Source organism: Halolamina pelagica (assembly GCF_900115675.1).
GTDB lineage: Archaea > Halobacteriota > Halobacteria > Halobacteriales > Haloferacaceae > Halolamina > Halolamina pelagica.
In genome coordinates this window covers 219,654-272,486 of record NZ_FOXI01000004.1, presented here as the reverse complement: position 1 = coordinate 272,486, position 52,833 = coordinate 219,654, and the positions used below count along the sequence as shown (strand labels likewise).

Below are 52,833 nucleotides of genomic sequence, written 5' to 3'. Positions count from 1 at the left end.
GACGTGGCCATCGTCACCGTCGGCGACGAGATCCTCGCCGGCGACACGAGCAACACCAACGCCGAGCGCCTCGCCGCCCGGCTGACCGAGCAGGGCGCGAACGTCGTCCGGATGCTCACGATCCCCGACGACGACGCCCTGATCAGCGAGGTCGTCGCCGACTGGGGCGCGGAGTTCGACGCGGTCCTCGTCGGTGGCGGCTTGGGCGGCACGCACGACGACGTGACGATGGACGCCGTCGCCGACGCGTTCGGCCGCGAGCTGGTGCTCGAGGACGCGGTCAGAGGGGACCTGATCGAGCAGCTGGCCGACTACCGGGGCGTCGACCCCGCCGACCTCGATCCCGAAGAAATCGACCTCGATCTGGAAGCGTGGGGCGCGACGCCCGGGGGAGCGCGACCCCTGCTCAACCCGGAGGGGCTCTGTCCGGGCTGTGTGATCGAGAACGTCTACGTGCTCCCCGGCCCGCCCGCGGAGTTCGAGGCCATGTTCGAACTGGTCGCCGCGGAGTTCGGGGGCGACTCGGTCAGCGAGAGCCTCGAGACGACGGCGCCCGAGGGGTCGCTGACGGCGGTACTCGCCGAGTTCCGCGAGGCGTTCGACCTCGTGGTCGGGAGCTACCCCTCCACGGAGGGTCGGAACCGGCTGAAGGTGACCGGGACGGACGAGTGTCGCGTCGCCGAGGGGATCGACTGGCTCCGTGACCGCGTCCCGACCGACGGGTCGGCGGACGACGACTCCTAGCCTCGGCTGCCGGAGTGCACGCGTTTTTGCCCCGAGGCGCCCACGGACGACCGTGACAGACACCGCGCTCGTCGTCGGCGGCACGCGCTTCGTCGGCCGCCACACCGTCTCGGAACTGCTCGACCACGACTACCGCGTGACCACGTTCACGCGCGGGGAATCCGGGAACCCGTTCGCCGACGACGACCGCGTCGACTCGGTCCACGGCGACCGGACCGACCGCGAGGCCCTCGAAACCGCGCGCGACGCCGCCGACCCCGACGTCGTCATCGACACCTGCGCGTACCACCCCGGCGACGTGGAGACGGCGACCGACGTGTTCGCGGCCGCCGACGCGTACGTCTACGTCTCCTCCGGGTCGGCCTACGACGCGCCGGACGTCCCGATGCGGGAGGACGGGACCGCCCTCCACGACTGCACGCCCGAGCAGGCCACCGACGACGACGTGGAGAGTTACGGCCCGCGGAAGGCCGAGGGTGACCGCGTCGTCGCCCGCGCGGCCGAGGACGGCGTGACCGCGATGGCCGTCCGACCGATGCTGGTCTACGGCCCGCACGACTACACCGAGCGCTTCGCCTACTGGACCGACCGCGTCGCGGAGTACGACGAGGTCGCGGTGCCGTTCGACGGCGGCAGCCTGCTCCACCGCGTCTACGTCGAGGACGTTGCCAGCGCGCTCCGAATCGTCGCCGAACGCGGCGAGGCCGGCGAGTGGTACAACGTGGCCGACCGAGACACGTTCTCGCTCTCTCGATCGCTCGAACTTGTCGCCGACGGGCTGAATACCGACGTATCGATCGTTCAGACCGGCCCCGCGGACCTCGCCGCCGCGGGCGTCGAGCCGACCGACTTCCCGCTGTACACGCCGGACCCGGCGCTGGCGGCGACCGAGAAGCTGGCCGCGTTGGGCTGGGAGTCGACCGACCCCGCCGAGGCAGTCGCAACGACGGCACAGGCCCACCGGGAGCATGGGCGGGATGGCGTCGAAAACGGGCCGGACCGGGAGGCAGAAGAGAAGATCATCGACGCCGTACGGGACGATTAAACAGTAGATCCCTTCTGACCGGTTGGGGATCCACCATCGAACACTCGACCGGTCATCAGGTGGTTCCCGTACCGTCATCCACAACGTCGGCACGAAGCACGCAGGACACAGCGTCGAATGCGTCGATAAGCGTACGGTACGGATTCAACCCCACCTCTTATCCGGTAGCATGCCACAGTGCGTGATTGTGGTACAATTAGGTCCCCGTTTCTCCGCGGGAACGGCGTACTGTGGGGACTGCGAGCTGCCGTGGGGAACCTCCAGGACCGACGCCGAGACCACTCCGAACGCCGGATTTGATGTCTGCACGGCGCGTATGAACGAACGGAACTGGGACGAAACACGGGTTGAGTGCCGGCGGATATCACTCACCACACCATGAGTCCCTCGGCATGATGGACGAGACGGAGTTCGACCGGTCACGAGTGCTCTGGTGGGCCCTCACCGCCGCTCTTGCCGGGACACTCGGTCTGGTGCTGTACTCGTACATCGGGACGTTCGCGTTCGGGATATTCATCTACTACGCTGCCCGGCCGATCTACCGTCGGTTGCGGCTCGTCGTCGAGAGTCCAGGGCTCGCTGCGTCGGCCGCGCTGTTTGCGTTCGAAATCCCGTTTCTCGCGATAACCGGATACCTGCTGTTTCTCGCCATCAAGGAACTCGAGCGATCCGCTGGAGCAGGCGCCGAGATCGTCGCCTGGTTCCTGCCGGTGCCACCTGCGGAACTGGATCGGGCGATCGCCGACCCGAGAGCGTACGCCTCGTCGTTCGACGTGGCATCCATCACCGAGGTTATCAGTACTGGAGGGGACGTGTTGGGACCGGTTGCGACGTTCTTCCTGCATTTCTCGCTGGCGGTAGCCCTCGCGTTCTATCTGCTCCGGGACGGTGACCGCATCGCGGACTGGTTCCGTGACGAGGTGGGGGAAGATTCGGCCCTGTGGCTCTACGCGTCGCTCGTCGATCGTGACTTCCAGGTGGTGTACTTCGGGAACATCCGCACCGTGGTCGTCGTGGCGCTGCTCGCGTTGGGCATCTACAACGGGCTCAACGTTATCGCCCCCCCGGGACTGAAGATTCCGCTCCCGAACGTCCTCGCGCTCTTAACGGGCGCGGCGACGCTCGTCCCCATCGTCGTGGGGAAGATCGTGTACGTCCCGATGACTGGGTATCTGGGACTGAAAGCGATCGAGTCGGACCCCCAAACGCTCTGGTTTCCCGTCGTCGTGGCCATCGTGGCACTGCTCGCGCTCGATCTATTCCCCATCATGGTCATCCGTCCGGTCTTCGCTGGCCAGAGCACCCACAGGGGAGCGATGATGTTCTCGTACATCTTCGGCGGACTCCTGTTCAATTGGTACGGCGTCTTCTTCGGTCCGCTGTTGCTGATAGCGGCTATCCATCTCGTCCGCATCGGCCTCTCGGAACTCGCCCACGGCGACCGTATCACCGCAGAGGTAACGACTGCCCACGGGCTCGGCTCGATGCCACAGCCTGACAGTGTACCGCCGGACGAGACGGTGAACGGGAGCACTAACGACGCTACCGAGGAGTAATCCGGCTGGCTCTCTCATCTCGGGCCGAACCTGAACTCACCGGTCCGGAACACGGCGCCAGATCCGCCTGCAAGATGCGATCCCTGTATCTCACACGATTCCCCCTCCTCGACAATTGAGAGAGATCAGACGATCACGAAGCTTCACCGTTTCGCGGATCCCCCAGGAACAGTTTTGGGTGAAGAAGGGGGAGTCCGCTCCCTACTCGCGCTGCTGCCGAACGCAGTCCTCGATCGGTCCGAGAACCTCGTCGGCGACGGTGTAGGGGTCGGTCTCGCGGGCCTGCACTCGTTCGGCCATCGCCTCGATCCCGCCCCGCCGGTCGAGCTCCTCGTCGATCAGGTCGGCCGCATCGGCCCGAAGCAGTTGGCGGATCTCGGCGGCGTAACGCTGCCGGGCTTTCGCCTCGCGGCGGCCGGTTTCGTCCATCCACGCCGAGTGGTCGTCCAGGGTGGCGATCAGCTCGTCGACGCCCTCGCCGCTCTTGGCGACGGTCTCGAGCACCATCGGCTCCCAGTGCTCCTCGTCGTCACTCTCGTCGGCGTCACCCCCGTCGGCGTCGATCTCGTCGTGGTCCGGGTGGTCGGGTTTCTCGAAGCTGCCGGTGTTCAGCTTCGCCGTCGGATCGCGCTCCATGTGGAGCATCTCCTCCAGGTCGGCGACGGTCCGGCTCGCGCCGTCCATGTCGGCCTTGTTGACCACGAACAGGTCGCCGATCTCGAGGATGCCGGCTTTGAGCATCTGTACGTCGTCGCCCGAGCCGGGCTGGACCAGCACGACGACGGTGTCGGCGGTGCGGACGATGTCGACCTCGTTCTGTCCGGCGCCGACGGTCTCGACGATGATGCGGTCCTTCCCGAACGCGTCGAGGGCCTTGACCGCGTCGGCGGTCGCCGTCGAGAGCCCGCCAAGCGTCCCGCGGGCGGACATCGAGCGGAAGAACACGTCCATGTCGCCGACGTTGCTCGCCATCCGGATGCGGTCGCCGAGGACGGCGCCGCCGGTGTACGGCGAGGAGGGGTCGACGGCGATGACGCCGACGGTCTCCCCGCGGTCGCGGTACTGCTTGGCGAGCTTGTCGACCAGCGTCGACTTCCCCGCGCCCGGCGAGCCCGTGACGCCGATCACGTCGGCGTGGCCGGTGTGGTCGTGGAGTCGGGAGACGATGTCGCGATAGCCGGGCTCGCGGTTCTCGACCTTCGAGATGACGCGGGCCAGCGCGCGGTGTTTGCCGTCGAGGAGCTCCTCGACGAGTTCGGTCTCGGCGGCCGCGTTCATCGCTCGGGTGCGTTCGCCTCGACGAACTCGACGGTCTCCTCCATCGGCGTGCCCGGGCCGAACACCTCGGCGACGCCCATCTCCAGCAGGTCCTCCTTGTCCTCGTCGGGGATGATGCCGCCGACCAGGACGAGCGTGTCGTCGAACGCGTCGTACTCCTTCAGCCCCTCGATCACCTTGGGGACGAGCGTGTTGTGCGCGCCCGAGAGGATGGAGATGCCAAGCACGTCCACGTCCTCCTGGACCGCCGCCTGCACGATCTCTTCTGGCGCGCGGTGGAGCCCCGAGTAGATGACCTCGAAGCCGGCGTCGCGGAAGGCGCGCGCGATCACGTGTGCGCCACGGTCGTGCCCGTCGAGTCCGACCTTGGCGACGAGACAGCGGATAGTGCGTTGCTCCGAATCTGCGCTCATACCGTGGTAGTTCGCCCGGCCGCGGTTTCACTCTAACGGGTCGGCCCCACCCATCGAGACCCCACATCGCCGAAGGATTGAAGACTGACAGTGACTATTGGTAACACGTAACGATGAAGAAGTTACCAAACGAATACCGAGAGAGTGGGAAAGTGTACGAATGTACAGACTGTCTCGAACACCACACGTCGGTCGCCAGCCTCACAGCCTGTCCGGCGTGTGGCGGTCGCGTCGAGAACCTCACGAAGGACCGGGCGGAGTAGCGCTCGCGGGTGCGACCAGTCAACCGGCGGATCGTCGCCGCTGGCGTCGTCGCCGCGCCGCGACCAGCGCCGGCAGCCCGAGTGGGAACGCCAGGACGCCGAACGCCGCGAGTGCGACCACGTCCCCACGGAACCGTCGGACTGCGACGGCGGTCGCGACGACGCCGAGGCCCGCGACGGCGTAGGCCGCGTTACTCCAGATCGGCTCGTAGGAGGAGCAGTAGAGCCAGCAGACGAACGTGTAGGAGGGCGCGTTCCACGTCGGTGGCTGGGGCTTCGGCCAGAAGAACCGACAGTACGTCGTCAACGCGAGCATCGCCGCCGTCGGGAGCCCCACCAGCCACCCCGTCGTGCCGAACGTCCCGCGATACCGCCGGTACCCGGCGAGGAACAGCGCCGGGAACGAGCCCACCCACAGCCAGATGCCCAGCGTGTACGTGACCGGCCAGTGTTCGATCCGCGGCTGTCTCACCGGGAGCCGGAGCGACGACGGCAGCGTCGCCCACGGGAACGAGGGATCGGGAACGGGGTTGGTGAACAGCGCGAACAGACAGAGCGCGGTCCCGACGACGAGCCCGTAGCGGCCGAGCGTCGCGTACCGGTCGAGCCACGTCGGGAGCGAGCGGCGATCCCGCACCCTCCGCCGATCCCCCACGACTGATCACCCCTTTCGGTCGCGTTCGAGTGCTTCACGCCGGTTCTCGTACTCCTCGTCGGTCAGCTCGCCCCGAGCGTACGCCGAGCGGAGCTCCTCGATCGCGCGATCGTGACTGTCGTCGTCGACGACGGCACGGTAGAGCAGGTAGGAACCCCCGACGAGGGCGAGCAGGAACAGCAGTTGCATCACCAGCCCGATCAGGGGGTACCAGCCGCCCGTGGTGCCGCCGTCCCACATGTGTCCGCCCCACGTGCCGCCCATCATCCCGCCGACGCCCATCATCCCGAGGCTCATGAACAGTGCCGGGAAGACGACGAGCGCCGCGACGACGGTGAGCAGGATCAGTCCGAGCTGTCGACCGTCAGGGTTCGAGGACATGAGTAGGGATACGTGACGCTACCTTACCACGTTTGCTCTTTCGAGAACGTGGCTGTTCACGCCGCGATACTTTCCGTATGCAGGTTCCGACTGCCTTTGAGTCCACTCACCAAACCGACCGGACGGCCGTAACCGCCTGGCCGGCGACTGCCACGCACGGGTCACAACGGTGAAGGGAGCTGCCGCCGACCGATGCCACATGAGCCGCCCGGCCCCCCGACTCGGCACCGAGAGCGAGACGTTCGGCCGGCGCGTCGGGGCGTTCCTGCTCGATGCGATCCTGATCGGGGCCGTCTTCGGCGTGTTCTCCGGCCTCGTCGCCGCGCTCGCGTTCGTGTTCGTCGCCGACCCGACCAGTCCGGTCGCGGTCAACGCCGCCGTCCTCCTGCTCCAGTCGCTCACGGCCGTGGTCGGGCTGGCGTACTTCGTCGTCACTGAGGGGAGGTACGGCCAGACGCTCGGAAAGCGCGCGGTGGGGCTGGTCGTCGTCACCGAGGACGGCGACGCGATCGACTACTGGGACGCGCTGGTCCGGAACCTGCTCCGGGTCGTCGACGCGCTGCCGGCGTTCTTCCTGCTGGGCGCCGCGGTGATCGTCGTCACCGAGCGCGGCCAGCGGGTGGGTGATCTGGCGGCCGAGACGGTCGTCGTGGAGACGAACTGAGCCGAAACGGGGTCAGAGCGCGGCGCTGTCGTCGGTCACCGCGCCCGGCACGTCGACGACCTTGCCGAAGGCGACGCCGAACATGTAGAACGCGGCGACCTGCACGTAGAACTGGATGAACGGCACCACCACCAGTCCGACGACGGTGATCGCGAGCAGGAAGACGACGACGTTCATCAGCGCGGCGAGCACGAACGGGATCAGCCACGCGACGAGGTAGTCGCCCGTGAGGATGACCTGCTTGATCGTGCCGAAGTCGAAGGCGGCGCCGAAACTGTCCTCCAGCGCCATGTTCGTCAGCGCCGCCGGGATGAGGTAGTAGAGGACGAACATCGCGACCATGCTCACCAGCATGCCGAGGAGGCCGATGCCCCCGAGGATGCCCATCCCGGTCTCGCTGCCGGACGCACTGCCGCCCGCGATCACGAAGACGCTGAGGAACACCAGCACGAACGGGACGATCCCGTAGACGATCGCGACCGCCGTCGCTTTCAGGCCGTCGACGATCATGTCGCCCCAGTTCTCGAAGTCGGGGGGCTCCTCCTCCCCTCGCGCGGCGCCGTCGAGCACCCAGACCAGATAGCCCATGAGCGCGATCGCCGGGACGATCAGGAAACTACCGAAGCCCAGCAGCCCACCGATGATGATCCGACCGAGCGCGCTGTCGCCGTTGAACGGGTACGAGAGTCCTTCTTCCAACATGTCTGGCGGGAAGAGCCACCGACGGCGACTTAACTATTTCCCACTACGTTGCCAGTTCTGCGGCCCCGCTATCGCCGCGCGGCTCGCGATCCCGGGGCCCTACTGGCCGGTTCGAGACTCGCGGCGGGCGCCGATGCGATCCGGGACCAGCCGGTAGAACTCGAACGACACCGCCTCGAGTGGCCGGTCGAAGACGTCGACGTACTGGAGCTCGACGTTCCCGAGACCTTCGAGCGTCTCGATCGCGATCGACTCCTCGCCCGTCGGTTCCAGTCGCCCCTCGGCGACGACGCTCTGCCAGCGGTCCTCTGGCTGGCCGTAGGTCACGAACGTCGCCCGCCGGTCGTCGAGCTCGCCCTTCTCGCCGTCGGCGTCGGTCGCGAGCCGGAAGTAGAACGTCCCGGTCGACCGGTCGTAGCCGTAGGACACCGGGACCGCGTACGGTGACTCGCCGCTCGCCGTGCTCAGCGAGAGGACGCCCGTGCCGCCAGCCCCCAGGAACGCGTCGCGTTCGTCCTCGTCCATCTCGTTGGGCAGGTCAGCGCTCATACCCACCCGTACGGGAGCCGAGGTCAAAAACGAACGCCCGTGTTCACGTCCACCAAACCGTAACGGCTACCCGTTCGATCCGTACCGAATCACGATCCGGTGTCAGGTTGTCGATACGGTTCCCGATCAGCCGCCGGACCGGGTCGGACCCCGGCTCGGCGACCGCGGCCTCAGACGTGCTCGTCGAGGAACTCCACCACCGCCGAGTACGCCCGGATGCGGTTGTCCAGTTTGGAGAACCCGTGGCCCTCGTCGGGGAAGATCAACTTCCGGACGGGGACGCCCTGGTCACGGACGTCCTCGACGATCTGTTCGGCCTCGCTCACGGGCACGCGCGGGTCGTTCTCACCGTGGAGCACGAACAGCGGCGCCGCGATGTTCTCGATGTTGTTCGTCGGCGAGATCTCCTGCAGGAACTCCCGGTCCTCGTCCAAGCTGCCGTACTCCGCCTCCCGCAGCGACCGCCGCCAGTCGCTCGTGTTCTCGAGGAACGTCACGAAGTTCGCGATGCCGACCACGTCGACGCCCGCCGCCCAGAGGTCGGGGTACTCCGTCAGCGCCGAGAGCACCATGAACCCGCCGTAGGAGCCGCCGTAGGCGACGATGCGGTCCGCGTCGACGTCGGGGTGGTCCTGCAGCCACTCGACGCCGGCTTTCAGGTCCTTCACCGAGTCCATGCGGTTGCGCACGTCGTCGAGGCCGGCGTACTCCTTCCCGTAGCCCGAGGAGCCCCGGACGTTCGGTTCGAACACCGCGTAGCCGTTGTTGAGGAAGTACTGCTTGACCGGCCGGAACGACGGCCGACGCTGGCTCTCGGGGCCGCCGTGGATGTCGACGATGACCGGGAGTTCGCCCTCCGAGTCTTCGGGCACCGAGAAGAAGCCCGGGATCTCCCGGCCGTCGAAGCTGGGCACGTGAACCAGCTGGGGCTCGACGAACGTCTCGCGGGGGATGCCTGCGGTGGCGGCGTCCGTCCAGCGCTCGCTCTCGCCGGCGGGCACGTCGCCGACGTGGACGTTGGTGTTGTCGCTGCTGGCGGTGACGGTGAGCGCGTACCGGTCGCCGTTCGGCCCCCACTCGACGCCGCCGACGACGCCGTCGGGGAACGTCGGGGACTCCGCGGGGTCGATCCGGTCGGGGTCGACCAACTCGCCCACCGTCAGGTCGGTGTAACCGTCGACGTTCCGGGAGTAGGCGACGCGTCGGCTCTCCTCGTCGACGGAAACGCCGTCGACGTTCCACTCGCCGCCGTCCTCGACGACCGAGAACTCCCCCTCCGAGAGGTCGAGCCGTTCGAGTCGGAGCGTATCGGAGTCGTGGTCGGTGACCATGTACAGCGACTCGCCGTCGGGCCCCCACTCGACGCTGCTGTAGCGTGCGCGGCCCTCGTGGGGCGTGACGTGGCTGATGCCGCCGTCGCTCACGTCCAGCACGTGCACGTCGTGGTCGAAACTGGAGTGGGCCTCGTGGACGAGCAGCCGGTCGTCATCGGGCGACCAGCCCGAGAGCGACAGCCAGCCGTCGCCCTCGTGGACCAACTCCGCGTCGTTGCCGACGGCGTCGCGATCCTGGACGTAGATGTCGAACACCGTGTGGTCCCGGCGGTTGGAGGCGAAGGCGAAGCGCTCGCCGTCGCTGTCCCAGCCGCCCCAGCGGTGCTTCGCGTCGGGTTGCTGGGTCCTGTTGGTGATTTCGCCGGTCCCCACGTCGAGCGTGAACAGTTGGGCGCGCTCGTCGCCGCCCTGATCCTTGCCGAAGGCCAGTTCCTGGCGCTCCGGGGAGTAGTCCACGAACGTCACGCGGTCGTCGTAGAACGTGCGCTGGACGGGCCACTCGCCGGGGCCGTCGACGGTCCAGACCTGTGCGGTGCCGGTGGTGTCCATCAGGAACGCGAGTCGCTCGCCCTCGGGGTCGAACGAGCCGCCGTAGGCGCTCCGGACGTTCAGGTACCGCTCGATGTCGTACGTTGTCACGACTCACCTGTTCGCGGTGGGACACAAAGGTAGTTCGGGTCCCGGTCAGTTGGCTGGGGATCGCTGGCGGTCGCCGCAGACGCACCGGCGGCGAGTCGTTGAAGAGGGTGCCGACCCTACGGGGGAGCGTGCTCCCCGCCGTTCAAACCGGGCTCCCGTCGTGGCTGGTTTCCGGGCTGCTGCTCGGCGTCGCCGCCTCCGTCGTCGTCGCCCTCGTGTTCGTCCTCGGCGAGCGGTACATCCCCGACCCGGACCGGAGCGGACGCCGGGTCGGCGGTCCCGGCCAGCAGCGGGCCGAACTCAGGGCCATCTTCGACGAGGCCGACGAGCCGTACCTGGAGGACTACCAGCTCGGCACCACTACCGTCGCGTTCTACCTCCCGGACCGGGACGTGGCGATCACGTTCGACCCGCGGGCCTACCTCCGCCTCGTCGACGGCCCCACCCACGTCGTGCTCTCTGAACACGGGGTGCCCGGCGCCACGATCGGTCGGCGGCTCCCCTTCGACCTCGGCCTCGACGCCGGCGGGCGGACCACGGGTGCCGGTCCACGCGGCGCCCGTACCGGTCCGCGCGCGGGCCGCGCTGGGCCGCGTGGCGGCCGTACCGGTGGGGGTCAGCGGGCCGGCGCTGGCCGTGACCCCGTCGGCGACGCGTTCGAGTTCCTCGGGCTGAGCCGCGACGCCGACGCCGACGAGGTGCAGTCGGCCTACCGCGACCGGGTGAAGGAGCTCCACCCCGACCAGGGCGGCAGCGAGGAGGAGTTCAAACGCCTGCAGGAGGCCTACACGACCGCGAAGGAGTACGCGAGCTGAACCGCTGACGCACGTACGTTTATCCCTGCCGGCTCCCTATTCGAGGTATGCCCGAAGACGTCCTCTTCAAGACCGAGAGCAGCCAGGACCGCAGCGAGATCGCCGACTACCTCCGGCGGGTGGCCGACTCCCTCGAGGGCGGCGGGGAACTCAGCCTCCGGGCCGGTACGGAGTCGGTGACGGTCGATCCCCCGGAGCGACCGACGCTCGAGGTGAAAGTCGAACGCGAGGGGCCGGCCGATCAACCGGAGAAAAGCGTCGAGTTCGAGATCGAGTGGACGGAAGGCGAGGGCGGAGGCGAAGGGGACGGCGACCTCCGGATCGACTAGCTCCCCTCGACGACGTACTCGGTGTCGCCGTCACGGAGCGCGTCGGTGACGCGGCCGACCTCGTCGCGCGTGACCGCGACGACGACCTCCTGGCCGCGGCCCGCCGCCGCCGCCGCCACCTCGCCCGCCGCCGCGCTGACCGCGGGCGGGTAGTCGATCCCCCTGAGCGCGACGACGGCCTCGACGCCGCTCGCGAGCACCAGGTCCGCCGACTCGCAGGCGGCGGCGAGCGCCGCGTCGTCGATGTCGCGACTCCCCCCGGCTCGGACCGGCGGGATCTGGTACACCGTGACCGTGCCGGGCGCCATGTCGATGACGCCCTCGAACCCCGTGACGCCCACGTCGGTGCCCGCCTCGGCGTCGGTGGTCGCGACGCCGGTCGCCGCCCCCTGCTCGCCGGGAGTCGCGTGGAGCAGGCCGTTCCGGAGCGACAGGGAGACGGTGTCGCCGGCCTCGACGTCCCCGACGGCGATGGCGGCGTCCTCCTGCAGGCTCTCCAGCACGTCGTCGGTGACGTGGTCGACGTACCGGCGCAGCGACTTGGCCTCGCGGAACAGCCAGTCGACGCCCTCCTTGGTGACGCGGTAGCGCGAGCGGCCCTCCTTCTCGACGAGGCCGTCGTCGACCAGTTCCCGGATGTACTCGCTGACCGCCTGGCTCGTGACGCCGACGGCGTCGGCGATCTCGCCCTGACTCACCGCCGGCTGGCGGTCGGCGATCTCCGCGAGGATCCGGAACCGGCTCGCGGTGCGTTTGTCCGCCAGCGCGTCGCTCATGGCCGGGGTGTGGGCTGGCCGGCACATAAACCGCCCGACCCGTCCGGGGCTCAGGCGTCGAACTCGGCGTCGACGGCGGCCGCCGCGCGCCGCCCGCTCTCCAGCGCGCCCTGGATCGACGACCAGCGCGTGTAGTCGCCCGCGAGGTAGACCGGTCCCGAGGGGTCGTCGGCGTCCGGCAGCTCCGTGTGGATGCCGGGCGGCTGGGCGAACTGTGCGAACGGGATCCGGTCGGTCGCGAGACGTTCGAGCCCGGCCACGTCCCGCTCGGGGTACCACGACCCCAGCGCCTCGCGGGTCTGAGCCGCGAGTTCGTCCGCAGACCGGTCCTGGGCGCCGTCGTCGACGAACGACGCCGCGAGCAGCGCGTCGGTGCTGTCGTCGCCGTACTCCGGCGCGACCGCGGAGAGCTGGGCCACGGTGTTCGGCGCCTCGCCCCCGGCGTTGAGCATGATCCGCGTGCCGGCGTCGAGGTCCGGGCCCGGCAGGCGGTAGTGCTGGGTCACGACGCCCGCGCCCTCGGTCGGGATCGACTCGACCCCGGTGAGGTCGCGGGCGGTCGGCGGGTCCGTGGCGACGACTGCGGCGTCGAACTCCCGGGCACCGGGTTCCGTCGCGAGGCGCACGCGGTCGCCCGCACCGTCGAGCCCGTGCACGGCGAGGCCGGTTCGCACGTCGACGCCCGCCGACCGAGCGCGCTCGGCCAACTGCGCCGGAACCGCGGCCATCCCGTCCGCCGGGACGACGATGTTCCCGAGCGACATCGCCCGGAACGTGTACTCGAACACGTTCGCGGACGTGGAGAGGGACCGATCGAGCGTGATCCCACCGTACAGCGGGGCGGCGAAGTTCTCGACGAACCGCTCCGAGAAGCCGACCTCGCGGAGGTACTCGCGGATCGACCGGTCCGGCCTCTCGAAGCCGGGCCAGTCGCCGCTCGTCAGTCGGCGCCGGAGGCGGAGCGTGCGGAGTTTGTCCGCGGTCGAGATCTCGCGGGACAGCGCCGAGGGGAGGAGCGCTCCCAGGTCGCGAAGCGGGTCCGACAGCGTCGACCGGCTGCCGGGGCGACAGATCACGCCCCCGGGGGCGAACCGGCGCAGCGAGAGCGCGTCGAGGTCGAGTTCCCGCCGGACCGCCGGGTAGGCGTCGAACAGCACCTGGAACCCCCGGTCGCAGGTGAACCCGTCGACGTTCCGGCTCCGGACCCGGCCGCCGAGCGCCCCGCGCTCCTCGAACAGCGTCACGTCGTGGCCGGAATCGGCGAGCCGGCGGGCCGCAACGAGTCCCGCGAGTCCGCCGCCGACGACGGCGATGGTGTGCATACCGCCCGTTCGAACGGCGGCCCCAAAGCTCCGGTGCCGCCGGAGAAGCGGCGAAGCCGGCCGGAGTCGACAGGTGATAACCGCTCGCACGCGAGCGGGGCGGTATGGCAGACTGGATCGCGGAGACGTTCGGCAGCGACGCCGGCTGGGACCACCTCGAGACGCTCGTCGACATCGGCAACCGCATGGCGGGCCAGCCGGGCGAGATGGCCGGCCTCGAAGCCACGCGCGACGCGTTCGCCGACGTGGGCGCCCGGGACGCCCGCGTGGAGACGTTCGACCTCGCGGGGTGGGAGCGGGGCGACAGCGAGATCGCCACCCCCGAGACCGTCGAGGAGTCCATCGCGCTCCCGCGCGGCCCCGCGGGCGAGGTGACCGCCGAACTGGTCGACCTCGGCGCCGGCCTCCCGGCGGACTTCGAGTCGGCGGACGTGGAAGGGAAGATCGTGCTCGCCACCTCGGACGTGCCGGACTACTTCGACCGGTACATCCACCGGACCGAGAAGTATCAGTACGCCGTCGAGGGTGGCGCCGCGGCGTTCGTTTACGCCAACCACGTGCCCGGCCAGCTCCCGCCGACGGGCAGCGTCAACGGCAGCGACGGGGGCCCCTACGGCGACATCCCCGCCGTCGGCGTCTCCGCGGAGACCGGCGCGCGGCTCGCCCGGCGGTTCGACGGCGAGGAGGTCACCGTCTCCGTCGACTGTGAGACGCCCGAGACCGAGTCGGGCAACGCGGTCGCAGAACTGGGCCCCGACACCGAGGAGGTGGTGATCCTCTCGAGTCACGTCGACGCCCACGACATCGCGGAGGGGGCGCGGGATAACGGCGCCGGGACGGCGACGATCGTCGAGGTCGCGAAGGCGCTGGCGGCCCGCGAGGACGACCTCGACACGCGGGTCAAGTGCATCGCCTACGGCGCCGAAGAAGTCGGACTCGTCGGCTCGGAACAGGAGGCGGAGAACGCCGACCTCGACGCGATCAAGGGGATCGTCAACGTCGACTCGAACATGGGCGAGCGGACGCTCGAACTCACCACCCACCGGTTCGACGAACTCGACGCCGCCGCGAGCCGGGTGAGCGAGCGCTTCGACCACCCGATCGCGACGGTGCCGCGGATGGTTCCCCACTCCGACCACTGGCCGTTCGTCCGCTGGGGCGTCCCGGGGTACATGGTCTCCAGCAAGTCCGAGTCCGCGGGGCGGGGCTGGGGGCACACCGAGGCCGACACGCTCGAGAAACTGGAGGGTCGGACCCTGCGCGAGCAGGCGATCCTGCTGACCGAACTGGTCGTCGAGGTCGCCGATGAGTCGGTCGAGATCCCCCACGAAGAGCCCGAGACGATGGCCGGCTACCTGAAGGAGGAGGACCAGGCGATCGGCATGAAGAAGACCAACGGCTGGCCCTACGACTTCGAGTAGGCGAGCCGTTCCGCGCTGAGACCACCGCCGTTTTACCCACACCCGGCAAGTACCAGACCATGACGCAGTCGACGCCGATCAGTCGGATCCGCCTCCAGGGCGGGCCCGTCGGCGCGGATCTCTCCCCGCTCGAGACCGCCGACGACGCCGAGGTCGTCGTCGCGGTCGGTCCCGACGCGGTCGTCGATGCCGCGCACACACCGAACGAGACGCCGATTCTCGCCGTGGACGTGGGCGACGACCGACAGGGCACGACGCGGGAGGGCCTCGAGGCCGCCGCGGGTGCGCTCGCCGAGGGAGCCTACCGCGGTGTCACCCACCCCGTCCTCGGCGTCGACGTCGACGGCGAACGCGTCGGTCGTGCTGTCCTCGACGTGACACTGATGACCAGCGAGCCGGCCCGGATCTCCGAGTACGCGCTCGCGGCCGAGGGCGAGCGACTGTTCGACGCGCGCGCCGACGGCGTCGTCGTCTCGGCGCCGCTGGGGTCGGCGGGGTATGGCCGCGCGGCCGGCGGGCCGATCGTCGCCCCCGGCGGCGGGCTCTCGGTGGTCCCCGTGTCACCGTTCTCGACGCGGGCGAACCAGTGGGTCGTCCCCGGCCCGCTCTCGCTCCAGGTCGAACGGGACGAGGGCGCCGTCTCGCTGTTCCTCGACGGCGAGGAGCGCCGCCAGGTGCACCCGGCCGAGCCCGTCGAGATCAGCGTCGTCGACGAGTTCACTTGCCTCCGGCCGCTGGTCTCGGGGTCGCCGGAATTGGAAAAGCACTAAACCGTCCTGTGCCGATATGCGGGTATGACCCCACTGCAGTTCGCCGTCCCGATCGGGGCGCTCGAGTCGATCTCTGGGGCGTTCCCCTACGTGATTCTAGGACTCGTCGTTGCCAACCTCCTCACTCGGCATCTCGCGTACCGGCGCTACAAGCGAGCCGCCGAGGGGGGCGCCGACACGCTGAGTCGCTACACGCCCCACGTCGCCGTCTCCGCGCTGGCGATCCTCGTCTCGCTGCTGTATCTCGTGATCGAACCCCACTCCGGGATGGTGATCTCGGTGCTCGTCGTCGGGACGTTCGTCGCCGACGTTTTCGAGTTCGAGGCCCGCCAGGTCGAGGCCCGGAACAACCTCGAGATCGAGAAGCCCAAGGGCGCCATCACCGCCTCGGTCGTCGCGCTGCTGTACGCGCTCTACATCGCGCTGTTCTGGGTCATCGAGGGGCCCTGGGAAGCGATCGTCTAACCGGCGCCGGCGGTTCCTTCGACGATCTCCGACAGTACCCCACGCAGCGATCGCTGTTCTCGTCGATCCGGTCCACACTCCCGAGACGGGTCCGTATCCACGGCACGTTTCACTCGTGAGGAGCCCGTCAACGCCGAAGCGCGCACGATCGTTCGGAACCGGTCTCGGGGCCGCCGACGGACGGAGCGGTCACGCTGCGTACCACGCTGTCGACGCCGGCAGCAGGATCAGGGCCGGACAGGTGGGGCTCGTCGCCGACGCCAATCTGCCGGGGATGGTGGGGGAGAACCGGAGAAGAGTGTCTCGGGAACTACTCGTCGACAACCAGCGCCTCGCGGGCCTGTCGCCCGGCGGGGATGATCACCCAGAACGTGAACGCGCCCAGCAGCGCGGTCCAGAACATCAGGTCGCCGAGGAAGATCCCCAGCGTGTCGAACACCGTGCCGGGCTCCTCCGGCGGCGCCGCAACCAGCTGTCGGGTGCTCTCGAAACTGGGCGTGCGGTACCAGCTCGCGGAGATCATCCAGACGAGGGCGGCCACGCTGAACAGCCCGAACCCCTTCATGAACTCGTCAGCCATTATCGGAAACTGGGCCGCGAGCCCTCTTCAGCGTTTCCCATCCCGGCCGACCGACGACGGCTGCTCGATCGGCGTCGGTCTCCGGGAAGAACCCCCTCGGCGCGCGTCGTTAGTCCGTACCGGCACTCATCTCCGCCGAGGCCGGTTAGTCCGTACCGGCGCTCATCTCCGCCGAGGCCGGTTAGTCCGTACCGGCGCTCATCTCCGCCGCCTTGAACCGAGTTCCGAGCACGTAGACGGCGGCGCCGAGAGCGATCGACAGCAGTCCGGCGACGGCGAACACCGCCGAGAGAAGCGAGTCCGAGGGTGAAAGCGACAGCGCACCGAGTATCGAACGGGCGAGTTGGCGGAGCAGCCCCGTCCCGAGCGCGGCGGCGTCGAGCAACAGGAAGCCGAACACGACGGCGAACACCGCGATCAGCGTCGAGAACACGGTGACGGTCTTGTAGAGCCGCAGGGGAACCTCCACGTCGCGCCCCTCGCGGCCGTCCGTGCGGCGATCGTCGTCGGCCACGGCCTACTTCGGCGGCCGCAGCCGGTAGTAGCGGCGGTTGAGGTCGTACATGTACCCCTCCCGCATCGTCTTCAGCACCGCGTAGGTGATCGCGCCCACGACGAGCGGGGCGAGGAACGTCAGGTCGAACAGCAGGCTGACGTTCATCGGCATGATGTTCTGGATCGACAGCATCGAGATGGTGAACGCGAAGGTCACGCCCCCCATCCCGACCGCGGCCCAGAACGGCTGCTCGACCGGGCGTCGGGCGCTCCCCTTGTTGAGGAAGGGGACGATCGCGATGGCGCCGACGATCACGACGTTCGCGAGCACGCCGTACGTCCGGTCGGCCATCAGCTTCTGCTCGCCGAGCAGCGAGATCGCGGGGTTGAGGTCACCCAGCTTCAGCAGGCCGAACGACCAGTAGAGGTACCAGTCCGGCAGGATGATCGCGGGCGTGGAACTCGGGTTCGCCGGGTTGCCGATGTGGGGCGGGAGCGTCGCCGACAGCAGCAGCAGCATGCCGACGAAGAAGCTGGTCAGCGCGAGGTTGCGGATCAGCTCGTGGGGCCACGTCGGGAAGCCCAGCACGTCGCGCTCGACGTAGGTGGACTGCTCGCGCAGGTCCTGGTCCTCGCGGCGGGCCCGCTCGAAGTACTCGTAGGTGAGACGGGGGAGCCCCGCCCGCCGACTCTTGCGCTCGCTCCAGGTCGGCGTCTCGTCGTCCGGGGGAACGATGCCGGTTCCGCCGTCGGTTCGTGCGTCGGGTTGGTTGTCGTCGCTCATTGTGTTAGTGGGGTTCCGCGATGCCCTGCATCCAGACGATCGCGATGTGGATCGCGATCAGCGAGGTCACCACGAACGGCAGCAGGAACACGTGGAGGATGTACATTCGCTGGAGCGTCGGTGCGCCGAGCGAGAAGCCGCCGAACACCAGCTGGGCGACCCACTCGCCGACGATCGGGATCGACAGCGCCATCTCGACGCCGATCTGTCCCGCCCAGTAGGCGAGCTGGTCCCACGGGAGCAGGTAGCCCGTGTACCCGAAGCCCATCGTGAGGCTGATCAGGACGATCCCGAGCAGCCAGTTGAGCTCGCGGGGCTCCTTGTACGCGCCGGTGAAGTAGACCCGGAGCATGTGCAGGAACACCGCCGCGGTCATCACCTGCGCCGACCAGCGGTGGATCGAGCGCAGCATGAAGCCGAACTGGAGGTCCTGCATGATCATCGCGAGCTGTGAGTAGGCGACGGTTCCGGTCTCCGCCGCGGCCGCCGACGGGGTGTAGTAGAACCCCAGTAACGCGCCGGAAAGCGCGGCGACGACGTACGCGAGCGTGGAGAACGACCCCAGCGCGTACAGCGGGTACCAGTACCAGAACTTGTTGTCGAGGTTGTACTGCTCGGTGTGGCTCTTGGGCATCTGGAGGTTGACGCGGTAGTACATCGTCTCCAGGAGCTCCAGGTAGTCGACGACCCGGAATCGCTTGTCGAGCCAGATGAGGGTGAACAGGTACCCCTTCTCGATGGGGGAGAGCTGCTTCTCCTCCATCCAGCCGAGATGGTCGTGTTCGTCTTTCTCTTTGAGGCTCATTGGTTATCGTTTGTAGTACGGGTAGACGGCGCGTTTGAACTGGTCCCAGATCCCGGCACCCTCGAGCTGTTCGCCGTCGACCTGATCGCCGCGCACGTAGAGGTCCTCCCACTTGCGTCGGCGCTTCTTGACGACCATCACGTCCGGGAGGAACTCCTTGCGGTAGATCGCGAGGATGAACGCCAGGTCGATGAACACGACGGCGAGCAGGCCGCCGAGGAACATGTTCCCGTCGGCGGTCAGTCCCCAGCCGGAGACCAGCCCCCAGGTGAACATGAACACGAAGACGATCTCCAGCAGCGTCAGGAGCACGATCGCGATCGCCGCGGCCGTGCTCTCACGTGCCGGCTCGTACCGGTGAATGTCGCCGTAGGTGGAACCCGACGTGGACATCAGTCACCACCTCCGGTGTTGCCGGTGTTCGGTGACTCGCCGTACTTGAGGACGTAGAACGTGAACACGAGGCTGACGAACATCATCAGGATCGTCGCCGCACCCACCCAGTGGGGGTGGATCGGGGCGCCGATGGAGTGAAGCTCCCGCTCGCCGCCGCCAGCGGCCTCCTCGATCTCTTCGACGACTTCGATGGTCCCGATCATTCCCACACTCTCGTGGGGGATACAGAAGTACTCGTAGGTGCCGAGGGTTTCGAAAGTGTGCTGGTAGCTTTCACCCCCGGGGATGTCCCCTTGTTCGGGGTACGCGTCCCGTGCAGGCTGTTCGGCGTCGAAGCCACCGGAGGCGAAGAAGTCCGCCTCTTCGGGGATGTTGTCCTCGTAGGCCGTCACACTATGCCCGACCGAGCCGACGTTCTCCCAGACGACGGTGTCGCCGGCCTCGATTGTCAGTTCCGCGGGGTCGAAAACGAGGCTGTCGGTCATGTCGACAGTGTGTGTCGTCCCGCCGCCACCGCCACCCTCCGTGCCGGTGGCCGTGCCGGTGCCTTCCTGCCCGGCTGCGACCCCCGAACCGAGGGCGACGGCCCCGCCGGAGCCGCCTGTCGCTCGGAGAAAATCCCGCCTCTTCATACGGCCAAAACGTGGGACGGCCAGCGCTTAAACCCACCGTTTCACGCCACCCAGCGCGGCCGTCCGGATCGGGAGACGGGACGGCGAAGCCGCTCGATCAGTCGCTCCGCTCCTCGTCGCCGTCGTCGCTCAACTGCGGCACGAACTCCGGCCGCTCGCCCGCCTCGTCGACGGCCCGGAGCCGGTCGCGGTACTCCGCCGCGCGGAACCGGTCCGAGAGCCGCGCGTTCGCGACGACCGCGAAGAGGAACACGCCGATCGCGACGAACAGGAGCCCGACAACGGGACCGATCACGCCGCCCTGGGGCACGTCGGGCTGGAGGTCCCAGACCAGCGATCCGATCACCAGCCCGATCCCGGCGAGGATCTGGGCGGCGGCGATGAGCTGGAGCATCGTGTTCCCGAGCTCGCCGGAGCCGGACTCCACGTCGTCCGGGTCCGGGAGGCTCGGGTCCTCCGGCGGGGTCTGTACCTCGTACTGCTCCATCGAGCACAGCGCCACCGTCGGCTCCACGTCCCGGAGCACGGTGCCCTCGCCCTCGACGCTCCCGTCGGGGTTGACGATGGCGTACCCCTCGTCGGAGTACGCGAGCAGTCGGTCGCCGTCCGGCCCGGGGTGGCGCTCGAGACGCGCGAACACCTCGCGGGTGGCGATTCGGGCCTCCAAGTCCTGCTCGACCCGGTCGATCAGCTCCGGCCCCGTGATCCACGTGTCCGGGTCGAACACCGCCTCCCACTCCTCGCGCTCCATCTCGGCCATGTCCGCCGGGCCGAAGTCGTCGAAGTCGTACCGCTCCTCGACCTCCTCGCGCAGCGCGTCGAGGTCGGTGGACTCGCGCTCGGCGGCGGCGGCCTCGCCGCTCGCGCCCGCTCGGTCGTCGGCGTCCGCGCGGGTCCGCCCCGGAGCCGCGTCGTCGTCGGAGGGGTCGGCCATGGTCGGGGTTGGACTGGCGCGCCGTTAAGCGCTTCGCGAGCGGCCCGCCGGCGGCGCGCCGGAGTCGCACCCTTTAGGCGAGGCGGGCGCCAACCGTCGCTGAATGGTCTCGGAGTCGACGGCCGCGACGCTCGCGGCGGCGTCAGTCACGCTCAGCCTCCCCTTCTTCCTCTACGGCGCGTGGTACGCGATCGAGACGGAGGTGATGACGTGGGATCGGCTGGTCCACCACCTGAAGTTCGTCGTCACCGGGCTCGTGCTGACGACGGCGCCGATGTTGCTGTGGATGATCCCTCGTCTGTTCGGCCGGTTCACCGGCCTCGCAGCGCTACATGCCTTCCTCGGCCTGCAGGCGTACGCGCTGCTGGTGCTCGCACTCACCGGCATCGTCCGCATCTTCCAGGCCAAACGGGAGGCGGACCTCTACCGCGATCCGGACCCCGACGCCGACATCGGCGACCTCCACGAGAACATGGCCGGCTGGCGTCGACGGCTCCGGATCGGCGTGTTCGGCTACCTGATCCTCTGGATCCTCGCGTATCTCGTCGGCGTCTACCGCTACCTGCAGGAGTACGTGCTCTGAGAGCTGTTCACCACGCCTCGCCGCTGGCCAGATCGACCTCGCTGTCGCCCTTCGCGGAGGGGCAGACGTCCGCGAGCACGCACTCGCCACAGTCGGGGTTCCGGGCGGTACAGACCGCGCGCCCGTGGTCGATCAGCAGGTGGGTGAACTGCTGCCAGTGCTCCTCGGGAACCACGTCGAGCAGGTCGTCCTCGATGGCTTCGGGGCGCTCCGCCTCGGTCAACCCGAGCCGGCGGGTGATCCGCTGGACGTGCGTGTCGACGACGATCCCCTCGACCACGTCGTGGGCGTGCTGGAGCACGACGTTGGCCGTCTTCCGGCCGACGCCCGAGAGCTCGGTGAGGTCGTCCATCGTGTCCGGCACCTCGCCGTCGTGTTCGTCGACGAGCGTCTCGCCGATGCTCTTGAGGTAACCCGCCTTGGAGTTGTGGAAGGTGATCCCGTAGATGTCCTCGGCCAGTTCCGCCTCGTCGGCCGCGGCGAATCCCTCGGCAGTCTCGTACTTCTCGTACAGCTCCTCGGTCACCTCGTTGACGCGCTCGTCGGTGCACTGTGCCGAGAGCACGACCGACACCAGTAGCTGTAGTCGGGTGTCGAAGTTCAGGGAGATGGTGGAGTCGGGATACTCGGCCTCGAGGCGGTCGATGACCTCGGCCGCCTGCTCCCGGCGTGGTTCGAGTGGCTCGCCCATACCCGGCGTTTCGCTCCCCGGGGGTTGAACGGTTCGATCCCGAGTCGTCCGCGGCGCCCCGACGACTGCACCGAGGCGTCGACGCCACCGGTGTACCGACGGGGCCATCCGCGTCGACGGCACCGCCGGCGCCTACATCCCGGTGCCGGCCGTGAACTCGTAGCTGTAGATCCAGTTGAGGATCACGTACGTCAGCACGCCCATCGAGAGCGAGAGGATCCACGACCCGGCGGCGACGCGACCGACCTTCTTGTGCGGCGTCTCCAGCCGGAGTTCCCGCGGGCTGTGGGTCAGCCCGAGCACCAGCGCGTACAGCACCACGGGAACGGCGACGACGGAGAGGATGATGTGGATCGCGAGCATCAGCAGGTAGGCGTAGTAGATCGGATCGGGCGCGCCCACGAGTTCCTTCGTCCCCCCGCCGCCGATCTTCCAGAGGTAGAGCACGAGGAAGACCATGATGAGCCCGAACGCGCTCCCCATCGCCTTGCGATGTTTCTCGACCTCGCCCTCGCGGATCCACTTCCAGCCGAGGAGGAGCAGCACCGTCGCCGTCGTGTTGATGGCGGCGATGGCGTGGGAGAACAGGTTCACCTGCGCGTTCGTCAGGTCGGGGAACGCGGCCGCAGGGATCGCGCCCGCGAACGTCCCGATCACCAGCGCGTACCCGAGCACCGAGAGCACGGCGACGGTCGCCCGCGGACGGTCACGGGCGCGCGACCGGAGGGGTTCCAGCATACGCGAGCGCAGGGTCCGGAGCGACAAGGTGGTTCGGGTTCCGGCCCGGCGATCGTCGCCCCGAAGTCCGGGGATTTATCACCGATAGCGACCAAGGATAGCGTACGGGTGATGGCGACGCACCCGTCCCCGGTCGGACGAGCCGACCCCCGCCGCGACGGGGTGGCCCCCACGGCGCGGCGGACTGGCGCCACCGGCTCGCCCGACCACTCTCGTCGCGCGATCCAGGACAGGTCGCGCGGCGGTTCTCAGTTCCCGAGCGCCCGCTCCCGGCTCGGGGACGACCTCACCTTCGACGAGCGACGGTCTTCTTTACACCCCGGACGGAACGGCCACGCGTGGACCCCGCTCGTGCCGTCGACGACACCCTGGACCGGTTGGAAGCGCGCTACGGGACCGTCGCGGTCACGGAGACGGAGTGGCACGTCGATCCGGCGACCTACGACGCGGCCGCCGAACGCGCCGCGGCTGGCACCGTCGGCGGCGCCGGGACGTGGGTTCGCCGGGAGCACAACGGCACGACAGAGGCGCTTTTAGTCCGCGAAGCCGACCAGGGCGGCTGGTCCGAACCAGCGGGCAAGCAGGAGCCGGGGGAGTCCCTCGCCGCGGCTGCCTGTCGCGAAACCTACGAAGAAGCCGGCATCGAGTGCCGGCTGACCGGCCTCCTGCGTGCCGAACGGGCGGTGCACGTCGCGGCGGGAACGGGTCGACCGCCGCTCCCGCGACTGATCGTCGTCTTCGAGGCCGAGTACCTCCGCGGCGATCCCCGGCCGCGTGACGGGAGCGTCGACGAGGCGGCGTGGCTGTCGGCGTTCCCGGACCGGTTGCGGTACCCGGACGTGGCGGCGTTACCGCTCTAGATCACGCCCGTCGTCTCCGCCACGTCCCGCGCGGCCTTCTCGGTGATCCCGTCGCCCAGCACCGTGTAGCGGTCCCGGATCTCGTGGGCGCTGGTCAGCGCCTCCAGCAGTTCCTCGTCGCTCACGCCCAAGCCCTCGGCCGTCGTCGGCGCGTCGAGGCTCGCGAGCGCGTCGCGGATGTCCTTCCAGAGCCCGTCCGGGCCGTCGTGGAGGTACGCGGTCATGATCGACCCCACGCCGACCTGGTGGCCGTGGAGCGCCCGTCCCGGGGCGATCCGGTCGAGTTGGTGGGAGAAGAGGTGCTCCGCGCCCGAGGCGGGCCGCGAGGAGCCGGCGATGGACATCGCCACGCCCGAGGCGACCAGCGCCTTCACCACGATCCACGCCGACTCCTCCAGTCCCGGCCGAATGAGGTCCGCGTTGTCGACCAGCATCTCCGCGGTCATCTGGGAGAGCGCGCCGCCGTACTCCGAGTACTCGACGCCCTTCAGGCGCTGGGCCAGCTTCCAGTCCGCGACGGCGGTGTAGTTCGAGATGATGTCCGCACAGCCTGCAGTTGTCAGCTCCCACGGCGCGTCGGCGATCACCTCGGTGTCGGCGACGACCGCCAGCGGCGGCTCGGCGGCGACGGAGTGGCGCGTGTCCCCCTCCGGGATCGAGCCCCGCCCGGAGACGATGCCGTCGTGGCTCGCCGCGGTCGGGACGGAGACGAACCCCACGTCGAGTTCGTCGCTGGCCATCTTCGCGGTGTCGATGGGTTTGCCGCCGCCGAGGCCGACGAGGTAGCCCGCCTCGGCCCGCTCGGCGGCGTCGATGACCTTCTGCACCTGGTCGAAGCTGGCCTCCTCGACGACCACCGTCTCCGAGTCCGGGAGCTGGTCGCGGACGCGGTCGCCGACGATCCGGTTCGGCGAGGGACTGGTCACGACCAGCGGCGTGCCCGAGAGGTAGAGTTCGCCGACGGCGTCGCCGAGTTCCGCGAGCACCCCGTGGCCGACGACGACGTTCCGGGGCAGCCGGATCCACGTCGATTTGTCGAACATGCACCGGTGGTCGGGTGCAGTTGTGAAAAGCGGTTCGTCAGTCGACGCCGGTCAGCCCAGCACGCGCCACGCTTCGAGGAGGAAACTGACGCCGAACCCCCCGAGCACCAGCGCGCTGAGGGCGGCGACGGCGGGCGCGAACGAGTCCACCCGGCGGCCGGCCTGTACCAGCGCCGCCGGGAAACAGGCGAGCCAGAGCGCGATGCCGCCGAACAGGCCGACGATCAGCGCGGGGCTGCCGGTCTCGACGACGAACACGCCAGTCAGCGCGTCGCCGACGTAGGGGACCACCGCCAGCACGTCCAACCGCCCGGGGTCGAGCAGGCCGACGCCGACGGTCAGCCAGAACAGGATCTGGTAGGGGTTCGTGAGCGCGAGCACGAACGCGCGACGGAACCCGGTCGACTCGCCGAGGTCGGCCGGCGCGCTCGTGTCGCCGCCCGCGTCGATTCCCCCCTGGTCGTCCGTCCCGGTTCCAGCCCGCCGGTCGACCGAGGACGGCGCGAACGTCGCCCGGACGCTGTTGGCGGCGCCGTAGGCGAAGTAGACCATCAGGAGCCCGCCGACGCCGAACAGCACGCCCTGAAGCGTCGGGTACTGCTGGACGACGCCGACCACCCCGGCCAGCGCGAGCAGGAAGAAGACGAAGTCCGCCAGCCCCGCGCCCAACCCGGCTTTCACGCCCGCGACCCAGCCGCGGAGCACGCTCTCCTCGGCGATGACCGCGTTCATCGGCCCCGGCGGCGCCGCGAGTGCGAGCCCGAACGCGGCGCCGGCGACGAGCGACGGAACGACTTCGAACACAGTCACTGCAGGGGGCGGAACTGCGAAAAAACCGCCCCATTCCTCAGCGGCGTCGAAGCACGCCGACGGCGGCCGCCACGATCAGCGCCCCGATCGCGGCGTAGAGCACCACCGTCGGCGCGCCGAGGACGACGACCCCGAACGCGAGGAAGACGAGGGCGGCACCGGCCTCGATGTAGTGGGTCGGCAGTACCGCCTCGACCCTCTCGCCGATGACGGCGTCGATGCCGGTCCGGAGCGCCAGCGCGGCGACGACGCCGACGAACACCGACACGGGGGCGTCGGGGAACGTCGCCGCGAGGTTGATCGTCAGCAGTTGGGTCTTGTCCCCGAACTCGGCGAACAGCACGAACAGGAAGCCCGTCAGCAGGCCGCCGTAGCTGCCGACTCGCGCGAGCAGCGCGTCCGGGACGAGCATCCCCGTGAGCCCCACGTCGAGACCCGTACCCGAGGTCAGCGACAGCGACTGTTCGTCGTCGCGGAACCCCCGGATCGAGGACCGAACCGTCCAGAGCCCGAAGGCGACGAACAGGCCGCCGGTGATCAGCGTCACCACGCCCGCGGGCAGCACCGAGACGACGTACTGCCCGAACGCGACTTCCAGCGCCGACCAGAGCGTGAAGGCCCCCATGGCGCCGACGAAGACCGCCTTGGCGTCGTACCGGGTCGCGAGGGTGATGACGACCAACTGTCCCTTGTCCCCGAAGGTCGCGAGCAGGTTCGCCAGGAACGCGGCCGCTAGCGGGCCGTGTTCGGCGTACCGCCCGACGACGGCGTCGAGCCCCGACTGCAGGGGAAGCGCGATCGCTCCCGGCACGCTCAGGCGACCTCCCCCGTCGTCGCCCTGACCCGGATCGCGTCAGCGACGTCCTCGGGGAGGCTCTGCTCCTCGCCGTCGTCGAGGCGGACCGTCACCATCCCGAACGGCGCCACGTCGACGATCTCGATCGTCGTGTTCGGCGTGAGCCCCGCCGCCGAGAGGTAGTCGAGTTCGTCCTGCTCGCGGTGGAGCACCCGGGAGACGACGACGCGGTCGCCGACGCCGAAACTGCTCAGTCGTTCGCCGGCCGCCTCGTCGACCGGCTCCAGCGTCTCGGTCGGGATCGGGTCGCCGTGGGGATCGACGACCGGATCGTCGAGCGCCTCGGCCATCCGGCGCTCCAGGTCCTCACTGATGTGGTGTTCGAGGGTGTCCGCCTCGTCGTGGACCTCGGTCCAATCGAAGTCGAGATGTTCGGCGAGGTACGCCTCGAGCAGTCGGTGGTGCCGGACCACCTCGAGCGCCACCGTCTCGCCCTCCTCGGTCAGCTCGACGCCGCGGTACTTCTCGCGGTCGATCAGCCCACGGTCGTCGAGTTTCTCCATCATGCTCGTCACCGTCGGCGGCGTCTTGTCGAGGTACTCCGCGACGGCAGACGTGGAGACGGGCGCGCCATCCTGGCGCTGGAGCACGTAGATCGCTTTCAGATAGTCCTCCATCGCGTCACTCAGCATGTCGAACGTTTTGTTTCACCGCGTCAAAAAATCCACGATCGAACCGCCTGGCAGCGGCCGGGAACTGTGGAGTTAAGCACCCGGAACACGTAGCTGGGACTGAATGAAACTCCGACGCGCCCTCAGCTACGCGACCCTCGGGATCGGCGCCGCCGCGGCCACGAACGCCCTCCTCCGCCGCGACGCCGGCGACCTCCCGCCGGCGCTCGACGGGATGCAGCGTACGTACCGCTGGCGCGGGATGAACGTCGCCTACACCGAGGCCGGGGACCCGGCGGATCCGGATCTCGTCCTCCTGCACGGGGTCAACGCCGCCGGCTCGTCGGGCGAGTGGCGCGCGGTGTTCGACGAACTCGCCCGGGAGTACCACGTGATCGCCCCGGACCTCCCGGGCTACGGGCGCTCGGACCGCCCGCCGGTTCGCTACTCCGCGCCGCTGTACGAGGCGTTCGTGGAGTCGTTCCTCGGCGAGTTCGGCGACGCCGACGGCCCGGCCGTGGTCGCTTCCTCGCTCTCGGCTGCCTACGCGGCCGCAGCGGCACGGGAGGTCCCCGTCTCGCGGTTCGTGCTCGTCTGTCCGACCACGACGACCGGGCCCGGCGGCGGGACGTGGGTGCGCGAACTGGTCCGGTCGCCGTTGGTGGGCGAGGCGCTGTTCAACGCCGTCACCTCCGAGCCCGCGATCGACTACTTCAACGCCGATCACGGCTACGCCGACCCGGACGGCCCCGAGGAGGAGTGGGCCGAGTACGAGTGGCGGACCGCCCACCAGGAGAACGCGCGGTTCGCGCCCGCCGGGTTCCTCGCCGGCGACCTCGACACCGACCTCGACCTCGGCGCCACGCTCGCCGACCTCGACGTGCCGACGACGATCGTCTGGGGCCGCGAGACGGAGATGAGCCCGGTCGCCGACGGCGAGGCGCTCGCCCGCGCCGCGGGCGCGGAACTGCTCGTGTTCGACCGCGCGAAGCTCCTCCCGCACGTCGAGCGCGCCGACGCGTTCCTCGACTACGTGCTCGACGGCGGACTCCCCGACGACCACTCGGTGATCCGGGAGTACGACCCGGACGAGGCTGGTGAGGCCGGCGAGGCGGCCACGGAGAACGAAGCGAACGCGGAGTAACGACGGGACTCCTTTTAGACCGGGCGCAGCACCAGCACGTCGTCGCCGGTCGTCTCGCTCGCGCCCACGGAGGGTTCGACAGCGTCGCCGATCTCGACCGTTCCGGGCTCGGCGTCGACGACGCCCGTCAGCCGGACGGCGCCGAAGTCGGCGACGACGGTGTCGTAGGGCGCGTCCGCCTCGAACGACGGCGCCGGGACGTGGACGGTCGTGACCGCCGCGACGGTTCCCGTCTCGGGCAGGGACTCCTCGGCGAACTCGGTCGAGCCACAGTCCGGGCAGACCCGCCGCGGCGGCAGGTGGCCGTGGCCGTTCTCGCAGGCGAGGTAGTAGCCGTCGTCGGCGACGAAGGCGTGGAGCCACTCGTCGAAGCCGGCGTCACTCATTCTGCCACCTCCAGCACGTGGACGACTGCAGACGCGACCGTGCCACCCGCGTTGTGGGTCACGCCGACCTCGGCGTCCGGCACCTCGTCGCTGTTGGGGTGGTCACCCCTGAGCAGTCGCGTCATCTCCGCGATCTGTGAGCCGCCGGTCGCGCCGACGGGGTGGCCCTTCGCCTTCAGGCCCCCCGAGAGGTTGACGGGGAGTTCGCCGTCGGCCCGGGTCTCGCCGCGCCGGGCCGCGCCGAGGCCCTCGCCGGGCTCGTAGAAGCCGAGGGACTCGATCGCGAGCACCTCGGCGATCGTGAAGCAGTCGTGGACCTCCGCCACGTCCACGTCGGCGGCGTCGATGCCCGCGTCGTCGTAGGCCATCGCCGCGGCGTCGTCGGCCGCGGGCGTCCGGGCGAGGTACTCGCGGTCCTGCAGCGCCATCCGGTCGGTCCCCTGTCCGGTACCGACGACCGCCACGTCCGCGGAGAGGTCGTGGTCGGCCGCGTACTCCTCGCTCACGAGGACGACCGCCGAGGCCCCGTCGGTGACCGGACAGCAGTCGAACAGTCCCAGCGGCTCCGCGACCGGCGGGGCGTCGAGCGCCTGTTCGACGGAGATCTCGCGCTGGTACTGCGCGTACTCGTTGGGGAGCGCGTTGTCGTGGTTCTTCGACGCGACGTTCGCGAGGTCGGTTTTCAGGGTCTCCTCGTCCACGTCGAACGCCTCTGCGTAGGCCGTCGCCATCAGCGCGTACGCGCCGGGGAAGGTGACCCCGGCGCGGATCTCGAACAGCTCGTCGGCGGCGATCGCGAGCGCCTCGGTCGTCTCCGGGGTGTCGTTGTTGGTCATCCGCTCCATCCCGCCGGCGAGCACGACGTCGGCCTCGCCCGAGCGGACGGCCCGGACCGCCTCGCGGACCGCGACGCCGGCCGACGCGCAGGCCTCCTCGTAGCGCGTCGCCGGACAGTCGAGGCCCGCGGCCTCGGCCAGCAGCGGCGCCGTGTGGCCCTGCCCCTCCAGCAGCGAGCCGGCGAAGTTGCCGACGTTCAACTGTTCGACGTCGTCGAGCGGGACGCCGGCGTCGTCCCGCGCGTTCAGCGCCGCCTCGGCGAACAGGTCGCGGCCGGTCCGTTCGGGGTGCGAGCCGAAGTGGGTGAGCCCCACGCCGGCCACGCGCACGCCATTCATGTGTGTGAATTAACGGTGTTCGGCTAAAGGCCTGCCGGAGTCGACGAGCGCGGAGTCGTCGGCATTCCGGCAGGCCCTTCCCGGACCGGTTCCAGGGTCGACGCATGTTCAGCGACGCGTTCGTCGGACTCGTCTGCACCGACTGCGGCGCCAGCCTCGCCGCCGATGACGCCGAGCCGGCGGCCATCGCCGGCGCCGGCCCGTGCCCGGACTGCGGCGCGCCACGCCGGCCGGAGTACGACCTCGACGGCGTCGACCCCGACGCGGTGCGCGCGGGCCCGCGAGCCTGGGATCGCGACACGGTACTCCCCTTCGAGGCCGACTCGGCGCTCTCGGCCGCCGAGGGCGGGACCCCGAGCGTCGACGCCCCCCGCCTCGCCGACGAACTCGGCCTCGGTGGGGTCGCGATCAAAGACGAGGCGCGCAACCCGACCGGTTCCGTGCTCGACCGCGGGCTCGCCGTCGCGGTGACCGCGGCCGACGCGTCCGGCGCGGAGCTCGTCGCCTGCGCCTCGCCGGGCAACGCCGGCCAGTCGATGGCGGCCTACGCCGGCCAGGTTGACCTGCGCTCCTACGCGTTCGTCCCGACGCGCTCGCCGTTCTCGAACAAGGCGATGGTGAACGTCCACGGCGGCGAGATGAAGGTCGTCCCCGGCCGGCTCGGCGACGCCGTCAACGCGCTCACCGAGGAGCTCCAGTCCGACTACGTCGACCTGGGCGCGTTCGCCTCGCCGTTCCGCCACGACGGGCTGAAGACGGTCGCCTACGAACTCCTCGCGGATCGGGACTGGGACGCGCCGGACGCCGTCGTCCTCCCCGCGGGCACGGGCGAACTCGTCGTCGGCGTCGTCGACGGCCTCCGGGAGTGCGTGGAACTGGGGCTGATCGACGACCTGCCGCCGGTGTACGCCGTCCAGGCCGACGGCTGTGCGCCCATCGCGGCTGCGTGGCAGGCCGGCCGGGACGACACCGAGCCGTGGGAGACGCCGGACACGATCGTCGGCGAACTCGAAGTCGCGGACCCGCCGGGCGGCCCGCTGGCGCTGGCCGCGATCCGAGAGACCGGCGGCGAGGCGCTGACCGTCGAGGACCCCGACGCGCTGGAGAGTGCGGTCGCGGTGGCCTCGACCGAGACGGTCGAGGTGGGACTGGCCGGCGGCGTCGCCGCGGCGGGCCTGTGGGCGCTCGCCGAGGATGGCACACTGGGAAGTGAGGACGAGGCGGTGGTCCTGAACACCGAGGCGGCGACGAAGGCGCCGGACGTGCTCCGGAGCCACCTGATGGGCCAGGGCGTCTGAACAGTTGGCCGGCGTCAGGCCTGGAGGTCCCAGTCGGCGTCCGATATCTCGACGCGGGCGGCCTCCTCGCCGTCGGCGAGCGCGCGGAAGGCGAACGTGTGGCCGTTCCGTTCGAGTTGGACGTCGATGCTGCCCGCCTCGACCGTGAACTCCTCCTCGATTCGGTCCGGTCGGTCGTCCTCGCGCTCGGAGTGGACGCCGTAATCGCCGTAGCTGAACTGCGTGGTCGTCTCGATGAACCCGTCCTCGTCGAGGACGTCGGCGTCGACGCCGTCGTGGCTGCTCGTCTCGCGGACGACGAGCGTGTAGGTGGTCATCGCTCTGTTGTTTGATGGCACGTGCCATGAAAATAGCGGCGGTTGTCGTCGTCCGAAAGCGAACGGGGACGGCGTGCGTGTCGAACCGGTCGAACGAACGGATGCCCGGCTTCCGGGACGCTTTCCCCTTCGCCCACGAACGCCCGGCCATGTCCGACAGCGCGCTCGTCGTCGGCGGCACCCGGTTCGTCGGCCGCCACACCGTCGAGGAACTGCTCGATCACGACTACCACGTCACCATCTTCAACCGCGGCAACCACGACAACCCCTTCGCGGACCGCGAGGGCGTCGACCACGTCGAGGGCGACCGCCGGGACGAGACCGACCTGAAGGCCGCCAAACTGTCGGTCGAACCCGACATCGTCATCGACTGCGTGGCCTACTACCCCGCGGACGTGGCGATCGCGACCGACGTGTTCGCGGACGTGGACGGCTACGTCTACATCTCCTCCGGCGACGCCTACGGCGAGGAGGAGATCCCCAAACGTGAGGAGGAGACGCCGATGCGGCCCTGCACCGAGGAGCAGGCCGTCGACGACTCCGGCGAGACCTACGGCAACCGCAAGGCCGAGGGCGACCGGAAGGTCGTCGAGGCCGCCGAGGACGGCGTCAACGCGATGTCCGTCCGGCCCTGCATCATCTACGGCCCCCACGACTACACAGAGCGGATGGACTACTGGCTCGATCGCGTGGACAACTACGACCGCGTGGTCGTCCCGGGCGACGGACAGAACCTCTGGCACCGCGCGTACGTCGAGGACGTCGCCAGCGCGCTCCGCATCGTCGCCGAGGAGGGTGAGCCGGGCGAGTTCTACAACGTCGGCGACCGGCGCGCGGTCACCATCGACGAGATGCTGGACCTGATGGCCGACGCGATGGACACCGAGGTCGAGGCTGTCCACGCGGGCGAGCGCGAACTCGGCGCGGCCGGCCTCTCGCCCGAGGACTTCGTCCTCTACCGGGACTACCCGCACCTGCTGGACACGAACAAACTGGCCGACCTCGGCTGGGCGTCGACGCCGCTCGACGAGGCGATGGCCCGGACCGTCGCGGAGCACCGCGAATCCGACCGCGACGGCGCGGAGTACGACCCCGGCCGCGAGAACGAGGAGGCGGTGCTCTCGGTGCTCGATACGCTCTGAAACCGCCGGCGTCTCGACGGCTCAGAACTCCGTCGACCGGCTCTCCTCGCTGATACCGGCGACCTCCTCCTCCAGCCACTCCCGGAACCACTTCACGCGCTTGAGCCGCTGGTGGCCGATCGACTCGGCGGTGTCGCTCTGGACGCGCTCGCAGTGTTCCTTCCCGCGTTCGAGCACGCGGTCGACCATCTCCGCGGCGTCCATGTGGGTGCGGGCCTCGTACCCCATCCGGAGCAGCATGAGGACCGTCCCGTTGGCGCCGACCTTGTCCAGCACGTCGCCCTCGATCAGGCACTGCGTCTCGAGGGACACGTCCGAGAGCGGCCCCTGGTAGGAGTGGTCGGCGACGACGCCACAGACCTCGTCGACGAACGAGTCCGGGAAGTCCCCCCGGCTCTGGAGGTACTCGCGGGCGACGCGGGCCCCGGCGTCGGCGTGGCGGTCCTGTTCGGCCTCGAGTTTGGACACGTCGTGGAACACGGCGGCCACGCGGACGACGTGGACGTTCGCGCCCTCCGCCTCCGCGATGCGGGTCGCGATCTCGACGACGTTCCGGATGTGGTTGAACCGGTAGTCCGCGGAGTGCCACGGGTACCAGCGCATCCGGCCGCCGTCGTCCTCGCTCTCGACGCTCGCGGCGAGGTAGTCGTGGACGAACTCCTCCATCGCGGCGAACTCCTCGGCGGAGACCGGCGCGTCCCTTATCTCGACGCCCATGGTCCCCCTCCAGGTCCGGTTGTACAGCGTGCGTAGTTCATTATCGGAAGGGAGGACCGTTCCGCTCTTAGTCGTTGCGGGACCGGGAAACTGGCGGTCTCGGCTCGTCGTCGGCCGATCGACCGGATCGGTCGCCCCGCAACCTTGCTGCGGACCGAACCGTTAGGTGCGTCGGGGCGCACCCCAGCCGTATGACCGAGCAGCGCTATCTCGAGGACTCTACCGTCCGGGAGTTCGAGGCGACCGTCGAGCGGACCGTCGGCGACGACCGCGTCGTACTGGACCGCACCCACTTCTACCCCGAGGGCGGCGGCCAGCCCGCCGATCACGGCACCATCACCGACCCCGACGGCCGCGCCTGGAACGTCGTCGACGTACAGAAACACGACGGGATCCACCACTACCTCGAACCCGGGGCGGGCGTCGACGAGGACGAACTCCCCGAGGCCGGGTCGACGGTCACCGGCGAACTCGACTGGGAGCGACGGTCCAGCCACATGCGCTACCACACGGCCCAGCACCTGCTGTCGGCGCTGCTGCTCGAGGAGTACGACGCGGAGACGACCGGCAACCAGGTCCGCGCACACAAGGCGACGCTCGACTGCGCCTACGAGCGCTTCCACGACGACGAACTCCAGCACGTCGAGGACCGGATGAACGAACTGGTCGAGCAGGGCCGGTCCGTGGAGTGGTACGTGCTGGATCGCGAGACCGCGGAGGACGAACTCGACCCCGAGCGAACGCGCCTCTCGCTGCTGCCGGACTCGATCACGGAGATCCGGATCGTCGAGATCGGCGGCGCGCCGGACAGTTCGGAGCCGTTCGACCGCACCGCCTGCGCGGGTACGCACGTCTCGAACACCGAGGAGATCGGCGCGGTGACGGTCACCGGTCGGGAGACGAAGGGCAGCAAGGAGGAGCGGATCACGTTCGAGCTCGACTGATCCCTGCGAATTCGGCCGATCAGCGCACGTGCGCGGCGTCGCCGACGCCGCAGTCACGCTTTTGGTCGTCGCCCGGAAACTGTCACGCATGACGGACGACGACCGTTCACTCTCGCGACTCGGCCGCGTCGCGCTCGGCCTCGGACTCGCGCTGCAAGCCACCGAGGACTTCCGGGACATGGAGGACACCGTCGAGTACGCCGAGTCCGCCGGCGTGCCGATGCCCGAGACGCTCGCCCCACTCGCGTCGGGGTCGATGGTCGCCGCGGGGCTGGGGATCGCGCTCTGGCGGCTCCCGCGGCTCGCGACCGCCGCGGCGGCGACGTTCCTCGCGGTGGTGACGACGACGATGCACGACTTCTGGAACGCGGAGGAGGGGGACGGGAGCGGCGACCGACTCGCCTTCTTCGGGAACCTCGCGATGTTCGGCGGCGTGCTGGTGTTCCTGCGGGAAGCGTGGCAGCGAGAGTGAAACGAGGACCGGTCGGCGGCGTCAGTCGTCGGTCGGGCCCTGCAGCACCGACGGCTGCTCGGCGACCGAGGGATCGGTGATCACCGAGACGCCCACGACCAGCACGAGCCCGACGACCATCCCGACCACCGACGACGACCAGCCCGCGAAGCTCTCCATCACGCCGGGGACGACGATCCCCCAGACGGTCATCGTCTCGCCCGCCGCCGGCGTGAACGTCGTGACCATGTAGAACAGTTGGCTGCCGAGGATCGCCGCGAGCATCCCCGACAGCGTGGTCCGCGACCAGTAGAGCGCGACGATCACGGGGGGTGCCAGCTGTGCGAACCCGCCGAAGGCGGTGTCGCCGATCACGAACAGCGACGGCGGGTTGAACAGGCTGGCGACGAACGCCAGCGTCGCGAAGACGGCGACGCCGACGCGGGCGATCAGGTCCTCGCGGCGCTCGCTGGCGTCGGCGTTGACGAACGGGCGGTAGAGGTCCCGGGTGAAGTACGACGACCCCGAGAGCAGCATCGAGTCCGAGGAGGACATCATCGCCGCCATCGCGCCGGCGACGACCAGCGCCGCGAACCACGTCGGCGTGTACTCCGCGAGCAGGCCGGGGAGGATGTTGCCGCTCTCGGGCATCGGGACGCCGAGGCCGGCCGCCCACGCGCCGAGCATGAACGCCGGGACGAACAGCAGGAGCACGACGACTGGCCACAGCGCCATCGTGCGCTTCAGGACCGTCTCGGAGTCGGCGACGAAGAAGCGCTGATTGACCTGCGGGAACATCGCGACGCCGAAGGCGATGCCGATGGCCTGTGAGAGCATCCACGGCAGCGAGTAGGCGCCGCCGCCGAACAGCGACGGCGACGCCGACCCGTCACCGAGCGAGAGGAACCCGGGGTTCGTCGACGCCACCGCGTCGGTCGCGGCGCCGATGCCGCCCACGGCGGAGAGCACCCAGACGAACGCCGCCCAGACCATCGTGAGCATGAACAGGCCCTGGAGGGTGTCGGTCCAGGCCACCCCACGCATCCCCGAGAGCACGACGTAGACGATCATGAACACGGTGATCAGGCCCGCGCCGGCCCAGTAGGGGACGGCGCCGTTGGTCAGCGCCGAGAGCGCGCCGCCGGCGCCGACCTGCTGGAGCATCACGTACGGGAACAGCCAGAACAGCGAGACGAGCGCGACCGTGGCTCGGAGTACCGGCGAGCCGAACCGGTCGCCCAGCATCTCGCCCAGCGTCACGTAGCCGTGCTCGCGGCCGACGAGCCACTGCTTGTAGCCGACGACGTACCAGAGCACGCCGAAGATGATCCCGTCCATCAGCCCCATGACGAGGATCCACTCCGGGCCGAGACCGTAGGCGATGTTCGGCCCGGCGAAGAACGTGAACGCCGACAGGAGCGTGGCGAACGTCGTGAAGAGCAGGACGACCGTCCCCAGCGTCCGCGAGGCGAGGTAGTAGTCCTCCGCGGTGCGGTCGGTCAGTCGGTAGGCGACCAGCCCGACCCCCAGCGCGAGCAGGAGGTAGGCGACGACGATGCCGATCTGGATCGTCACCGCCGACTGGAGCGCGCCAGTCGCCGCGGGCGAGGGGATCACGCCGACCACCCCCCCATCCAGACGCCCCAGCCACGCTGGGTGAACACGGCGAAGACGATCGACGCCAGCACCATCCAGCCGATGTGCCACCAGAGCCACACCGGGAAGCCGGCGACGACGGTCGAATCGTTCCAGAGGAACCACGGGATCGAGAGCGCCGCCAGCAGGAGGAACGCGGCGCCCCACGCCACCGATGCAGTACGGGTCGGCATTGTGGAGGCGAATTCTCATCTGTTCGTGATAATAGTACCGGAACGGCGAACATCGGAGTATCTTGAAGAAAAATTTGCTTCAACTCCAGCCATCGGTGAGTAGCTGCCACCAGAAACCCCACGGCCGTCGGTTGGCGTCGCCGCCGCTGGCGGAAGACAGCTAGCGGGGGAGAACGGGGGCAGCAGCTCAGTCGTCCGCTTCGGCGCGCTCGCTACGGGGGATCGTCACGTCCGGGAGGTTCGCCTCGATCTCCTCGCGGTGGTCCCCGAACTGGCCGGGGAGCACCAGTCGGCCGCCGAGGTCGTCGAGCGGTTCGTCGCTGTCGTAGCCGGGGCCGTTGGTGGCGAGTTCGAACAGGACGCCGGCGTGCTCGCGGAAGTAGACCGACCGGAACCAGTGGCGGTCGATCTGCTGGGTGGGGTTGAGCCCGCGCGAGCGGACGGCCTTGCGCATGGCGTCCTGGTCCGCGTCGGTCGGCGTCTGGAACGCGACGTGGTGGACGGTCCCGTGGCCGTTGCGCCCGCCCTGCACCGTCGGCAGCACGTCGACGTACGTCCCGACCGGGCCGGCCGCGGCGAAGCGCGTCCGCTCGTCGCCCGGCGTGTCGCCCTCTGCCTGCTCGGTGCCGACGCGTTCGAGCCCCATCGTCTCCAGCAGTTCCTGGGTCGGTTCGGGGTCCTCGAGCCAGAGCGTTATCGAGTGGAACCCGCGAATCGCCGCCGACTCCGGGACGAACTCCGTCCACGGCACCGTGGGGTCGTCATCGCCGATCTCGGTGGCGACCAGTTCGACGGGGAGCCCGTCGGGGTCGCGGAACGGCAGGACCTGCTCGCCGAAGCGGTCGACGCGCTCGTCGTAGTCGACGCCGTACTCCTCGAAGCGCTCCTCCCAGTAGTCGAGGCTCCCTTCCGGGACGCGGAACGCGGTGCGGGCGACCTGTCCGGAGCCGACCTTCCCCTGGGGCAGATCCTCCCACGGGAAGAACGTCATGCTCGTTCCGGGGGTCCCTTCGGCGTCGGCGAAGAAGAAGTGGTACGTGCTCGGGTCGTCCTGATTGATGGAGCGCTTGACGAGCCGGAGCCCGAGCGTCTCGACCCAGAACTCGAGGTTCCGCTGCGGGTCGCCGGCGACGCAGGTGACGTGGTGGATGCCCGGTGTGGGCGTTGAGTCAGCCATACATGCAGTAGGCGCTGGAGAAACTTGAGTGCGCGCTGACGCGAGTGTTACTGGGAATCGCTAACAGTGGCGGAGAAGTTATAGTTCCGGGCGGATTCGAACCGCCGTCATGGGCTTTCTCTCGTGTCAGATTGAACTGAACACGTCCAAAGGCCCATATGATTGGCCACTACACCACGGAACTGTACTTGTGATTTGAGTCGGCGAATACAAGAGCATTATCGTTCGCCGGACACATTTGGTGTCGGGATGGAACCGCTTTCGACTTTTCGGTGACAGCTACGGCAGAGTGTCACGACGTTTTCCAGCCGATGTGCGTCTTGTGGGTTATCGAACTCGCGGACGGGACAGATATGGTGAACATCCAACTTCTGTCCGTTCTATTCGCGGGTTGTACTGCACACTTGGCATTCGTGATTGTCCCGTTCCCGGGCATTGCTTCTCACGTCCCACCAATCACCTGTGTACGAGGATTCACCCTCCTTCCACTGGTGGTGTTGCTCTCCGACGACGTTCTCCGATAGCCAGTCACCGAGACACTCACGGGAACAGAACCGACCGTGACCTCTTTCCAATTTCGATTGCAACACGTTCATGGTCTCACTACACTGGTCGCACACCTTTTCCACTCGTTCTGCATTCTTTGTGTACGAATCTCCAAGGAATTCGTCACTATCGGCGACACACTCCGGACAGTAGACGCCCTTCTTATCGGATGGATAGTACTTGAACGAGGAGCCACACCGCTCGCAGTCGGTAGTCTCCTCCGCACCCTTCCAGTTCCCGTTATGTTCGCCAGCATTTGGGCTACACCCGTCACAGAACTTCCGCCGTGACTTCGGATCGTAGAACCACGTTCCACACCCCTTGCACTGCCTGTTCGGTAGGGTAACACCGTGAACCCGCGTGTGATGCATTCGGATTCCCTGCTCCGTATCGAGTTCTTGTCCACACGTCGGACACTCCATCCGGGAGGGTATATTGATCTCTTACGTGATAAATATCTGTAGCCAGTTAGAGGAAATTCAGGTCGGTCGCGTCCTCTCCTCGTCTCAGTCTGCCCCGGACTCACACGTCCCCGCGAGGTAGCAACACGCGTCGGCCTCGGCGTCGAAGCAGTCGGGACACTCGTCGGCCCGGTCGATGATGGTGTCGAGCCGCTCCGCGACGGTCTCGTCGATCACCGGCTCGAGCTGCTGGGCCTCGTCGCGGAACTCCTCGACGCCGAGGACGTTCGCGAGGAAGCGCTCGAGGATGCAGTACGTCTGGAGCGCGTTCTCCGCACGGGTGATCCCCTCCTCGGTGAGCGAGACCCCCTTGTACTTCTCGTGTTCGGCGAGCCCGCGCTCCTCCAGCTTCCCGATCATCTCGTTGGCGCTGGCGGGACTCACGTCGAGCGAGTCGGCGACACGCCCCGTCGCCGCCGGGCCGTCGTCCATCCGTTGGACCAGATAGATCGCTTTCAGGTACTGGTTGGCCGTGTTCATTCGCGAGCCTCCATGATCCGGGTGACTTCCTCGACCCCCTCCGCCTCCTCGTCGCGGATCTCCGTCAGCACCTCGAGCACGCGATCGCGTTCGAGCGAGAACGCCGCGTCGCTCGCCTCGATGGCGTCGATGAGGTCGTCGTAGAACTTGTAGGCCGTCTCCTCGTTGCAGAGCTGGTCGTAGAGCACGCCGTCGAAGTCCTCGGGCTTGGTGCGCCCGTAGCGGGCCTCGACGAGCGTCTCGACGCTCTCGAAGGGGATCGACTCGGCGTCGAGTTCGTCGACCAACTCCTCCAGCCGTTCGCGGTGGCGGGCCGACTCCGTCGCGGCTTCCTCCAGCAGCGCCTCCACGTCGGCCTCGAGGTCGCGATCCTCCTCGGCGAGGCTCTGGTAGTGTCGGTACGCGCGTGCCTCGACGACCTCCTCGAGTACGACCCCGATCTGGAGCAGGCGGGCGAGCTGGTGGTCGGAGTCGACCCGCTGGTCGACGCTCACCGCGACCACCGCCAGTCGGCGACCGGTACCGTGCTCATCAGTGCCGACTCCGAGAGGGAGGGACTTAAGCCCGGCCCTTCAGCGGGTGGTTCGGCCTCGACCGAACCCGGAAGTCGGAAGCCCCCGCAACCCGAACCCCCCCGTGTGTCTTCCCGCGACCGGACCGCACTCGCACTCGTCGTCTGGGCGGTGATGCTCTCCCAGACGCTGCTGTACCCGGGCGTGGATCGGCTCGTGGCCGCGATGGGCTTCGGCAGCGGCAACTACCTCGACGCCAGTACGTGGTTCCTCGCCGCCGAGTTCGCCGCGTTCGCACTGGCCGCGGGGGTGTGGGGCGCCGCGAGCGACACCGCGGAGCGTCGCATCCCGTTCGTCGCCGCCGGGGCGGTGCTGGGCGCACTCGGCTACGGCGTCCTCGCGCTGCTCGGACCGACCGAGCCGGCGTTCTGGCTCGTGCTCGTCGTCCGCTTCCTGCAGGGCGCCGCCACCGTCGGCGCGTTCTCGCTGGCGATGTCGATGCTCGCCGACCTCGGCGAGGGGAACGGCCGGAACATGGGCGCCGCCGGCATCGCGATCGGGATCGGCACGGCGCTCGGTGCGCCGATCGGCGGCCAGCTCTACGCGATCGGCCCGTTCGTGCCCCTGTGGACCGGGGCAGTGCTGCTGACGCTCGTCGGCGCCGCGACGCTGCTCGTCGCCGACCGCGCTCCGGAGGGCGACCACGAGGGCGTGCGCGAGGCGCTCGGCGCGCTCCGTCGGACGCCATCGCTCGCGGTGCCGTTCGCCTTCGGCTTCGCCGACCGCATGACCGCCGGCTTCTTCGCGCTGGTCGGGACCGTCTACTTCCGGACGGCGTTCGACCTCTCGCCCGCGGAGACGGGGATCACGCTCGCGCTGTTTTTCGCCCCCTTCGGCCTGCTCCAGTACCCCTTCGGCCGACTCTCGGACCGGTTCGGCCGCACGGCCCCCATCGTCGCCGGGTCGGCGTTCTACGGGGTGGTCGTGCTCGGGATCGGCACCGCGGAGTCGACGTTCCCGGTCCGGAGCGACGCGCTGCTGGCGGTCCAGTTCGGGATGGTCGCCGTCGGCGTCCTCGGCGCGCTGATGGCGCCGGCGACGATGGCGCTGGTCGTCGACCTCGCGCCCGGCGACGAGCGGGGCGTCGCCCTCGGCGGGTTCAACATCGCCGGGAGTCTGGGCTTTCTCACGGGCGTCGTCGGCGGGGGCCTGATCGCCGACGACTTCGGCTACCCCGCCGCGTTCGGCTTCGCCGGCGGCGCGGAGATACTGCTGGCGCTGGTGGCGATCCCGGCGTTTCTCAGGCTCCAGATCAGCCGCGAAAAGATGTTCAGTTAGTCGGCGCGAAAACGGACGGCGGGAGCCGCCTCAGTCGAGGCGTTCGTGGACGAGGTCCTGCACGTCGTCGCGGAACTCCTCGACGGCGATCTCCTCGAGCACCGGTACGAAGAAGCCCTCGACGAGCATGTTCCGGGCCTGCCGCGGGCTGATCCCGCGGGAGTTCATGTAGAACAGGTCCTGCTGGTCGACCTGTCCGACCGTCGCGGAGTGGCTGGCCTCGGTGTCGTGGTTCTTGATGATCAGCTTCGGCGAGGCGTCGGCCTCGCTGTCGTCGCTCAGCATCAGGGTGTTCTCGCGCTGGTAGGAGGAGGTGTCCCAGGCGTCGCGGCCGACGTCCTGGACGCCCTCGTACACCGAGCGCGCGGTGTCGTCGAGCACGCCGCGGGTCACGAGGTCCGCGGTCGTGTGCTCGGCGTTGTGCCAGACGCGGGCGTTCACGTCGAAGTGCTGGTCCTCGTGCCCGAAGAACGCGCCGACGATCTGGGATTCGCTGCCCTCGCCGTCGAGTTCCGTCTCGACGTCGGATCGCGTGATCTGGGTGCCGAAGTTGCCCTCGATCCAGTCGACCGTGGCGTCATCCGCGGCCACGCCGTGTTTGAGCGTGTAGCAGTAGGCGTCCTCGGAGAGGTTCTGCAGCGACCCGAACTGGACGTTCGAGTTCTTGCCCGCGGCGACCTCGACGAGGTTGCTGAAGTAGCGCCCCTCGTCGTCCGCGGTCGGCCCCTCGTCGCCGATCGCTTCGAGGATCGTGACGGACGCGCTCTCCTCGGTCACCACGAGCGTATGGCTGAACAGGGAGTCCGAGCGCATCTCGGTCCGGATCTTCACGTCCTCGGCGTCGACGCCCTCGGGGACGTAGATCAGCGTGCCCGTCGTGAACAGCGCCGCCGACAGCGCGGTGAGGTAGTTGCTCTGCGGGTCGAGCGTGGCACCGAACTCCTCGCGGAGCAGGTCCTCGTGCTCGTCGAGCGCGGTCTCGAAGTCGAGGACTTCGACGCCCTCGGCGGTGACCCGCTCGGTCTCGTCGGACTGGTTCAGCGGGTCGACCAGCTGCTCGAAGGAGAGGTCGGTGAGGTTCGTCCACCGACGGCCGGGCGTCTGGATGACGTCCGGCAGGTCGAGGTCGTCGAGCGCGGAGAGCGCGTCGAGGCGCCGCTCCAGCAGCCATTCGGGCTCGTCCCGGGTCGCCGAGAGGTCGCGGACGACCTCCTCGGAGAGGCCCTGTTTGAGTGTCGCGCTCATTATCCGAGGCTTCCCTCCATCTCCAGCTCCACCAGTCGGTTCAGCTCCACGGCGTACTCGATGGGGAGCTCCTCCGTGATCGGCTCGATGAAGCCCGAGACGATCATCTGCTTGGCGTCGTCGTCGTCGAGGCCACGGGTCTGGAGGTAGAAGATGTCCTCGTCGCCGATCTTCCCCACCGTCGCCTCGTGGGCCACGTCGACCTTCGACTCGTTGATCTCCATGTACGGCATCGTGTCGGAGGTCGACTCGTTGTCGAACATCAGCGCGTCACACTCGACGGCCGTCGAGGAGTTCTCGGCGCCGTCGGCGATGTGGACGAGGCCGCGGTAGTTGGTGCGGCCGCCGTCCTTGCTGATGGACTTCGACTCGATGGTGGACTTCGTGTCCGGCGCGTTGTGGTACACCTTCGCGCCGGTGTCGATGTCCTGTCCCTCGCCCGCGAAGGCGATGGTGATGTGGTTGTCCGACGCCCCACGCCCCTTCAGCACCGTCGAGGGGTAGAGCATCGTCGCCTTCGAGCCCATCGAGCCCGAGATCCACTCCATGCGACCCTCCTGCTCGACGAGGGCGCGCTTGGTGTTGAGGTTGTACGTGTTCTTCGACCAGTTCTGCACGGTCGAGTACTGCACGTGAGCGTTCTCGCCGACGTACACCTCGACGCCGCCGGAGTGGAGGTTGAACGCGGAGTACTTCGGGGCGGAACAGCCCTCGATGTAGTGGACCTCCGAGCCCTCCTCGGCGATGATGAGCGTGTGCTCGAACTGGCCCATCCCCTCGGAGTTCATCCGGAAGTACGCCTGGACGGGCATGTCGACCGTCACGTCCTCGGGGACGTAGACGAACGAGCCGCCCGACCAGATGGCGCCGTGCAGCGCCGCGAACTTGTTGTCGCTCGGGGGGACACAGTCGGTCATGAAGTGCTCCTTGACGAGCTCCGGATGCTCCTGGACCGCCTGGTCCATGTTCATGAACACGACGCCCTTGTCCTCCCAGCGCTCGCGCATGTTCTGGTAGACGACCTCGGACTCGTACTGGGCGCCGACGCCCGAGAGCGCGTTCTTCTCCGCCTCGGGGATGCCCAGCTTGTCGAACGTGTCCTTGATGTCGTCCGGGAGATCCGTCCAGTCTTCGACGCCGCCACGGGTGTCGATGTCCGGTCGGATGTACGGGACGATCTCGTCGATCTCGACCTCGGAGAGGTCGGGCTGGCCCGGCCAGTCGGTCGGCATCGGCATCGCCTGGAACTGCTTGAGCGCGCGCAGGCGGCGCTCGCGCATCCAGTCGGGCTCGTCCTTGTCGTCGGAGATCGCGTGGATCGTGTCCTCGGTCAGCCCTTTCTCCGCCGCGTAGGCGGCCTCGGAGTCCTTCTTGAAGTCGAAGCGCTCCTCGGTGTCGGTCTGTTGTAGGTGGTCCTGGTCTGAACTCATGGGTTTAAGCCGTCTCGTAAACCTGCTCGCGCACCCAGTCGTACCCCTTCTCCTCGAGCTTCTTCGCGAGTTCGGCGTCGCCGTCCATGACGACCTCGCCGTCGAGCATCACGTGGACCCGGTCGGGCTCCACGTAGTCGAGGATCCGCTGGTAGTGGGTGATCTGCAGGACGCCGGTGCCCTGCTCGTCGCGCAGTCGTTCGATGCCCTGTGCAACGTCGCTGAGGCGGTCGATGTCGAGCCCGGAGTCGATCTCGTCGAGCACGGCAATGCTGGGCTCGAGGATCGCGGCCTGCAGCACCTCGTTCTGCTTCTTCTCGCCGCCGGAGAAGCCGGCGTTGAGGTACCGCTGGGCGAAGGACTCGTCCATGTCCAGCAGCTCCATCTTCTCGCTCAGGATCTGCTGGAACTCGGCGACGCCGATGTCGCCGTCGTCCGCGGGCCCCTCCATCGGGGAGGTCTCGTAGCCCTCGTCGTCGTCCTCCTCCTCCTCGGCGTCCGCTTCGTCCTCGTCCTCGAAGAGCTCCTCGCGCTCCTCGAGTTTGGCGTTGAGCGCCTGCCGGAGGAAGTTGGTCATGGTGACCCCCTCGATCTCGGCCGGGTACTGGAAGGCGAGGAAGATGCCCAGGGCGGCCCGCTCGTTGGGTTCGAGTCCGAGCAGGTCCCAGTGGTAGTGTTCCTCGTCGAGGTCCTCGTCGACGTCCGCGAGGTCCTCGTCGTCGAGGTGGAGCGTGATCTCGCCCTCGGTCACCTCGTAGGCCGGGTGGCCCGCGATGACCTTGGCGGTCGTGGACTTGCCCGAGCCGTTCGGGCCCATCAGGGCGTGGATCTCCCCGGAGTTGACCTCCAGGTCGACCCCGCGCAGGATTCGCTCTCCGTTCTCGGCGACTTCCGCGTGTAGGTTATTGATTTCGAGTGTAGCCATTCGTAGCCTCGTGGGAGCACATGGGGTTGTCACACCCATGAACGTTACGCATCACCCCCCGATAGATTTCGAACTTAGAAAGATTCTTTTCTGAATCGTGAAACCGGGGGAGGTGTCCGGGTCGCCCCGTTTCCCGGGGCTCGTAGTTCGAACGTCAACTTTTCCCGGATCGGAGCGGAGTAGAGGTCGAATCCGTTCCGGGGATACCCGAAAGGGGTTTCCCGGTTCGGACCGCGGATCCCGGCAATGCAGTATCTCGCCGTGCTCGTCTGGCTGGCGGTTTTCGCCGGGTTGGCGGTGCTCGGATACCCACTGGCTGCCCGGCTGTTCGCCCGGTTTCGGAGTCGGGGCGTCGGGTTCGCGCTCCCGGTGGCGCTGGTCACGATCTGGCTCCCGGTGTACTGGCTGGGGAAGCTCTCCTTCGGCCCGCTCACGGTCGCTGCCGGCGTCGCCGTCCTCGTCGCGATCGCCGCCGCGCTGGGGCTCGACCGCGACGCGCTCCGCGAGGGCGATCCTCGACTCGCCGACGATCTCGTGGCCGACCGCCGTGTCGTCGCCGAGACCGCGGTCGTGTTCGTCGCCGCGTTCCTCTTCCTGATCGCGATCCGGAGCGTCGACCCGGCGGTCCACGCCGCCGGCGGCGAGAAGTACCTCGACTTCGGGATGCTCCGGTCGCTGCTGCGTTCGGGGACGCTCCCCCCCGAGGACTTCTGGTTCGCGGGCGAACCGGTGCAGTACTACTACGGCGGCCACCTGGTGGCGGCGATCCTGACCTACCTGACCGGCACGGCGCCGGAACTCGCGTACAACCTCGCGCTCGCGGGTTTCTACGCGATGCTCGTGACTGCCGCGTACGACCTCGCGTCGAACGTCGCGGCCGAGCGCGGCGTCGACGCCCGGCTCGGCGGCGCGTTCGCCGCCTTCTTCGTCGGCTTCGCGAGCAACCTCGCAACGATCGGTCGACTCCTGCTCGGCCTCCTCCCCCCAGGACTCCGAGAGTCGCTCGCGCCCGGGGTCAAGGTGCTGCCGCTCTCGGGCGAGGGGTTCAGTTACTGGAACGCCAGCCGCGTGATCACCGACGCCGTCGGCGGTTCCACGTTCCCCACCATCAACGAGTTCCCGCTGTTCGCGTGGCTCAACGGCGACATGCACGCCCACATGATGGGGACGCCGTTCCTGCTGCTCGCGGCGGCGCTGGGTTTCGCCCTCTACCTGACCCCCGCCGACGAGCGCCGACGACGGCTGGCCCTGCTCGCCGTCGTCCCGCTGCTGGGGCTGTTCCAGATCGTCACCAGCACGTGGAGCTTCCCCTCGGTCTTCGGCGTCACCTACCTCGCGCTGGCGCTCGCGCCCGCCGAACCGACGGCGCTCCTCCCGCACGGCGTCGCCGAGCGCGTCCGGGCGGGCCGACGGCGGGCGGCTGACTCGCTCGGCACGGCTGACGGCGGCGACGCAGCAGCCCGCGCGCTCGCGGAGCTCGAACGCCTGCTCGTCCCGCTGGGAATCGTCGGCGCGCTCGGCGCCGTCGCGGCCGTACTCGCCGCACCGTTCCTCGCCGGGACGATGACGGGCGGCAGCAGCCGGACGATCGAGTTCCTCCCGGCCGCGGCCCGGAGCGGGGTTCTCGAACTGTTCGCGGTCCACGGCGCGTTCCTCGTCGTGTTCGGCCTCCACCTGCTCGGACGGGTCGAGCGTGACCGGCGCTGGTCGCTGGCGCTGGCGATCGTCGCCGTCGGCGCCCTCGCGATCACGCTCCCGATGGACGTGCTGGCCTTTACGCTCCCGCTGCTGGTCGTCGGCTGGGTCGTCCTGCGGTTCCGCGACGCGAGCTACGAGACGGTGTTGATCGTCGCCGGCGCGGGGCTGGTGACCATCGTCGAGTTCGTCTTCGTCAACGAGCAGGCCGGCCCGCTCCGGATGAACACGGTGTTCAAGACGTACATGCAGATCTGGGTGTTCTGGGGCGTCGCCGCCGGCGCCGCCGTCGCGGGGCTGCTTGGCCGCGCGACGCGGGCTGTCCGGGCGGCGGACCCCCCCGCGCTCGGCCGTGGCGTCGCCGTGCCGGTGCTCGTCGCGGCGCTCGTCGTGTCCACCTCGCTCTACGGCGGGTTCGCGCTCTCGGGTCACTTCGCGGGCAGCGAGGAGCCGACGCTCGACGCCACCTCGATGCCCGGTTGGTACGACGAGAGCGAACTCGCAGCGGTCGACTGGCTCGACCGGAACGCCGACGGCGAGACGGTGATCGTCTCCGCGCCCGGGACCGGGGGTGAGCCCGGGATGTACAGCTGGGAGGCCTCCATCGCCGCCAGCCTCACCGGCGTTCCCACGGTCGCCGGCTGGGCCCACGAGGTCGGCTACCGCGGGCCGGACGCCTACTACGCCCGGGCCGAGGCCGTCGACGCGCTCTACACCGGATCACCCGCCGAGGCGGCGTCACTGATCCGGGAGCACGACGTGCAGTACGTCTGGGTCGGCGCCGCCGAGCGCGGGCGCTACGGGGACGGGCTGGTGAACTTCAGCGACCGAGCGGGCTACGAGCCCGTGTTCGTCGAGGGTGACGTGGTCGTGTACGAGGTGACGGCGTCGGAGCTCCCGGAGTGAGCGGGCCGAAAACGTCGGCCGCGGCAGGTTGCGCGCGCCGTGATCGGCGACACGATTGCGGCGGTACGCTCTGCCGTCGAGGCACGGAGGCCTCGACCGGTCGCACACCGTAATCGGCGACACGATCGCGGCGTCACGCTCCGTCGTCGGGGCACCCGACCGGTCGCGAGCCGCGATCGGTTCTCAGACGTTCAGCGGGTTCTTCTCGCTCACGACCTCGACGTCCGCGGCGTCGACGCTCTCGGTGTCGAGCCAGTGGGGGACGTACTCCCGTTTGTCGTAGGTCTCGCGCTCCTCCTCGGTCCCGACCGTACACCACAGCTGGGGTTCCTCGGGGCCGTGCCAGTCGCCCTGTTTGTTCACGGCGAAACAGATCAGCTCCTCCCCGTCGACCTCGATAACGTCGTCGCGTCGGACCCCCGCGTCGCCGTGGACGATGAGCTGCTTCATGCGCTTGCGTTCGCCCAGACGTTCCTTAACCGCTTCGCTCCCCCGTCGGTCGAGACCAAACGGGTTTTAAGCTGCCCTCCCGAATTCGCCGACAAGAGGCGAATATCCATGGAGATGCCACGCCGTATGAACACGTACTGTCCGCACTGTGACGCTCACCACGAACACGAGGTCGAGAAGGTCCGATCCGGCCGCCAGACCGGCATGAAGTGGGCCGCCCGCCAGCAGGAGCGCGGCACGAAAGTCATCGGGAACTCCGGGAAGTTCTCGAAGGTGCCGGCCGGCAACAAGCCGACCAAGAAGACACACCTGAAGTACATCTGCTCGGACTGCAACAAGGCCCACATGCGGGAGGGGTGGCGGACCGGCCGCCTGGAGTTCCAGGAATGACGGGGAGCTTCATCACCGTGGTCTGTCCGGACTGCGAGAACGAGCAGATCGTCTTCCAGAACGCGTCCACGACGGTCAACTGCGCCGTCTGTGGCACCACGCTGGCGACGCCCACCGGTGGGAAGGCCGACATCAACGGCGAAGTCGCCGACGTCGTCGAGGCGCGATAGCTCCAGATGGCGGGGAACGAGTGGCCCGAACCGGGTGAGCTCGTCGTCGGTACCGTCGACGAGATCGCCGACTTCGGCGTGTTCGTCGACATGGAGGGCTACGAGCACCGCGGGCTGGTCCACATCTCGGAGGTCGCCTCCGGCTGGATCAAGAACGTCCGGGACCACGTCAGCGTCGGTCGCACGGTCGTCGCGAAGGTGCTGGAGGTCGACGAGTCGGCCCAGCAGGTCGACCTCTCGCTGAAGGACGTCAACGAGCACCAGCGCAAGGAGACGATCCAGAAGTGGAAGAACCAGCAGAAGGTCGACAAGTGGATGGAACTCGCCTTCGGCGAGGACCACGACCGCGACGACGTGGCCGAGGCGCTGCTGGCCGAGTACGACTCGCTGTACGAGGCGTTCGAGGAGGCCGCCGTCCACGGGATGGAGGCGCTCGAGGACGTGTCCCTCGAGGACGAGGACGCCCAAGCGATCGTCCAGACCGCTCGGGAGAACGTCTCGGTGCCGTACGTCAACGTCACCGGCTACGTGGACATCCGCTCGCCCGGTCCCGACGGCGTCGACGACGTGAAGGAGGCGCTCCGGGCCGCCGGCGGCGAGGGTGACCACGACGTTCCCGAGGAGGTCGAACTCGAGGTCTCCTACGTCGGCGCCCCGGAGTACCGCATCGAGGTGCAGGCGCCCGACTACAAGACCGCGGAGGCCGAACTCGAGGCGGCCGCGGCACGCGCCGAGACCGCGATCGAGGCGCTCGGCGGCACCGCCGAGTACCACCGCGAGCGCAAGGAAGACGACGAATGACGAAGTCGGACGTCCGCGTCTGTTCGGCGTGGAGGTCCGAACACGATCGACCCGTCTACACGCTTTCTTCGACGTGTCCCGACTGCGGCGCCGAGGCGATCAACTCCGCGCCGGCGCCGTTCGACCCCGCGGACCCCTACGGCGAGTACCGCCGGCGGGCCCGCGACGCCGGTCCTGACACGAACTGAGGGTTTCGACGCACCTTTACCCGCCGGTGGACCATTCGCGTGTATGGAACCCATCGACATCGAGACCGTCGCGGACCCCGAGTTCCGGGACCCCGTACTGGTCGAGGGGCTGCCCGGCGTCGGCCACGTCGGCAAACTCGCCGCCGAGCACCTGCTGGAGGAGTTCGAGAGCACGCTCGTCCGGCGCGTGTACGCTGACGAGTTCCCGCCGCAGGTCGACGTGGACGACGACGGCGTCGCCTCGCTGACCCACGCCTCCTTCCACGCCGTCGACCTCTCCTCGCCGACGCCGACCGAGGTGGAGGCCGAAGACGAGGGGAGCGAAGACGACGAAGGAGTCGACGGGGACGACGAGAACCCCGAAGGCGACGCGCTCGCCGACGGCGGCGAGGTCGATGCCGAGGACGGCGAGGCAGACGCTGATGGGAGCGAAGACGCCGAAAACGACGACCCGGGGACGGTGCCCACCGACGGCGATCTGCTCGTGCTTACCGGCAACCACCAGGCTGGGAGTAACGAGGGCCACTACCAGCTGACGGAGGCGTTCCTCGACGTGGCCGAGGGGTTCGGCGTCGAGGAGGCCTACGCGCTGGGCGGCGTGCCGACTGGCGAACTCATCGAGGAGCACAACGTGCTCGGGGCCGTCAGCGACGCCGAACTCACCGACTCGCTCTCGGCGGCCGGCGTGGAGTTCCGCGGCGACGAGCCGGCCGGCGGCATCGTCGGCGTCTCGGGCCTGCTGCTCGGGCTCGGCGGCCGCCGCGACCTCGACGTGGCCTGCCTGATGGGCGAGACGAGCGGCTACCTCGTCGACCCCAAGAGCGCGCAGGCGGTGCTCGAGACGCTCGAGCAGCAGCTCGACTTCCGCGTCGACTTCGCCGCGCTGGAGAAGCGCGCCGAGGAGATGGAGGAGGTCGTGAGCAAGATCCAGCAGATGCAGGAGGGCGGCGGCGCCGGCCCCAGCGACGAGGAGCTGCGGTACATCGGCTAGTTCCCCAGGTCGACTGACCCGGGAGAACTAAGTTCGGGCGCGCTCCCGTTTCCGGTATGGACGCCGATCACCCATCGTGGCGCGCGCTCGCAGGCACTCTCGGTGGCTACGGGCTGATTCTGGTGGCGATGACGCTGCTGCTGTTCGCGGTGCCGACGGCGATCTTCTACCTGCTCTAGGCGCCGGAGCCGGCGTCGCCGGCCTCCTCGCTCCGGCTCCCGTACTTCGAGAGCGACGTTTCGAGCGCGTCGCCGGCGTCGACGTCGAGTTCGTCCGCCAGCGCGAGCAGCGCGAACAGCGCGTCGCCGAGTTCGTCGGTCGGAACCGAGAGCGACCCCGGCGAGTCGCCGTACTCGCTCGATTTCGCGGTGTCGGCAGCCACCTCGCCGACTTCGGCGGCGAGATCGAGCAGTCGGTAGGCGGGCGGCGCGTGCATCTCGTTCTCGTCGAGGAAGTTCGCGACCTGCTGCTGGGCCGTGGAGAGGTCCTCGGGCATGGCTACCCGAGGGGAAGGCGGGAAGGAAAACCCGGCGACGCGCCGATCAGGCGAACGCGGGCGACTCGCCGGCTTCGACGGTCTCGCTCTGCCGGAGTTTCGCCCAGGCCTCCTCGAAGTCCCGGCGCTCGATCTCGGTCCGGTCGTCGCGGATGGCGAACATCCCGGCCTCGGTGCAGATGGCCTTCACGTCGGCGCCGGACGCGTCCTCGGTCATCTCCGCGAGCGCGCCGAAGTCAACGTCGTCGGCGACGTTCATGTCGCGGGTGTGGATCTGGAAGATGAGCTCGCGACCCGGGGGATCGGGCTTGGGAACCTCGATGAGGCGGTCGAAGCGGCCCGGCCGGAGGATCGCCTCGTCGAGCATGTCGAAGCGGTTCGTCGCCGCGATGATGCGCACGTCGCCGCGCTCGTCGAAGCCGTCCATCTCCGAGAGCAGCTGCATCATCGTCCGCTGGACCTCGGCGTCGCCGGAGGTCTTCGAGTCCGTCCGCTTGGAGGCGATGGCGTCGATCTCGTCGATGAAGATGACGGCGGGCTCGTTCTCGCGGGCGACCTCGAACAGGTCCCGGACGAGCTTGGCGCCCTCGCCGATGAACTTGTGGACGAGTTCGGAGCCGGCCATCTTGATGAAGCTCGCGTCGGTCTCGTTGGCGACCGCTTTCGCGAGCATCGTCTTCCCGGTCCCGGGCGGCCCGTGGAGCAGGATGCCGCTCGGGGGCTGGATGCCGACCGTGTCGAACGTCTCGGGCTCGCGGAGCGGGAGTTCGACCGTCTCGCGCACCTCGCGCATCTGGTCGTCGAGGCCGCCGATGTCGGCGTAGGTGACGTCCGGCGAGTGGTCGATCTGCATCACGCGGGCCCGCACGTCCGTCTCGCGGGTGAGCTTCTGGACGACCGACAGCGAGTTGTTGACCGCGACGCGGTCGTCGGGTTCGATCTCCTCGCGCATCTCGTCGGTGACCTCGGTCAGGGCCTCCTGATTGTTGCCGTGCTGCTTGATGACGACGCCGTCGTCGTTGATCTCCTGAACCGTCGCGACGAACAGCGGCGACTGCTTGAGCTTCTCGTTCTCGTGGGAGAGCCGTTCGAGCTTCTGCTGGTACTTGTTGTTCTCGGCGTTGGCGTCCAGCAGGCTGTCACGCATCTGTTCGTTCTGGTCCTCCAGATCCTCGAGGCGTTCGCGCAGGGACTCGATCTTCTCCTGTTGCGACGCCGTCTCCTCGTAGGGGAGTTCGACGTCGTCAACCGTATCGCTCATTGGCGGACCGTAAGCGGCTGACTCTTATGAGGCTTCGGGTCGCGTCGGAATCCACCGCGGGACGGACGGCCAGCACAGCGTCGCTGCCTCCCGGTTCCGCCCGAACCCTCAAGTGTGATGGGGCGACGAAACTCGCCGTGACCGATCCGGACGCCGTCGCAGGGGCGCTGGCTCGGCTGGCCAACGGCGCCGCTCGACACCGCGAGCGCCACACCGACGACACGCAGTTCCGTCGCGTCGAGCATCCCCGACGCGTCGTCGCCGACGCCGAGGCGGCGATGGATCGAGTGAGCACGGCAGCTGCGTTCGTCGACGCCGACCGGGAGGCCGACCTCCGCCGCGCCGTCGCGCTCGCCGACCGTCGCGGCGACGACGCGCTCGCGGCCCGAGGGCGGGACGTGCTGTCGACGCTCAGCGCGCTCCGTGACGCTGCCGCCGACGGACAGGAGTGAGCCTCGCGTGCCACAGACCACTTCCACCCCGCTCGCGCAACGCTCTTCCCGGGAGGGGTCGTAGCCGTGGGCAGATGACTCGGGTGATACACACGGGCGACACCCACGTCGGCTACCAGCAGTACCACTCCCCCGAGCGCCGGGCGGACTTCCGCCGGGCGTTCGACGCCGTCGTCGACGACGCGATCGAGGAGGGTGTCGACGCGGTAGTCCACGCCGGCGACCTGTTCCACGACCGCCGGCCCGAGCTGCCGGACCTGATGGCCGTCCTCTCGGCGCTCCGACGCCTCGCCGACGCCGACATCCCGTTCCTCGCGGTCGTCGGGAATCACGAGGCCACGCGGACCGGCGAGTGGCTGGACCTGTTCGAGGGAACCGGACTCGCGACGCGGCTCGACGACACGCCCGAGGTCGTCGGCGACACCGCGTTCTACGGGCTCGACTGGGTGCCCGAATCGCGCCGCGACGACCTCGACTACGAGTTCGCCGACCACGACGTCGACCACGCGGCCCTGGTCTCCCACGGGCTGTTCACCCCCTTCGAGTTCGGCGAGTGGGACACCGAGACGGTCCTCGC

The 52,833-nt window shown here is 68.9% G+C and carries 65 protein-coding genes and 1 tRNA gene (2 of these 66 running past the window's edge); 27 read left to right on the top strand and 39 right to left on the bottom strand.

Features of this window, described 5'->3' with window-relative positions:
- The 3 genes from BMZ83_RS07915 to BMZ83_RS07905 form a co-directional block, all read left to right on the top strand.
- Positions 1-744, top strand: the 3' portion of a protein-coding gene (locus tag BMZ83_RS07915; protein WP_074877405.1) for a competence/damage-inducible protein A. Its footprint begins 3 nt before the window's first position; 744 of the gene's 747 nt are visible here — the last part of the coding sequence; the start codon falls outside the window, past its left edge; its stop codon occupies positions 742-744.
- A 52-nt stretch (positions 745-796) separates the two neighbouring features.
- The gene (locus BMZ83_RS07910; protein ID WP_074877403.1) at positions 797-1,789 is read left to right on the top strand and encodes an NAD-dependent epimerase/dehydratase family protein; all 993 of its coding nucleotides are present in this window, start codon (positions 797-799) and stop codon (positions 1,787-1,789) included.
- A 395-nt stretch (positions 1,790-2,184) separates the two neighbouring features.
- Entirely contained in the window at positions 2,185-3,345 is a 1,161-nt protein-coding gene (locus tag BMZ83_RS07905; RefSeq protein WP_206674326.1) for an AI-2E family transporter, read from the top strand.
- A gap of 201 nt (positions 3,346-3,546) precedes the next feature.
- Here the strand turns inward: BMZ83_RS07905 and meaB are convergent, their stop codons facing one another.
- Both meaB and BMZ83_RS07895 read right to left on the bottom strand, forming a co-directional pair.
- On the bottom strand, positions 3,547-4,623 hold the full coding sequence (meaB, locus tag BMZ83_RS07900) for a methylmalonyl Co-A mutase-associated GTPase MeaB (RefSeq protein WP_074877398.1): 1,077 nt from the start codon (positions 4,621-4,623) through the stop codon (positions 3,547-3,549).
- Entirely contained in the window at positions 4,620-5,036 is a 417-nt protein-coding gene (locus BMZ83_RS07895; protein WP_074877396.1) for a cobalamin B12-binding domain-containing protein, read from the bottom strand. The genes meaB and BMZ83_RS07895 overlap by 4 nt, the downstream gene beginning before the upstream one ends.
- A gap of 113 nt (positions 5,037-5,149) precedes the next feature.
- On the opposite strand from BMZ83_RS07895, the gene BMZ83_RS16830 reads away from it, so the two are divergent.
- On the top strand, positions 5,150-5,299 hold the full coding sequence (locus BMZ83_RS16830; RefSeq protein ID WP_166623227.1) for a DUF7129 domain-containing putative zinc-binding protein: 150 nt from the start codon (positions 5,150-5,152) through the stop codon (positions 5,297-5,299).
- Positions 5,300-5,318: 19 nt separating this feature from the next.
- Here the strand turns inward: BMZ83_RS16830 and BMZ83_RS07890 are convergent, their stop codons facing one another.
- Together BMZ83_RS07890 and BMZ83_RS07885 are read right to left on the bottom strand one after the other, a co-directional pair.
- Complete coding sequence (locus BMZ83_RS07890) at positions 5,319-5,936, bottom strand: hypothetical protein (RefSeq protein ID WP_206674325.1); 618 nt, start codon at positions 5,934-5,936, stop codon at positions 5,319-5,321.
- 24 nt (positions 5,937-5,960) lie between these two features.
- Positions 5,961-6,335, bottom strand: coding sequence for an SHOCT domain-containing protein (locus tag BMZ83_RS07885; protein WP_074877392.1), 375 nt, complete (start codon positions 6,333-6,335; stop codon positions 5,961-5,963).
- A 199-nt stretch (positions 6,336-6,534) separates the two neighbouring features.
- Here BMZ83_RS07885 and BMZ83_RS07880 point away from each other — a divergent pair, with 199 nt between their 5' ends.
- Positions 6,535-6,999 (top strand): RDD family protein, encoded by a 465-nt coding sequence (locus tag BMZ83_RS07880; RefSeq protein ID WP_074877391.1) that lies wholly within the window; start codon positions 6,535-6,537, stop codon positions 6,997-6,999.
- 12 nt (positions 7,000-7,011) lie between these two features.
- Here the strand turns inward: BMZ83_RS07880 and BMZ83_RS07875 are convergent, their stop codons facing one another.
- From BMZ83_RS07875 to BMZ83_RS07865, 3 genes are all read right to left on the bottom strand, one after another.
- On the bottom strand, positions 7,012-7,701 hold the full coding sequence (locus tag BMZ83_RS07875; protein WP_074877389.1) for a DUF4013 domain-containing protein: 690 nt from the start codon (positions 7,699-7,701) through the stop codon (positions 7,012-7,014).
- A 99-nt stretch (positions 7,702-7,800) separates the two neighbouring features.
- Entirely contained in the window at positions 7,801-8,250 is a 450-nt protein-coding gene (locus BMZ83_RS07870; protein ID WP_074877387.1) for a pyridoxamine 5'-phosphate oxidase family protein, read from the bottom strand.
- A gap of 170 nt (positions 8,251-8,420) precedes the next feature.
- Positions 8,421-10,223, bottom strand: a complete 1,803-nt coding sequence (locus BMZ83_RS07865) for a S9 family peptidase (RefSeq protein WP_074877386.1) — start codon at positions 10,221-10,223, stop codon at positions 8,421-8,423.
- A gap of 128 nt (positions 10,224-10,351) precedes the next feature.
- On the opposite strand from BMZ83_RS07865, the gene BMZ83_RS16825 reads away from it, so the two are divergent.
- A complete protein-coding gene (locus BMZ83_RS16825) occupies positions 10,352-11,038 on the top strand; it encodes a J domain-containing protein (protein ID WP_074877384.1) in 687 nt (228 codons plus the stop codon).
- Between the two features lie 47 nt (positions 11,039-11,085).
- Entirely contained in the window at positions 11,086-11,367 is a 282-nt protein-coding gene (locus tag BMZ83_RS07855) for an amphi-Trp domain-containing protein (RefSeq protein WP_074877382.1), read from the top strand.
- Here BMZ83_RS07855 and BMZ83_RS07850 read toward each other — a convergent pair.
- Entirely contained in the window at positions 11,364-12,143 is a 780-nt protein-coding gene (locus BMZ83_RS07850; RefSeq protein ID WP_074877380.1) for a DUF7839 domain-containing protein, read from the bottom strand. The genes BMZ83_RS07855 and BMZ83_RS07850 overlap by 4 nt on opposite strands.
- Positions 12,144-12,193: 50 nt before the next feature.
- Positions 12,194-13,465: an NAD(P)/FAD-dependent oxidoreductase gene (locus BMZ83_RS07845; protein ID WP_074877378.1), complete on the bottom strand. Its 1,272-nt coding sequence runs from the start codon at positions 13,463-13,465 to the stop codon at positions 12,194-12,196.
- Between the two features lie 104 nt (positions 13,466-13,569).
- Between BMZ83_RS07845 and BMZ83_RS07840 the strand changes: the two genes are divergently transcribed.
- The 3 genes from BMZ83_RS07840 to BMZ83_RS07830 are packed head-to-tail and all read left to right on the top strand — an operon-like array spanning position 13,570 to position 16,121.
- Entirely contained in the window at positions 13,570-14,886 is a 1,317-nt protein-coding gene (locus tag BMZ83_RS07840) for a M28 family peptidase (RefSeq protein WP_074877376.1), read from the top strand.
- A 59-nt stretch (positions 14,887-14,945) separates the two neighbouring features.
- Positions 14,946-15,656, top strand: coding sequence for an NAD(+)/NADH kinase (locus tag BMZ83_RS07835; RefSeq protein WP_074877374.1), 711 nt, complete (start codon positions 14,946-14,948; stop codon positions 15,654-15,656).
- A gap of 24 nt (positions 15,657-15,680) precedes the next feature.
- Positions 15,681-16,121 carry a DUF7313 family protein gene (locus BMZ83_RS07830; protein ID WP_074877372.1) on the top strand — a complete coding sequence of 147 codons (441 nt, stop codon included), beginning with the start codon at positions 15,681-15,683 and terminating at the stop codon, positions 16,119-16,121.
- Between the two features lie 310 nt (positions 16,122-16,431).
- Here BMZ83_RS07830 and BMZ83_RS07825 read toward each other — a convergent pair whose 3' ends face one another.
- The 7 genes from BMZ83_RS07825 to BMZ83_RS07795 form a co-directional block, all read right to left on the bottom strand.
- A complete protein-coding gene (locus tag BMZ83_RS07825) occupies positions 16,432-16,701 on the bottom strand; it encodes a DUF7314 family protein (protein ID WP_053947605.1) in 270 nt (89 codons plus the stop codon).
- Positions 16,702-16,882: 181 nt separating this feature from the next.
- Positions 16,883-17,215 (bottom strand): DUF7315 family membrane protein, encoded by a 333-nt coding sequence (locus BMZ83_RS07820; RefSeq protein ID WP_074877370.1) that lies wholly within the window; start codon positions 17,213-17,215, stop codon positions 16,883-16,885.
- Positions 17,216-17,218: 3 nt separating this feature from the next.
- Positions 17,219-17,980 carry a cytochrome b family protein gene (locus BMZ83_RS07815; RefSeq protein ID WP_074877368.1) on the bottom strand — a complete coding sequence of 254 codons (762 nt, stop codon included), beginning with the start codon at positions 17,978-17,980 and terminating at the stop codon, positions 17,219-17,221.
- Positions 17,981-17,984: 4 nt separating this feature from the next.
- Complete coding sequence (locus tag BMZ83_RS07810; protein ID WP_074877366.1) at positions 17,985-18,785, bottom strand: cytochrome b; 801 nt, start codon at positions 18,783-18,785, stop codon at positions 17,985-17,987.
- Between the two features lie 3 nt (positions 18,786-18,788).
- Positions 18,789-19,178 (bottom strand): DUF7318 family protein, encoded by a 390-nt coding sequence (locus tag BMZ83_RS07805; protein ID WP_074877363.1) that lies wholly within the window; start codon positions 19,176-19,178, stop codon positions 18,789-18,791.
- Positions 19,178-19,813, bottom strand: a complete 636-nt coding sequence (locus BMZ83_RS07800; protein ID WP_074877361.1) for a plastocyanin/azurin family copper-binding protein — start codon at positions 19,811-19,813, stop codon at positions 19,178-19,180. Before BMZ83_RS07800 ends, BMZ83_RS07805 begins: the two co-directional genes overlap by 1 nt.
- Before the next feature lie 97 nt (positions 19,814-19,910).
- Positions 19,911-20,747: a DUF7319 domain-containing protein gene (locus BMZ83_RS07795; protein WP_074877359.1), complete on the bottom strand. Its 837-nt coding sequence runs from the start codon at positions 20,745-20,747 to the stop codon at positions 19,911-19,913.
- A gap of 103 nt (positions 20,748-20,850) precedes the next feature.
- Here BMZ83_RS07795 and BMZ83_RS07790 point away from each other — a divergent pair, with 103 nt between their 5' ends.
- On the top strand, positions 20,851-21,330 hold the full coding sequence (locus BMZ83_RS07790; RefSeq protein ID WP_074877356.1) for a DUF7321 family protein: 480 nt from the start codon (positions 20,851-20,853) through the stop codon (positions 21,328-21,330).
- Positions 21,331-21,337: 7 nt separating this feature from the next.
- On the opposite strand, the gene nth is transcribed toward BMZ83_RS07790, so the two are convergent.
- Both nth and BMZ83_RS07780 read right to left on the bottom strand, forming a co-directional pair.
- Complete coding sequence (gene nth, locus BMZ83_RS07785) at positions 21,338-22,021, bottom strand: endonuclease III (RefSeq protein ID WP_074877353.1); 684 nt, start codon at positions 22,019-22,021, stop codon at positions 21,338-21,340.
- Positions 22,022-22,153: 132 nt separating this feature from the next.
- Positions 22,154-22,759, bottom strand: a complete 606-nt coding sequence (locus tag BMZ83_RS07780) for a DUF420 domain-containing protein (RefSeq protein ID WP_074877350.1) — start codon at positions 22,757-22,759, stop codon at positions 22,154-22,156.
- Between the two features lie 338 nt (positions 22,760-23,097).
- On the opposite strand from BMZ83_RS07780, the gene BMZ83_RS07775 reads away from it, so the two are divergent.
- Positions 23,098-23,619, top strand: a complete 522-nt coding sequence (locus BMZ83_RS07775; protein WP_074877348.1) for an NUDIX domain-containing protein — start codon at positions 23,098-23,100, stop codon at positions 23,617-23,619.
- Here the strand turns inward: BMZ83_RS07775 and BMZ83_RS07770 are convergent.
- The 4 genes from BMZ83_RS07770 to BMZ83_RS07755 all read right to left on the bottom strand — a co-directional run bounded on the left by BMZ83_RS07770 (position 23,616) and on the right by BMZ83_RS07755 (position 26,960).
- Positions 23,616-24,662 carry an NAD(P)-dependent glycerol-1-phosphate dehydrogenase gene (locus tag BMZ83_RS07770; RefSeq protein ID WP_074877346.1) on the bottom strand — a complete coding sequence of 349 codons (1,047 nt, stop codon included), beginning with the start codon at positions 24,660-24,662 and terminating at the stop codon, positions 23,616-23,618. The two genes, BMZ83_RS07775 and BMZ83_RS07770, sit on opposite strands and share 4 nt — an antisense overlap.
- Positions 24,663-24,713: 51 nt before the next feature.
- Positions 24,714-25,394 (bottom strand): LysE family translocator, encoded by a 681-nt coding sequence (locus tag BMZ83_RS07765; RefSeq protein WP_174955632.1) that lies wholly within the window; start codon positions 25,392-25,394, stop codon positions 24,714-24,716.
- A 115-nt stretch (positions 25,395-25,509) separates the two neighbouring features.
- Positions 25,510-26,283 (bottom strand): TMEM165/GDT1 family protein, encoded by a 774-nt coding sequence (locus BMZ83_RS07760; protein WP_206674324.1) that lies wholly within the window; start codon positions 26,281-26,283, stop codon positions 25,510-25,512.
- Positions 26,284-26,285: 2 nt separating this feature from the next.
- Positions 26,286-26,960 carry a metal-dependent transcriptional regulator gene (locus BMZ83_RS07755; protein ID WP_074877342.1) on the bottom strand — a complete coding sequence of 225 codons (675 nt, stop codon included), beginning with the start codon at positions 26,958-26,960 and terminating at the stop codon, positions 26,286-26,288.
- 103 nt (positions 26,961-27,063) lie between these two features.
- Between BMZ83_RS07755 and BMZ83_RS07750 the strand changes: the two genes are divergently transcribed.
- Positions 27,064-28,083, top strand: coding sequence for an alpha/beta fold hydrolase (locus BMZ83_RS07750; protein WP_074877340.1), 1,020 nt, complete (start codon positions 27,064-27,066; stop codon positions 28,081-28,083).
- A 14-nt stretch (positions 28,084-28,097) separates the two neighbouring features.
- On the opposite strand, the gene BMZ83_RS07745 is transcribed toward BMZ83_RS07750, so the two are convergent.
- Together BMZ83_RS07745 and BMZ83_RS07740 are read right to left on the bottom strand one after the other, a co-directional pair.
- Entirely contained in the window at positions 28,098-28,469 is a 372-nt protein-coding gene (locus tag BMZ83_RS07745; protein WP_074877337.1) for a Zn-ribbon domain-containing OB-fold protein, read from the bottom strand.
- The gene (locus BMZ83_RS07740; protein WP_074877334.1) at positions 28,466-29,644 is read right to left on the bottom strand and encodes a thiolase domain-containing protein; all 1,179 of its coding nucleotides are present in this window, start codon (positions 29,642-29,644) and stop codon (positions 28,466-28,468) included. The genes BMZ83_RS07745 and BMZ83_RS07740 overlap by 4 nt, the downstream gene beginning before the upstream one ends.
- A gap of 104 nt (positions 29,645-29,748) precedes the next feature.
- Between BMZ83_RS07740 and BMZ83_RS07735 the strand changes: the two genes are divergently transcribed.
- A complete protein-coding gene (locus BMZ83_RS07735; RefSeq protein WP_074877330.1) occupies positions 29,749-30,942 on the top strand; it encodes a pyridoxal-phosphate dependent enzyme in 1,194 nt (397 codons plus the stop codon).
- A gap of 14 nt (positions 30,943-30,956) precedes the next feature.
- On the opposite strand, the gene BMZ83_RS07730 is transcribed toward BMZ83_RS07735, so the two are convergent.
- On the bottom strand, positions 30,957-31,259 hold the full coding sequence (locus BMZ83_RS07730; RefSeq protein ID WP_074877328.1) for a hypothetical protein: 303 nt from the start codon (positions 31,257-31,259) through the stop codon (positions 30,957-30,959).
- Positions 31,260-31,408: 149 nt separating this feature from the next.
- Between BMZ83_RS07730 and BMZ83_RS07725 the strand changes: the two genes are divergently transcribed.
- Positions 31,409-32,401 carry an NAD-dependent epimerase/dehydratase family protein gene (locus tag BMZ83_RS07725; protein ID WP_074877326.1) on the top strand — a complete coding sequence of 331 codons (993 nt, stop codon included), beginning with the start codon at positions 31,409-31,411 and terminating at the stop codon, positions 32,399-32,401.
- A gap of 21 nt (positions 32,402-32,422) precedes the next feature.
- Here the strand turns inward: BMZ83_RS07725 and BMZ83_RS07720 are convergent, their stop codons facing one another.
- On the bottom strand, positions 32,423-33,118 hold the full coding sequence (locus BMZ83_RS07720) for an HD domain-containing protein (protein ID WP_074877324.1): 696 nt from the start codon (positions 33,116-33,118) through the stop codon (positions 32,423-32,425).
- 191 nt (positions 33,119-33,309) lie between these two features.
- Here BMZ83_RS07720 and BMZ83_RS07715 point away from each other — a divergent pair, with 191 nt between their 5' ends.
- On the top strand, positions 33,310-34,062 hold the full coding sequence (locus BMZ83_RS07715; RefSeq protein WP_074877322.1) for an alanyl-tRNA editing protein: 753 nt from the start codon (positions 33,310-33,312) through the stop codon (positions 34,060-34,062).
- Positions 34,063-34,150: 88 nt separating this feature from the next.
- Positions 34,151-34,534, top strand: a complete 384-nt coding sequence (locus BMZ83_RS07710) for a DoxX family protein (protein ID WP_074877320.1) — start codon at positions 34,151-34,153, stop codon at positions 34,532-34,534.
- Positions 34,535-34,555: 21 nt separating this feature from the next.
- Here the strand turns inward: BMZ83_RS07710 and BMZ83_RS07705 are convergent, their stop codons facing one another.
- The 7 genes from BMZ83_RS07705 to BMZ83_RS07675 all read right to left on the bottom strand — a co-directional run bounded on the left by BMZ83_RS07705 (position 34,556) and on the right by BMZ83_RS07675 (position 39,500).
- Positions 34,556-36,130 carry a sodium:solute symporter family protein gene (locus BMZ83_RS07705; protein ID WP_245748689.1) on the bottom strand — a complete coding sequence of 525 codons (1,575 nt, stop codon included), beginning with the start codon at positions 36,128-36,130 and terminating at the stop codon, positions 34,556-34,558.
- Positions 36,127-36,342 (bottom strand): DUF3311 domain-containing protein, encoded by a 216-nt coding sequence (locus BMZ83_RS07700; protein WP_074877318.1) that lies wholly within the window; start codon positions 36,340-36,342, stop codon positions 36,127-36,129. The genes BMZ83_RS07705 and BMZ83_RS07700 overlap by 4 nt, the downstream gene beginning before the upstream one ends.
- 187 nt (positions 36,343-36,529) lie before the next feature.
- The gene (locus BMZ83_RS07695) at positions 36,530-37,519 is read right to left on the bottom strand and encodes a ring-cleaving dioxygenase (RefSeq protein ID WP_074877316.1); all 990 of its coding nucleotides are present in this window, start codon (positions 37,517-37,519) and stop codon (positions 36,530-36,532) included.
- 81 nt (positions 37,520-37,600) lie between these two features.
- Positions 37,601-37,703, bottom strand: a tRNA-Gln gene (locus BMZ83_RS07690).
- Between the two features lie 34 nt (positions 37,704-37,737).
- Complete coding sequence (locus BMZ83_RS17205) at positions 37,738-37,887, bottom strand: HNH endonuclease signature motif containing protein (RefSeq protein WP_241729483.1); 150 nt, start codon at positions 37,885-37,887, stop codon at positions 37,738-37,740.
- 684 nt (positions 37,888-38,571) lie between these two features.
- Positions 38,572-39,006, bottom strand: coding sequence for a metal-dependent transcriptional regulator (locus tag BMZ83_RS07680; RefSeq protein ID WP_074877314.1), 435 nt, complete (start codon positions 39,004-39,006; stop codon positions 38,572-38,574).
- The gene (locus tag BMZ83_RS07675) at positions 39,003-39,500 is read right to left on the bottom strand and encodes a ferritin family protein (RefSeq protein WP_074877468.1); all 498 of its coding nucleotides are present in this window, start codon (positions 39,498-39,500) and stop codon (positions 39,003-39,005) included. Before BMZ83_RS07675 ends, BMZ83_RS07680 begins: the two co-directional genes overlap by 4 nt.
- A gap of 144 nt (positions 39,501-39,644) precedes the next feature.
- Here BMZ83_RS07675 and BMZ83_RS07670 point away from each other — a divergent pair, with 144 nt between their 5' ends.
- Entirely contained in the window at positions 39,645-40,856 is a 1,212-nt protein-coding gene (locus BMZ83_RS07670) for an MFS transporter (RefSeq protein WP_245748688.1), read from the top strand.
- Positions 40,857-40,886: 30 nt separating this feature from the next.
- Here the strand turns inward: BMZ83_RS07670 and sufD are convergent, their stop codons facing one another.
- The 3 genes from sufD to BMZ83_RS07655 are packed head-to-tail and all read right to left on the bottom strand — an operon-like array spanning position 40,887 to position 44,456.
- Positions 40,887-42,101, bottom strand: a complete 1,215-nt coding sequence (gene sufD, locus BMZ83_RS07665; RefSeq protein ID WP_074877312.1) for a Fe-S cluster assembly protein SufD — start codon at positions 42,099-42,101, stop codon at positions 40,887-40,889.
- Positions 42,101-43,531: a Fe-S cluster assembly protein SufB gene (sufB, locus tag BMZ83_RS07660; protein WP_074877309.1), complete on the bottom strand. Its 1,431-nt coding sequence runs from the start codon at positions 43,529-43,531 to the stop codon at positions 42,101-42,103. Before sufB ends, sufD begins: the two co-directional genes overlap by 1 nt.
- A 4-nt stretch (positions 43,532-43,535) precedes the next feature.
- Positions 43,536-44,456, bottom strand: a complete 921-nt coding sequence (locus BMZ83_RS07655; protein ID WP_074877308.1) for an ABC transporter ATP-binding protein — start codon at positions 44,454-44,456, stop codon at positions 43,536-43,538.
- Between the two features lie 246 nt (positions 44,457-44,702).
- Between BMZ83_RS07655 and BMZ83_RS07650 the strand changes: the two genes are divergently transcribed.
- Positions 44,703-47,057 carry a DUF2298 domain-containing protein gene (locus BMZ83_RS07650; RefSeq protein ID WP_074877306.1) on the top strand — a complete coding sequence of 785 codons (2,355 nt, stop codon included), beginning with the start codon at positions 44,703-44,705 and terminating at the stop codon, positions 47,055-47,057.
- 183 nt (positions 47,058-47,240) lie between these two features.
- On the opposite strand, the gene BMZ83_RS07645 is transcribed toward BMZ83_RS07650, so the two are convergent.
- Complete coding sequence (locus BMZ83_RS07645; RefSeq protein ID WP_074877304.1) at positions 47,241-47,507, bottom strand: HAH_0734 family protein; 267 nt, start codon at positions 47,505-47,507, stop codon at positions 47,241-47,243.
- A gap of 108 nt (positions 47,508-47,615) precedes the next feature.
- Here BMZ83_RS07645 and BMZ83_RS07640 point away from each other — a divergent pair, with 108 nt between their 5' ends.
- The 6 genes from BMZ83_RS07640 to BMZ83_RS17340 are packed head-to-tail and all read left to right on the top strand — an operon-like array spanning position 47,616 to position 50,226.
- A complete protein-coding gene (locus tag BMZ83_RS07640; protein WP_074877301.1) occupies positions 47,616-47,897 on the top strand; it encodes a 50S ribosomal protein L44e in 282 nt (93 codons plus the stop codon).
- Positions 47,894-48,067, top strand: a complete 174-nt coding sequence (locus tag BMZ83_RS07635; RefSeq protein WP_074877299.1) for a 30S ribosomal protein S27e — start codon at positions 47,894-47,896, stop codon at positions 48,065-48,067. Before BMZ83_RS07640 ends, BMZ83_RS07635 begins: the two co-directional genes overlap by 4 nt.
- Before the next feature lie 6 nt (positions 48,068-48,073).
- Positions 48,074-48,868, top strand: coding sequence for a translation initiation factor IF-2 subunit alpha (locus BMZ83_RS07630; RefSeq protein WP_074877297.1), 795 nt, complete (start codon positions 48,074-48,076; stop codon positions 48,866-48,868).
- Entirely contained in the window at positions 48,865-49,056 is a 192-nt protein-coding gene (locus BMZ83_RS07625; protein ID WP_074877295.1) for an RNA-protein complex protein Nop10, read from the top strand. Before BMZ83_RS07630 ends, BMZ83_RS07625 begins: the two co-directional genes overlap by 4 nt.
- Before the next feature lie 43 nt (positions 49,057-49,099).
- Complete coding sequence (locus BMZ83_RS07620) at positions 49,100-50,047, top strand: PAC2 family protein (protein ID WP_074877292.1); 948 nt, start codon at positions 49,100-49,102, stop codon at positions 50,045-50,047.
- A gap of 56 nt (positions 50,048-50,103) precedes the next feature.
- Complete coding sequence (locus tag BMZ83_RS17340) at positions 50,104-50,226, top strand: hypothetical protein (protein WP_255458093.1); 123 nt, start codon at positions 50,104-50,106, stop codon at positions 50,224-50,226.
- Here the strand turns inward: BMZ83_RS17340 and BMZ83_RS07615 are convergent.
- On the bottom strand, positions 50,223-50,543 hold the full coding sequence (locus BMZ83_RS07615; protein ID WP_074877290.1) for a MazG nucleotide pyrophosphohydrolase domain-containing protein: 321 nt from the start codon (positions 50,541-50,543) through the stop codon (positions 50,223-50,225). The two genes, BMZ83_RS17340 and BMZ83_RS07615, sit on opposite strands and share 4 nt — an antisense overlap.
- Before the next feature lie 46 nt (positions 50,544-50,589).
- A complete protein-coding gene (gene pan1, locus BMZ83_RS07610) occupies positions 50,590-51,804 on the bottom strand; it encodes a proteasome-activating nucleotidase Pan1 (RefSeq protein WP_074877289.1) in 1,215 nt (404 codons plus the stop codon).
- A 137-nt stretch (positions 51,805-51,941) separates the two neighbouring features.
- On the opposite strand from pan1, the gene BMZ83_RS07605 reads away from it, so the two are divergent.
- Together BMZ83_RS07605 and mre11 are read left to right on the top strand one after the other, a co-directional pair.
- Positions 51,942-52,256, top strand: a complete 315-nt coding sequence (locus BMZ83_RS07605) for a hypothetical protein (RefSeq protein ID WP_074877287.1) — start codon at positions 51,942-51,944, stop codon at positions 52,254-52,256.
- Positions 52,257-52,330: 74 nt separating this feature from the next.
- Positions 52,331-52,833 carry the 5' portion of a DNA double-strand break repair protein Mre11 gene (mre11, locus tag BMZ83_RS07600; protein ID WP_074877286.1) on the top strand. 784 nt of this gene lie beyond the right edge of the window, so the window shows 503 of its 1,287 coding nt (coding positions 1-503); its start codon is at positions 52,331-52,333; its stop codon lies off the right edge, out of view.

Coding starts and splice junctions, on each gene's coding strand:
- BMZ83_RS07905 (WP_206674326.1), top strand. CDS start 2,185: ATGGACGAGACGGAGTTCGACCGGTCACGAGTGCTCTGGTGGGCCCTC.
- meaB (WP_074877398.1), bottom strand. CDS start 4,623: ATGAACGCGGCCGCCGAGACCGAACTCGTCGAGGAGCTCCTCGACGGC.
- BMZ83_RS07895 (WP_074877396.1), bottom strand. CDS start 5,036: ATGAGCGCAGATTCGGAGCAACGCACTATCCGCTGTCTCGTCGCCAAG.
- BMZ83_RS16830 (WP_166623227.1), top strand. CDS start 5,150: ATGAAGAAGTTACCAAACGAATACCGAGAGAGTGGGAAAGTGTACGAA.
- BMZ83_RS07885 (WP_074877392.1), bottom strand. CDS start 6,335: ATGTCCTCGAACCCTGACGGTCGACAGCTCGGACTGATCCTGCTCACC.
- BMZ83_RS07880 (WP_074877391.1), top strand. CDS start 6,535: ATGAGCCGCCCGGCCCCCCGACTCGGCACCGAGAGCGAGACGTTCGGC.
- BMZ83_RS07875 (WP_074877389.1), bottom strand. CDS start 7,701: ATGTTGGAAGAAGGACTCTCGTACCCGTTCAACGGCGACAGCGCGCTC.
- BMZ83_RS07870 (WP_074877387.1), bottom strand. CDS start 8,250: ATGAGCGCTGACCTGCCCAACGAGATGGACGAGGACGAACGCGACGCG.
- BMZ83_RS07855 (WP_074877382.1), top strand. CDS start 11,086: ATGCCCGAAGACGTCCTCTTCAAGACCGAGAGCAGCCAGGACCGCAGC.
- BMZ83_RS07850 (WP_074877380.1), bottom strand. CDS start 12,143: ATGAGCGACGCGCTGGCGGACAAACGCACCGCGAGCCGGTTCCGGATC.
- BMZ83_RS07845 (WP_074877378.1), bottom strand. CDS start 13,465: ATGCACACCATCGCCGTCGTCGGCGGCGGACTCGCGGGACTCGTTGCG.
- BMZ83_RS07840 (WP_074877376.1), top strand. CDS start 13,570: ATGGCAGACTGGATCGCGGAGACGTTCGGCAGCGACGCCGGCTGGGAC.
- BMZ83_RS07835 (WP_074877374.1), top strand. CDS start 14,946: ATGACGCAGTCGACGCCGATCAGTCGGATCCGCCTCCAGGGCGGGCCC.
- BMZ83_RS07830 (WP_074877372.1), top strand. CDS start 15,681: ATGACCCCACTGCAGTTCGCCGTCCCGATCGGGGCGCTCGAGTCGATC.
- BMZ83_RS07825 (WP_053947605.1), bottom strand. CDS start 16,701: ATGGCTGACGAGTTCATGAAGGGGTTCGGGCTGTTCAGCGTGGCCGCC.
- BMZ83_RS07815 (WP_074877368.1), bottom strand. CDS start 17,980: ATGAGCGACGACAACCAACCCGACGCACGAACCGACGGCGGAACCGGC.
- BMZ83_RS07810 (WP_074877366.1), bottom strand. CDS start 18,785: ATGAGCCTCAAAGAGAAAGACGAACACGACCATCTCGGCTGGATGGAG.
- BMZ83_RS07805 (WP_074877363.1), bottom strand. CDS start 19,178: ATGTCCACGTCGGGTTCCACCTACGGCGACATTCACCGGTACGAGCCG.
- BMZ83_RS07800 (WP_074877361.1), bottom strand. CDS start 19,813: ATGAAGAGGCGGGATTTTCTCCGAGCGACAGGCGGCTCCGGCGGGGCC.
- BMZ83_RS07795 (WP_074877359.1), bottom strand. CDS start 20,747: ATGGCCGACCCCTCCGACGACGACGCGGCTCCGGGGCGGACCCGCGCG.
- BMZ83_RS07790 (WP_074877356.1), top strand. CDS start 20,851: ATGGTCTCGGAGTCGACGGCCGCGACGCTCGCGGCGGCGTCAGTCACG.
- nth (WP_074877353.1), bottom strand. CDS start 22,021: ATGGGCGAGCCACTCGAACCACGCCGGGAGCAGGCGGCCGAGGTCATC.
- BMZ83_RS07780 (WP_074877350.1), bottom strand. CDS start 22,759: ATGCTGGAACCCCTCCGGTCGCGCGCCCGTGACCGTCCGCGGGCGACC.
- BMZ83_RS07770 (WP_074877346.1), bottom strand. CDS start 24,662: ATGTTCGACAAATCGACGTGGATCCGGCTGCCCCGGAACGTCGTCGTC.
- BMZ83_RS07765 (WP_174955632.1), bottom strand. CDS start 25,394: ATGAACGCGGTCATCGCCGAGGAGAGCGTGCTCCGCGGCTGGGTCGCG.
- BMZ83_RS07755 (WP_074877342.1), bottom strand. CDS start 26,960: ATGCTGAGTGACGCGATGGAGGACTATCTGAAAGCGATCTACGTGCTC.
- BMZ83_RS07750 (WP_074877340.1), top strand. CDS start 27,064: ATGAAACTCCGACGCGCCCTCAGCTACGCGACCCTCGGGATCGGCGCC.
- BMZ83_RS07745 (WP_074877337.1), bottom strand. CDS start 28,469: ATGAGTGACGCCGGCTTCGACGAGTGGCTCCACGCCTTCGTCGCCGAC.
- BMZ83_RS07740 (WP_074877334.1), bottom strand. CDS start 29,644: ATGAATGGCGTGCGCGTGGCCGGCGTGGGGCTCACCCACTTCGGCTCG.
- BMZ83_RS07735 (WP_074877330.1), top strand. CDS start 29,749: ATGTTCAGCGACGCGTTCGTCGGACTCGTCTGCACCGACTGCGGCGCC.
- BMZ83_RS07730 (WP_074877328.1), bottom strand. CDS start 31,259: ATGACCACCTACACGCTCGTCGTCCGCGAGACGAGCAGCCACGACGGC.
- BMZ83_RS07725 (WP_074877326.1), top strand. CDS start 31,409: ATGTCCGACAGCGCGCTCGTCGTCGGCGGCACCCGGTTCGTCGGCCGC.
- BMZ83_RS07720 (WP_074877324.1), bottom strand. CDS start 33,118: ATGGGCGTCGAGATAAGGGACGCGCCGGTCTCCGCCGAGGAGTTCGCC.
- BMZ83_RS07715 (WP_074877322.1), top strand. CDS start 33,310: ATGACCGAGCAGCGCTATCTCGAGGACTCTACCGTCCGGGAGTTCGAG.
- BMZ83_RS07710 (WP_074877320.1), top strand. CDS start 34,151: ATGACGGACGACGACCGTTCACTCTCGCGACTCGGCCGCGTCGCGCTC.
- BMZ83_RS07700 (WP_074877318.1), bottom strand. CDS start 36,342: ATGCCGACCCGTACTGCATCGGTGGCGTGGGGCGCCGCGTTCCTCCTG.
- BMZ83_RS07695 (WP_074877316.1), bottom strand. CDS start 37,519: ATGGCTGACTCAACGCCCACACCGGGCATCCACCACGTCACCTGCGTC.
- BMZ83_RS07680 (WP_074877314.1), bottom strand. CDS start 39,006: ATGAACACGGCCAACCAGTACCTGAAAGCGATCTATCTGGTCCAACGG.
- sufD (WP_074877312.1), bottom strand. CDS start 42,101: ATGAGCGCGACACTCAAACAGGGCCTCTCCGAGGAGGTCGTCCGCGAC.
- sufB (WP_074877309.1), bottom strand. CDS start 43,531: ATGAGTTCAGACCAGGACCACCTACAACAGACCGACACCGAGGAGCGC.
- BMZ83_RS07655 (WP_074877308.1), bottom strand. CDS start 44,456: ATGGCTACACTCGAAATCAATAACCTACACGCGGAAGTCGCCGAGAAC.
- BMZ83_RS07650 (WP_074877306.1), top strand. CDS start 44,703: ATGCAGTATCTCGCCGTGCTCGTCTGGCTGGCGGTTTTCGCCGGGTTG.
- BMZ83_RS07645 (WP_074877304.1), bottom strand. CDS start 47,507: ATGAAGCAGCTCATCGTCCACGGCGACGCGGGGGTCCGACGCGACGAC.
- BMZ83_RS07640 (WP_074877301.1), top strand. CDS start 47,616: ATGGAGATGCCACGCCGTATGAACACGTACTGTCCGCACTGTGACGCT.
- BMZ83_RS07635 (WP_074877299.1), top strand. CDS start 47,894: ATGACGGGGAGCTTCATCACCGTGGTCTGTCCGGACTGCGAGAACGAG.
- BMZ83_RS07630 (WP_074877297.1), top strand. CDS start 48,074: ATGGCGGGGAACGAGTGGCCCGAACCGGGTGAGCTCGTCGTCGGTACC.
- BMZ83_RS07625 (WP_074877295.1), top strand. CDS start 48,865: ATGACGAAGTCGGACGTCCGCGTCTGTTCGGCGTGGAGGTCCGAACAC.
- BMZ83_RS07620 (WP_074877292.1), top strand. CDS start 49,100: ATGGAACCCATCGACATCGAGACCGTCGCGGACCCCGAGTTCCGGGAC.
- BMZ83_RS17340 (WP_255458093.1), top strand. CDS start 50,104: ATGGACGCCGATCACCCATCGTGGCGCGCGCTCGCAGGCACTCTCGGT.
- BMZ83_RS07615 (WP_074877290.1), bottom strand. CDS start 50,543: ATGCCCGAGGACCTCTCCACGGCCCAGCAGCAGGTCGCGAACTTCCTC.
- pan1 (WP_074877289.1), bottom strand. CDS start 51,804: ATGAGCGATACGGTTGACGACGTCGAACTCCCCTACGAGGAGACGGCG.